The sequence below is a fragment of the Extibacter muris genome (assembly GCF_004345005.1).
In the GTDB taxonomy this organism is placed as follows: Bacteria; Bacillota; Clostridia; order Lachnospirales; family Lachnospiraceae; genus Extibacter; species Extibacter muris.
Genome location: NZ_SMMX01000010.1, coordinates 1 through 57,671 on the forward strand (window position 1 = coordinate 1; position 57,671 = coordinate 57,671).

Annotated in this window: 55 protein-coding genes, 1 other RNA gene, 6 pseudogenes and 1 riboswitch (1 of these 63 running past the window's edge); of the genes and pseudogenes, 7 read left to right on the forward strand and 55 right to left on the reverse strand. The window is 48.8% G+C overall.

Annotated elements, in window-relative coordinates:
- Positions 1-157: 157 nt before the first annotated feature.
- The gene (locus tag E1963_RS12385) at positions 158-574 is read right to left on the reverse strand and encodes a group II intron maturase-specific domain-containing protein (RefSeq protein WP_243117709.1); all 417 of its coding nucleotides are present in this window, start codon (positions 572-574) and stop codon (positions 158-160) included.
- A gap of 604 nt (positions 575-1,178) precedes the next feature.
- A pseudogene (locus tag E1963_RS12395) lies at positions 1,179-1,376 on the reverse strand (tyrosine-type recombinase/integrase); the annotation flags it as partial.
- On the opposite strand from E1963_RS12395, the gene E1963_RS19760 reads away from it, so the two are divergent.
- Positions 1,374-1,538, forward strand: a complete 165-nt coding sequence (locus E1963_RS19760) for a hypothetical protein (RefSeq protein WP_167482192.1) — start codon at positions 1,374-1,376, stop codon at positions 1,536-1,538. The pseudogene E1963_RS12395 and the gene E1963_RS19760 sit on opposite strands and share 3 nt — an antisense overlap.
- Before the next feature lie 176 nt (positions 1,539-1,714).
- Here E1963_RS19760 and E1963_RS23515 read toward each other — a convergent pair.
- The 46 genes and pseudogenes from E1963_RS23515 to E1963_RS12630 all read right to left on the reverse strand — a co-directional run.
- Positions 1,715-1,783: pseudogene (locus E1963_RS23515) on the reverse strand (helix-turn-helix domain-containing protein); the annotation flags it as partial.
- A 70-nt stretch (positions 1,784-1,853) separates the two neighbouring features.
- Positions 1,854-2,300 (reverse strand): RNA polymerase sigma factor, encoded by a 447-nt coding sequence (locus tag E1963_RS12405; RefSeq protein ID WP_132278410.1) that lies wholly within the window; start codon positions 2,298-2,300, stop codon positions 1,854-1,856.
- Positions 2,301-2,551: 251 nt separating this feature from the next.
- Positions 2,552-2,773, reverse strand: a complete 222-nt coding sequence (locus E1963_RS20160; protein WP_201272036.1) for a hypothetical protein — start codon at positions 2,771-2,773, stop codon at positions 2,552-2,554.
- Complete coding sequence (locus E1963_RS12420; RefSeq protein ID WP_132278412.1) at positions 2,761-3,858, reverse strand: uroporphyrinogen decarboxylase family protein; 1,098 nt, start codon at positions 3,856-3,858, stop codon at positions 2,761-2,763. The genes E1963_RS20160 and E1963_RS12420 overlap by 13 nt, the downstream gene beginning before the upstream one ends.
- Positions 3,859-4,020: 162 nt before the next feature.
- Positions 4,021-4,881, reverse strand: a complete 861-nt coding sequence (locus tag E1963_RS12425; protein ID WP_132278414.1) for a MetQ/NlpA family ABC transporter substrate-binding protein — start codon at positions 4,879-4,881, stop codon at positions 4,021-4,023.
- A 67-nt stretch (positions 4,882-4,948) separates the two neighbouring features.
- Entirely contained in the window at positions 4,949-5,617 is a 669-nt protein-coding gene (locus E1963_RS12430) for a methionine ABC transporter permease (RefSeq protein WP_132278416.1), read from the reverse strand.
- A complete protein-coding gene (locus tag E1963_RS12435; RefSeq protein WP_132278418.1) occupies positions 5,617-6,621 on the reverse strand; it encodes a methionine ABC transporter ATP-binding protein in 1,005 nt (334 codons plus the stop codon). Before E1963_RS12435 ends, E1963_RS12430 begins: the two co-directional genes overlap by 1 nt.
- Positions 6,622-6,843: 222 nt before the next feature.
- A pseudogene (locus tag E1963_RS23115) lies at positions 6,844-7,901 on the reverse strand (2-hydroxyacyl-CoA dehydratase).
- A gap of 315 nt (positions 7,902-8,216) precedes the next feature.
- On the reverse strand, positions 8,217-8,471 hold the full coding sequence (locus E1963_RS20685) for a helix-turn-helix domain-containing protein (RefSeq protein WP_243117710.1): 255 nt from the start codon (positions 8,469-8,471) through the stop codon (positions 8,217-8,219).
- A 27-nt stretch (positions 8,472-8,498) separates the two neighbouring features.
- Positions 8,499-8,666, reverse strand: coding sequence for a hypothetical protein (locus E1963_RS19765; protein WP_167482193.1), 168 nt, complete (start codon positions 8,664-8,666; stop codon positions 8,499-8,501).
- Positions 8,659-8,984 (reverse strand): annotated as a pseudogene (locus E1963_RS12455) (DUF6075 family protein); the annotation flags it as partial. The pseudogene E1963_RS12455 and the gene E1963_RS19765, both read right to left, overlap by 8 nt.
- A gap of 221 nt (positions 8,985-9,205) precedes the next feature.
- Positions 9,206-10,687: pseudogene (gene lysS / locus E1963_RS12460) on the reverse strand (lysine--tRNA ligase); the annotation flags it as partial.
- Positions 10,688-10,725: 38 nt separating this feature from the next.
- A complete protein-coding gene (gene greA / locus E1963_RS12465; protein ID WP_066580657.1) occupies positions 10,726-11,208 on the reverse strand; it encodes a transcription elongation factor GreA in 483 nt (160 codons plus the stop codon).
- Positions 11,209-11,438: 230 nt separating this feature from the next.
- Positions 11,439-12,401 carry a tRNA dihydrouridine synthase DusB gene (dusB, locus tag E1963_RS12470; RefSeq protein ID WP_132278426.1) on the reverse strand — a complete coding sequence of 321 codons (963 nt, stop codon included), beginning with the start codon at positions 12,399-12,401 and terminating at the stop codon, positions 11,439-11,441.
- Positions 12,379-13,152, reverse strand: a complete 774-nt coding sequence (locus E1963_RS12475; protein ID WP_132278428.1) for a type III pantothenate kinase — start codon at positions 13,150-13,152, stop codon at positions 12,379-12,381. The genes dusB and E1963_RS12475 overlap by 23 nt, the downstream gene beginning before the upstream one ends.
- Before the next feature lie 9 nt (positions 13,153-13,161).
- On the reverse strand, positions 13,162-13,491 hold the full coding sequence (locus tag E1963_RS12480) for a DUF6145 family protein (RefSeq protein WP_066581886.1): 330 nt from the start codon (positions 13,489-13,491) through the stop codon (positions 13,162-13,164).
- Positions 13,484-14,464 carry a biotin--[acetyl-CoA-carboxylase] ligase gene (locus tag E1963_RS12485; protein ID WP_132278430.1) on the reverse strand — a complete coding sequence of 327 codons (981 nt, stop codon included), beginning with the start codon at positions 14,462-14,464 and terminating at the stop codon, positions 13,484-13,486. The genes E1963_RS12480 and E1963_RS12485 overlap by 8 nt, the downstream gene beginning before the upstream one ends.
- 9 nt (positions 14,465-14,473) lie before the next feature.
- On the reverse strand, positions 14,474-16,519 hold the full coding sequence (argF, locus tag E1963_RS22745; RefSeq protein ID WP_132278432.1) for an ornithine carbamoyltransferase: 2,046 nt from the start codon (positions 16,517-16,519) through the stop codon (positions 14,474-14,476).
- Between the two features lie 14 nt (positions 16,520-16,533).
- The gene (locus E1963_RS12495) at positions 16,534-17,481 is read right to left on the reverse strand and encodes an SPFH domain-containing protein (RefSeq protein WP_330570817.1); all 948 of its coding nucleotides are present in this window, start codon (positions 17,479-17,481) and stop codon (positions 16,534-16,536) included.
- Complete coding sequence (locus tag E1963_RS12500) at positions 17,481-17,921, reverse strand: NfeD family protein (RefSeq protein ID WP_132278436.1); 441 nt, start codon at positions 17,919-17,921, stop codon at positions 17,481-17,483. Before E1963_RS12500 ends, E1963_RS12495 begins: the two co-directional genes overlap by 1 nt.
- 70 nt (positions 17,922-17,991) lie before the next feature.
- A complete protein-coding gene (locus E1963_RS12505; RefSeq protein WP_132278438.1) occupies positions 17,992-18,783 on the reverse strand; it encodes a TrmH family RNA methyltransferase in 792 nt (263 codons plus the stop codon).
- Positions 18,784-18,795: 12 nt separating this feature from the next.
- The gene (locus E1963_RS12510) at positions 18,796-19,446 is read right to left on the reverse strand and encodes a potassium channel family protein (RefSeq protein WP_132278440.1); all 651 of its coding nucleotides are present in this window, start codon (positions 19,444-19,446) and stop codon (positions 18,796-18,798) included.
- A 9-nt stretch (positions 19,447-19,455) separates the two neighbouring features.
- Complete coding sequence (locus E1963_RS12515; protein WP_132278442.1) at positions 19,456-20,835, reverse strand: TrkH family potassium uptake protein; 1,380 nt, start codon at positions 20,833-20,835, stop codon at positions 19,456-19,458.
- Between the two features lie 67 nt (positions 20,836-20,902).
- Positions 20,903-21,592, reverse strand: coding sequence for a response regulator transcription factor (locus E1963_RS12520; protein ID WP_066580675.1), 690 nt, complete (start codon positions 21,590-21,592; stop codon positions 20,903-20,905).
- Positions 21,585-23,081 carry a sensor histidine kinase gene (locus E1963_RS12525; protein WP_132278444.1) on the reverse strand — a complete coding sequence of 499 codons (1,497 nt, stop codon included), beginning with the start codon at positions 23,079-23,081 and terminating at the stop codon, positions 21,585-21,587. Before E1963_RS12525 ends, E1963_RS12520 begins: the two co-directional genes overlap by 8 nt.
- Before the next feature lie 78 nt (positions 23,082-23,159).
- Positions 23,160-24,347 (reverse strand): methionine adenosyltransferase, encoded by a 1,188-nt coding sequence (metK, locus tag E1963_RS12530; protein WP_132278446.1) that lies wholly within the window; start codon positions 24,345-24,347, stop codon positions 23,160-23,162.
- 138 nt (positions 24,348-24,485) lie between these two features.
- Positions 24,486-24,583, reverse strand: a riboswitch (SAM riboswitch).
- Positions 24,584-24,652: 69 nt separating this feature from the next.
- Positions 24,653-25,843 carry an MFS transporter gene (locus E1963_RS12535; protein WP_132278448.1) on the reverse strand — a complete coding sequence of 397 codons (1,191 nt, stop codon included), beginning with the start codon at positions 25,841-25,843 and terminating at the stop codon, positions 24,653-24,655.
- A gap of 79 nt (positions 25,844-25,922) precedes the next feature.
- A complete protein-coding gene (locus E1963_RS12540) occupies positions 25,923-27,215 on the reverse strand; it encodes a UDP-N-acetylglucosamine 1-carboxyvinyltransferase (RefSeq protein ID WP_066580684.1) in 1,293 nt (430 codons plus the stop codon).
- A 159-nt stretch (positions 27,216-27,374) separates the two neighbouring features.
- Entirely contained in the window at positions 27,375-27,875 is a 501-nt protein-coding gene (locus E1963_RS12545; protein WP_132278450.1) for a shikimate kinase, read from the reverse strand.
- 124 nt (positions 27,876-27,999) lie between these two features.
- Entirely contained in the window at positions 28,000-28,356 is a 357-nt protein-coding gene (locus E1963_RS12550; protein WP_132278452.1) for a hypothetical protein, read from the reverse strand.
- 405 nt (positions 28,357-28,761) lie between these two features.
- Positions 28,762-29,421, reverse strand: coding sequence for a V-type ATP synthase subunit D (locus E1963_RS12555; RefSeq protein WP_132278453.1), 660 nt, complete (start codon positions 29,419-29,421; stop codon positions 28,762-28,764).
- A gap of 44 nt (positions 29,422-29,465) precedes the next feature.
- Positions 29,466-29,792 carry a hypothetical protein gene (locus E1963_RS12560; protein ID WP_132278455.1) on the reverse strand — a complete coding sequence of 109 codons (327 nt, stop codon included), beginning with the start codon at positions 29,790-29,792 and terminating at the stop codon, positions 29,466-29,468.
- A 3-nt stretch (positions 29,793-29,795) separates the two neighbouring features.
- Positions 29,796-31,169, reverse strand: coding sequence for a V-type ATP synthase subunit B (locus tag E1963_RS12565; RefSeq protein WP_132278457.1), 1,374 nt, complete (start codon positions 31,167-31,169; stop codon positions 29,796-29,798).
- A gap of 3 nt (positions 31,170-31,172) precedes the next feature.
- Positions 31,173-32,939, reverse strand: a complete 1,767-nt coding sequence (locus E1963_RS12570) for a V-type ATP synthase subunit A (protein ID WP_132278459.1) — start codon at positions 32,937-32,939, stop codon at positions 31,173-31,175.
- Between the two features lie 27 nt (positions 32,940-32,966).
- Positions 32,967-33,287: a V-type ATP synthase subunit F gene (locus E1963_RS12575; RefSeq protein ID WP_132278461.1), complete on the reverse strand. Its 321-nt coding sequence runs from the start codon at positions 33,285-33,287 to the stop codon at positions 32,967-32,969.
- A complete protein-coding gene (locus tag E1963_RS12580) occupies positions 33,280-34,248 on the reverse strand; it encodes a V0D/AC39 family V-type ATPase subunit (RefSeq protein WP_132278463.1) in 969 nt (322 codons plus the stop codon). The genes E1963_RS12575 and E1963_RS12580 overlap by 8 nt, the downstream gene beginning before the upstream one ends.
- 33 nt (positions 34,249-34,281) lie before the next feature.
- Positions 34,282-34,875, reverse strand: coding sequence for a V-type ATP synthase subunit E (locus E1963_RS12585; RefSeq protein ID WP_132278465.1), 594 nt, complete (start codon positions 34,873-34,875; stop codon positions 34,282-34,284).
- Positions 34,876-34,916: 41 nt separating this feature from the next.
- Positions 34,917-35,402 carry a V-type ATP synthase subunit K gene (locus E1963_RS12590; RefSeq protein WP_132278467.1) on the reverse strand — a complete coding sequence of 162 codons (486 nt, stop codon included), beginning with the start codon at positions 35,400-35,402 and terminating at the stop codon, positions 34,917-34,919.
- Entirely contained in the window at positions 35,402-37,420 is a 2,019-nt protein-coding gene (locus E1963_RS12595; protein ID WP_132278469.1) for a V-type ATP synthase subunit I, read from the reverse strand. Before E1963_RS12595 ends, E1963_RS12590 begins: the two co-directional genes overlap by 1 nt.
- 38 nt (positions 37,421-37,458) lie before the next feature.
- The gene (locus E1963_RS12600; RefSeq protein WP_132278471.1) at positions 37,459-37,767 is read right to left on the reverse strand and encodes a hypothetical protein; all 309 of its coding nucleotides are present in this window, start codon (positions 37,765-37,767) and stop codon (positions 37,459-37,461) included.
- A 301-nt stretch (positions 37,768-38,068) separates the two neighbouring features.
- Positions 38,069-38,578, reverse strand: coding sequence for a tRNA (cytidine(34)-2'-O)-methyltransferase (locus E1963_RS12605; RefSeq protein WP_132278473.1), 510 nt, complete (start codon positions 38,576-38,578; stop codon positions 38,069-38,071).
- A gap of 246 nt (positions 38,579-38,824) precedes the next feature.
- Positions 38,825-39,739, reverse strand: coding sequence for an AIR synthase-related protein (locus E1963_RS12610; protein WP_132278475.1), 915 nt, complete (start codon positions 39,737-39,739; stop codon positions 38,825-38,827).
- A 15-nt stretch (positions 39,740-39,754) separates the two neighbouring features.
- Positions 39,755-41,245, reverse strand: a complete 1,491-nt coding sequence (locus E1963_RS12615; protein WP_243117711.1) for a VanW family protein — start codon at positions 41,243-41,245, stop codon at positions 39,755-39,757.
- A gap of 198 nt (positions 41,246-41,443) precedes the next feature.
- Positions 41,444-42,070, reverse strand: a complete 627-nt coding sequence (nth, locus tag E1963_RS12620) for an endonuclease III (RefSeq protein ID WP_132278479.1) — start codon at positions 42,068-42,070, stop codon at positions 41,444-41,446.
- A gap of 36 nt (positions 42,071-42,106) precedes the next feature.
- Positions 42,107-43,846, reverse strand: coding sequence for a B12-binding domain-containing radical SAM protein (locus E1963_RS12625; protein WP_132278481.1), 1,740 nt, complete (start codon positions 43,844-43,846; stop codon positions 42,107-42,109).
- Positions 43,821-44,831: an SGNH/GDSL hydrolase family protein gene (locus E1963_RS12630; RefSeq protein ID WP_132278483.1), complete on the reverse strand. Its 1,011-nt coding sequence runs from the start codon at positions 44,829-44,831 to the stop codon at positions 43,821-43,823. The genes E1963_RS12625 and E1963_RS12630 overlap by 26 nt, the downstream gene beginning before the upstream one ends.
- A 302-nt stretch (positions 44,832-45,133) precedes the next feature.
- Here E1963_RS12630 and E1963_RS12635 point away from each other — a divergent pair, with 302 nt between their 5' ends.
- The 3 genes and pseudogenes from E1963_RS12635 to E1963_RS20690 all read left to right on the forward strand — a co-directional run bounded on the left by E1963_RS12635 (position 45,134) and on the right by E1963_RS20690 (position 47,342).
- Positions 45,134-46,309, forward strand: a complete 1,176-nt coding sequence (locus E1963_RS12635) for an IS110 family RNA-guided transposase (RefSeq protein WP_132278485.1) — start codon at positions 45,134-45,136, stop codon at positions 46,307-46,309.
- Between the two features lie 254 nt (positions 46,310-46,563).
- Positions 46,564-46,825: signal recognition particle sRNA large type (gene ffs, locus E1963_RS12640), an RNA gene on the forward strand.
- Between the two features lie 198 nt (positions 46,826-47,023).
- Positions 47,024-47,342: pseudogene (locus E1963_RS20690) on the forward strand (class I SAM-dependent methyltransferase).
- Between the two features lie 309 nt (positions 47,343-47,651).
- Here E1963_RS20690 and tadA read toward each other — a convergent pair.
- From tadA to E1963_RS12680, 7 genes are all read right to left on the reverse strand, one after another.
- On the reverse strand, positions 47,652-48,128 hold the full coding sequence (gene tadA / locus E1963_RS12650) for a tRNA adenosine(34) deaminase TadA (protein ID WP_132278487.1): 477 nt from the start codon (positions 48,126-48,128) through the stop codon (positions 47,652-47,654).
- 91 nt (positions 48,129-48,219) lie between these two features.
- Positions 48,220-49,308 carry a DUF6128 domain-containing protein gene (locus E1963_RS12655; protein WP_132278489.1) on the reverse strand — a complete coding sequence of 363 codons (1,089 nt, stop codon included), beginning with the start codon at positions 49,306-49,308 and terminating at the stop codon, positions 48,220-48,222.
- Positions 49,309-49,368: 60 nt separating this feature from the next.
- On the reverse strand, positions 49,369-50,790 hold the full coding sequence (locus E1963_RS12660) for a deoxyguanosinetriphosphate triphosphohydrolase (protein ID WP_132278491.1): 1,422 nt from the start codon (positions 50,788-50,790) through the stop codon (positions 49,369-49,371).
- 34 nt (positions 50,791-50,824) lie between these two features.
- Positions 50,825-51,832, reverse strand: a complete 1,008-nt coding sequence (locus tag E1963_RS12665; protein ID WP_132278492.1) for a hypothetical protein — start codon at positions 51,830-51,832, stop codon at positions 50,825-50,827.
- Positions 51,833-51,988: 156 nt separating this feature from the next.
- Positions 51,989-53,737, reverse strand: coding sequence for a glycoside hydrolase family 2 protein (locus tag E1963_RS12670; RefSeq protein WP_132278494.1), 1,749 nt, complete (start codon positions 53,735-53,737; stop codon positions 51,989-51,991).
- Positions 53,706-54,386, reverse strand: a complete 681-nt coding sequence (locus E1963_RS12675; protein WP_132278496.1) for a 4'-phosphopantetheinyl transferase family protein — start codon at positions 54,384-54,386, stop codon at positions 53,706-53,708. The genes E1963_RS12670 and E1963_RS12675 overlap by 32 nt, the downstream gene beginning before the upstream one ends.
- Before the next feature lie 18 nt (positions 54,387-54,404).
- Positions 54,405-54,605 carry a hypothetical protein gene (locus E1963_RS12680; RefSeq protein ID WP_066580752.1) on the reverse strand — a complete coding sequence of 67 codons (201 nt, stop codon included), beginning with the start codon at positions 54,603-54,605 and terminating at the stop codon, positions 54,405-54,407.
- Between the two features lie 216 nt (positions 54,606-54,821).
- Here E1963_RS12680 and aroF point away from each other — a divergent pair, with 216 nt between their 5' ends.
- The 3 genes in view from aroF to E1963_RS12695 are tightly spaced (at most 31 nt apart) and all read left to right on the forward strand, a layout consistent with a single transcriptional unit that may run on beyond the window.
- Positions 54,822-55,835 (forward strand): 3-deoxy-7-phosphoheptulonate synthase, encoded by a 1,014-nt coding sequence (gene aroF, locus E1963_RS12685; protein WP_132278498.1) that lies wholly within the window; start codon positions 54,822-54,824, stop codon positions 55,833-55,835.
- Between the two features lie 31 nt (positions 55,836-55,866).
- Positions 55,867-56,928 (forward strand): 3-dehydroquinate synthase, encoded by a 1,062-nt coding sequence (aroB, locus tag E1963_RS12690; RefSeq protein ID WP_132278500.1) that lies wholly within the window; start codon positions 55,867-55,869, stop codon positions 56,926-56,928.
- A gap of 22 nt (positions 56,929-56,950) precedes the next feature.
- Positions 56,951-57,671 carry the 5' portion of an SDR family NAD(P)-dependent oxidoreductase gene (locus tag E1963_RS12695; protein ID WP_132278502.1) on the forward strand. 23 nt of this gene lie beyond the right edge of the window, so only the first 721 of its 744 coding nucleotides appear in the window; its start codon is at positions 56,951-56,953; the stop codon falls past the right edge of the window.

Below are 57,671 nucleotides of genomic sequence, written 5' to 3' on the forward strand. Positions count from 1 at the left end.
TAAAGATGTTGTAATCATTTTTGTTTGATTTCTATCCAAACCAACGATATATGCCATATACGAAGCACCTCCGATACCAAATATTGTATCATTATTATAACATATATCATAATCGTTAGACAGTCTGACGTACGGGTCTCGTATACGGCTCTACAATTTATATTCCAGCTTTTACCAAGTAACCGGATAAGGGATTGAGCAGACCAGCTCCATCTTTTATCCTATTTTCAAGTAGTTCTTTACTAATGATGAAATTCACTACGTTCATTCCACTTCTTCTGTACCAACCAAGCCTTGAATTTACGACCTTGAAAATCTCTTCATGGCCAATCCCGTTGCGATTCTTCCGATTTAGATAACACAGGTTTCTGTTGATGGTTTTCGGCTTTTTCCATTGTTTCATGACTATAACCCTTATTTTGTGTCTTAGCCATTGCCCAAACTCTTCCATAAACTGCTTCATCATTCCGATTCTAAAATAATTTATCCAAACTCTTACAATCTCATTTACTCGTTTGATTGTAACTGCCAGAGGCCTTGCTATTGCCTTTCCTCTTTTCAGATATTCACTCAACTTCTTTTTTTAACATACACACTTGAATGTCGCACAACGGCAGTATTCCAAACTTCCAGTGTGCAAACAAGTTTCTGTCACGATCCGCAACCTCTCCAAGCCAATGTTCTGCTTTTCTTCTTGCTCCACGTTTCTTGTACTTTCCGCGCACCCACTTTACCAGACACCCGTTGATTTACCTTAGCACATTATATATCTCTGATTTGTAAAAATGAGTGTAATAGTTAATCCATCCCTGTATCCAAACCTTTTTCGACCATACCATTACTGGTACCAACTTGTGGTTCACTACACTTGGCGGTAAATACCCGTGACTGGACTTTCACCAGTAAGATTAGCGCCATGCTCGGCACACATAAACAAAATAAAACAGGCTTACCGAACTACATCTAAGTAAGCCTGTTCTGTATATATGAATTATTTTGTATTAAATCAAACTATACTTTTTGACTATCTCTTTATAAGTTCTTATATGCCGGTATAGCCTGTATTTACAGGCTTTCCGGCATTTATCATATCGGAAGATGTTCTCAAATATTCTTATATCCCCTCATGTTTCTGCGTTCAAAGGTAGTAGAAAGAGTAGTAAAACCTCTATTTACTACTATGCAATCAGCCGTTCCATTTCCGCTAATGCACTGTCAGAAGTGGCATGAGCATAATAGTTCAACGTCATGTTGATGTTGGAATGCCCCATGATATACTGTAATGCTTTCGGGTTCATTCCGGCGTTTGCTAAATTGGTACAGAACGTATGACGTAAGGTGTGCGGCGTAGTCACGTTCGGTAATGCTTCCTCATGGCAAGTAACGAATATGGCATTCCAAAAGGCACTGTTTCTACCTGGATTAAGAATCTTGCACCTGTTGCAGTATCTGAGACAGAGACTATTTCATTAAAGGAATATAAGGCTCTTCAAAAAAAGATGAAAGAGCTTGAAATTGAAAATGAAATATTAAAGTGAGATTTTCCTGTAGCGGAGTGTACAATAGCTTCTCCATATGTAACCACTCCGGCTCCTCCCATTGCCTTTTCTTCCAGATAAGCAATCATCTCCGGGGTAAAATGACCATTCAAGTCAATCATACTCGGACTTGTTGGAGCACAGATAATTCTGTTTTTCATTATTGTAAGCGAAACCTTCCCGTTCCCGTCATACAGTTTTCTGACAGACAAAGCCGCTATGTAGCCTTCATAATGCTTTAGCACCGCGTTTATCGCTTAAATGTCACCTTCCGACGCCGCCCGGATTATCTGGAAGGACGGCAGATCAAACGCCTTATTCTTTTTGTTCCTGCTCATTTTGGTATTCCTCCATCATTCTTTTCATCAGCTCCAGCGAGCGTTTCCGATGCTCATAGACGGTACTTTTCACAAGTTTCATCGATCTGGCGATCTCTGTATCGCTCATATCCATGAAATAAGAAAGCAGCACTACCTCCCGCTTTTTTTCAGAAAGCGACTGTATCGCCTCCGCAAGCAGGGCGTCTTTCACTTCGATATCGTATCCAAGCGCCTGGAAACGCTTATTTTCTACTGCATACTCGTCTACAGTAAAAAGCCTGCCCTGCTCCTTCTGCGAAAGTTCCGACAATAACACTTCATGTTTCTGCAGATATGCCGTATGCCTGTAATAATCAACGGCTTCGCCTTTTAACGCCAGCCTGCATATCTGGTCAAACTGCTTTCTGATTGTCAGTTCAGCATTGGAAGAAGATTTCCTCATAAGAGTTTACCTCCTTCCCCCTTCCACCAGAACATGGATGAAGTTTCTATTTCCCTTTCATCCACTATCCCGAATGGGTGATGCCCAATGTTCGGTTCGGGAAGAAAATTTTTTAATAATTATTAAAATTTTTTTATATGTGTAAAATGCGCCCGGACGGGCCGCTGCATCCCCGTTCCGGCTGTCACAGTAACGCTCCGCAGGGATTTCCAGCTCCCGCGCTTTCTTTTGCTGGCATTCCTTATTTCCTATCAGAAACAGGTTCTCAATGCCATGCCGATGGTTCCCAGGCCGCATACCGCAGCCGTATCCTCCTGCATGACGGGGATCCTGCACATGGCGTGTAGCGCCGCCATGGTATCCCGGTGAAGATACGTATCCGGGAAGGTAGTAAGGCCAAGGCCTTTTGTCACCTCGCCGCTGATTCCGGCAGAATTGTCATAGGTACATTGAAAATCCTTCATCTCAGCCAATGTTCATTCCTCCTTCCTTTCGGCATACATCCTTTCCTTGCCCCTCTCCCGTAAATTGCGGCAGCATTCATAAACGCAATCATATTTTCTTTCGAGGTACCTACCGGGGTCGTACATCCTGGACACAGGTTATAACCGCAGGGATTATCCGCCGCCTGCTCAATGCAGGATCTGACATTTTCTGCAATCTCTTCTGCCGTTCCGTCCCGCAGCACCTCCACCGGCACTACGTTACCGCTGATTGCCACCCTGTCCCCATATGATTCCTTTAATTCCTTTAAGCTCTCACAATTATCCACCCAGAAACCGCTGACTCCGGCATTTACCACCTCTTCCCAGCGGTCTTTCGTATTCCCGCAGATATGGATAGACGTAGCGCCCTGGAATTCATTCAGTTTTTTTACCGTCTGCTTGAGATACGGAAGGAAGAATTCATTAAACTGCTTTTTGCTCAGAAGATTGCGTGCCGCCATCGGCTCTGATAACATAAACCCGATTCCCAGTTTGTGGTTTAAATCCTTACAGCACTTTACAATACAATCTGTACTATATTGCAGCAGACGATGTGCTCCTTCTTTATTTTTAACGGTGGCCTTAAGAAATCTCTCCGTCCCGATCAGGCTTGCCGCTGTTGTCAGCGGTCCCGCAAGCCCGCTTCCTAAGCCCCTCTCCTCGCCAAACCGCTGCTGCAGCCGTTCAAATGCCTCCGTAATGATTGGAAAACGTCCGTCTTTTTCCACATTCACCAGTTCCATATTCTCGACATCTTCAAACGATTTTAAGGCCGGTTCCAGGATATAAGATACATTCTTTCTTGGATACTCAAGCTTTGTGCCCAAGGCTTCTACCAGAGTCCTAAGCCCAAGCCCGATTCCCATGTTGTCTGCCTGGAAATCGTTCGCCAGCGCTGTCTCAACCTCTACCATCGCATCGGCTGAAAAATAATAATCCCGGATATCTATCCCATACAGAGGCGGCGCAGTCTCACTGACGCTTAGAGACGTCGGTATCCGGTCTACCTCTTCTCCTCTGGCATAGGCAAGCTTCCGCTCCTTCGGGGTCATTTCCAATCTGATCAATTCCATACTATCATTCCTTTCTCCGTCAACCTTCTGACCTTCACTTCATTTCCCACAGGAATCCGGTTTCCTTTTTACCTTCACAGACGGACATTCCCGCATATCCGCCTGTGAAGATACAAAGAATATAGAAAAGGGCAGGCAACAAGTGTCTGCCCTGCCTGTATTTTATTCCCAGCAAGGAATCTGTGTCCCGGCTTTTTCGGTCTTAAAATATTCTGCCAGTTCATCGCACTGTACAACTTCTGCAATCTCTTTTGCCCACTCTGCGTCTTTGTCTTCGCTTCTGACAGCAAATCCAACCGCATACACATCATTATCATCAGACTGGCACAGATATCCTTCTGCGGAAAGTCCGGCATTTACCATATGTCCGGCCGCAAGGCAGATCGCGTCCGCATCGCCTAATGACTGCGGGAGCACAGACATCTCAGCCTCTATAAATTCAAAGTTGTGAGGATTCTCTTTTACGTCATACATTGTCGGCACTTCTACAGAATCATCCAGCTTAATGAGCCCCTGCGACTGAAGCATATTCAGTCCGCGCGCCTGATTGGTCGCATCGTTGCAGAGTCCGATCGTCGCTCCGTCCGGAAGATCATCTATAGAATCCCATTTATCTGAATACATAGCGAACAACGGATAGAATGTCTTTGGCTCGATTATGACAAGATCCGTTCCATTCTCTGCATTGTAACTCTCCAGGTATGGCCCATGCTGATACCAGTTCATATCAAGGCTTCCTTCTGCAAGCGCAACATCAGGCTGTACACTGTCGTCGAATACACTCTCTTCAATCTTATATCCGAGTCCTTCCATCTTATCCCTGACAGACTCCAACTGGTTGACCATATCTGCACGGATCCCTATCTTGATCACGTCTTTTTTCTCTGCGGAATCTTTGCCTTCTTCCGTACCGCTCCCCGACTCGCTCTTTGTTTCGCTTCCTGATTCAGACTTTCCACATCCTGCCAGCATAACGCCTGCCATAGCTACGGCAAGAATTGTACATAAAAATTTTCTCTTCATAATTGCCTCCTGCTCTTAATGCATTTATCTAAAAACGGGCTTTTCACCCGCTTTTATCCTTTGATATTTATTTTAATTTCTTGTAAATCCAGTCTCCAAAATACTGAATAATAGCTACCAGGATGATCAATATCAGACAAATGGAGTACATGATCTCCTGATTAAAATTCTGATAGCCATATGTAAGGGCAACCGCACCAAGGCCTCCCGCACCGACTGCTCCTGCCATAGCCGTGGCTCCCAACAGATTGATGATCGCCAGACATAAACCAGAGATAATAGACGGGACGGATTCCTTTAACATTACCTTGAATACAATCTGCCATTTTGACGCCCCAAAGGACTGCGCAGCTTCAATAAGTGCCGGGTCAACCTCCTTAAAACTGTTCTGGAAGATACGCGCCATAAACGGAGTACATGCCACGGTAAGCGGCACAAGCGCCGCCGTATCTCCGATGGAACTTCCGACAATCAGCCTTGTAAACGGGATAATTGAAACCATCAAGATGATAAACGGGAATGACCGGATCGTATTTACGATAAAATCTAATATCCTGTTCAACACAATATTCTCATATAATCCGCCTTTTTCCGTCACGATCAAAACCACTCCAAAAACAAATCCAAATATCGTTGACAGAATCCCCGATATCAAAAGCATTTTCAATGTATTAAAAAATGCCGGAACAATGATCATCTGACAGATCTGTGCAAACGTAAAGTTCTTCAATGACATTATGCTTCTCCTCCCTTCTTCTCATCTGTAAGGTCAGTCATCTCCCGCCAGTTGAGCTCATGCTCATCCAGATACTGTGTAACCATCTCAAGATGCGCATCGTCTACATTGATCACAAAAATTCCCATACTGTCATTCTGGTATTCCTGTATCTTTCCGTCCAGGATTGGGAAGACATAATCTAACTCCTTGGACATCTTGCCGAACAGCTCTCCGTCGCGGATATCATTTACCATATGTGCAATCTGTATGTTATGCCCGCGCGGCGGAAGATGAATCTCTTCTTCTCCGAGAAGCCTCCGCAGAGACAATGGCTGCTTGATGAAGATATCCCTCACCGTTCCCTCATCCGCGATCCGTCCCTGTTCCAGGATGCAGGCCTTATTACAGGCTTTTCTCACCACTTCCATCTGATGCGTCACGATTACGATTGTGATACCGATTTTCTGATTGATCTCCAGCAAAAGCTCCAGGATCGAATTCGTCGTCTTCGGGTCTAACGCTGACGTCGCCTCGTCGCAGAGAAGGATCTTCGGATCCATGGTAAGCGCTCTTGCAATCGCCACTCTCTGCTTCTGTCCCCCGCTTAAGTTCTTTGGCTTGGCGTTCATCTTATCCGTCAAACCCACCAGCTCCAACAATTCCTTTACCTTCTTATCCGTCTCCTCTTTTGAATATTTCCAGCACTGCATGGGAAGTGCAATGTTCTGGCATACCGTCTCCCTCTCCAGAAGAGAAAAATGCTGGAATATCATGCCAACACGTCTGCGGAATTCCCTCAATTCCTTATCCTTTAGATCCTTGATCTCACATCCGTCCACGGTAAGGCTTCCGCCCTGATATGAAGTCAATCCATTGATACACCGAAGCAGTGTTGATTTGCCTGCCCCGCTGCGTCCTACCAACGCATAAATATCCCCGTCTTCAATCGTCAGATTGATATCTTCGAGAACACTGCTTTTGTCATCTTCCCATATTTTCTTCAGATTTTTTATCTCAATCAATTTTTCTCCTCCTCGTAAAATACGCTTTTCTTATTTAAATAAAAATTAATCATGATTTCATCATCTACAATTCCAATATTTTCTTTATACATTGTGCACTGCGCACAACATATTAGATGTAGTCTATAAATGTGCTTTATATATATGTGCTTTATATATATGTTTTTTCTATAAATATATCAGCAAGAAAATACCCTTCTTATGATGGGTAAATATTACAAACTAATGTGTTTCGAGCATTTCAATAAATGCAGACATCCTTGTATTCAATTGTCCGACATCTCCTTGGGAATAGTCAGTGACGACATCATTATATGGTATATGCTTCTCTTCATTCACAAAATTACTTACACTGATCGACTACATATGTACGGAATGGCATCCGGCCAGAATCATCTCCACAACACCGTCCACCTGGAACTAATCTATCATTCTCCCCAGAAGCTCAATCCGATTGTCGTTAGGAGTCATGATGGCACACCCAATGTAGAAGTATTTCCTCGCGATCGTCCCGTAGATATCCGGGTCATCTTCATCTACTAATTTATCGATCACATTCGCGCCGGTGCAATCCTCAAATGCCACAACCACACCGCCGTTATCTTCTATCGCCCTTACTATCTTCACAGAGTCCCCTCCGATGGGACATCCCGTAACCAGAATCCGCGGCCGCCTCTTCTGACCGGCATCCGGTTTGTATTCATCCAGAATCCGATCTGTCAACCGATTGATATCTTCTGCAGCCTGCTCCTTATCTAACCGATACTTACTTCCATACAGAACATTGAGCAGATCCATCCCATAATCGGAACCGGATCGAACTTCATGACCTCGTACAGCCTTTTTAATGCACTTCTCCGCCGATTCTCCACCCGAATAGCCCGCTTGACATCATCATCTGTTATCACGACCTGGAACTTCTCTTCCAGATAATCTTTCAGACGTATGATCTCCTCCCGCCAAAGCCTTAATCCTTTCTCAGATTGTATATTCGGAAGCTCCATAATACTGAAGCCTTCCGTATTTCCCTTGACCACAATCTCTTTAATGGCTTTCGATCCCTCTTCCTCTTCAATCAACACAGACGTTTCCAACACCTCTTCTTTCTGAGATTCTATATATCGCGCTATAAGCCTTAGAAGCATCTCGCTTCGCATATCCCAGTAATCATCTGAGGCAGAAAGTATCTTTTCCCCGATATCTACAGCCACGATCCTGGTATCGGTACATGCTGCTATATCACATATCATCTTCTCAATCGTGCCTTCGTTCCACAACATCTCGGATACTTTTATTATATTCAGAAAAAAATCCCTGTCCAATCGTTAATGCCGATAATCGTATTCAACTTATAGTTGTTATCAATCCCAGTGCATCATTGCCGGATACAATATTCCTCTATTATACATTCGTGAATCTTTTCCTTTTTCTTATAATTAATCCCCACCAATAATATATTCCCCGTATACCCCTGAATCCATGAAGTATATTCTTGACTTTTAATCTGGTCAATGGCACCTCTGACCGATTTGTCCCATTTCAACTCCACCACTCTCATTATTGTAAAATGGGTGTAGTTATATCCAGTTCAGGAGTTACGAGTTCAGAAATTGCAGCAGCATCTCCAGCTTCAGCCTTGCGATCCGGTCATCCAGCGACACATCCAGAAGCTCCTTCACTTTGTCGATCCTTTTACGGATCGTATTGATATGGACGTACATCTTCTCTGCCGTAATGCTGAAATTCATGTTATTCTCCAGATACACTTTCAATGTTTTCAAAGGCTCCCTGTTCCTCTCATCCTGCAAAAGCAACCGCCTTTCTGGTTTGCCACTGCGATCACTCTGCACATATTACTATCCTCCTGATTCTCTGAGTTATTTTTCTGTTCTTTCCACTTCCGCATATACACGGAAATATTTGTTTGTTCCTTTGTTTGCAAACGGTTCCGATACATCCTTTACATCCACGCCTTCATGACGCTCCAAAAGCCGCCAGAACCAGTGACGCTCTTTCTTTGTCCCCTGCATCCTGATTTTAAGCATATAAATCCTCCATATCCATGTAAAAACAGTATTCCGGATAACGGATTTTCACAGCCTCCCCAAAATGTCTGGCATAGCCGCAGCAGAATAAATCTTCCACCGTATAGAAACGGAACTCCTTCAGTTGTTCCTCCACATCCTCCGTATCAAAGACACTTGGCGTTCCATTACAATAGAGGTTAAACGCCATCCGTACAATTTTTGCACTGCCGCTGGTCTGCCAGCCTTCCCGCAGGCACATCCTGATTTAAAATCATAAATCCTGTCCACATTTACCCTTGTATCCCGGTCAATCCCCAGGCAGTACACCAACGTTTGCTTTTCCTCCAATCTTCATTTTGCTTTGACCAAAACAAAAAAGGACACTTCCCTAAAATTTCTTTTAGAAAAATGTCCTTAAAATGCTTACCGTATTAAGTTGGCTCATGTCCTAATCAACACATTATCAGGCATTATCCCGCATTATGCGCTGCAATTTTGTTGCAAAATCTGAACTGAAGTACCGCAAACCCGCATAAAATGGGCATTTATTTGTCCAAAGTTTTCATCGTGGGGAACAGCAGCACATCCCGGATTGCAGCCGCGTCGGTCAACAGCATGCACATCCGGTCAATTCCAAATCCGATGCCTCCGGTAGGCGGCATGCCGATCTCCAGCGCATTGAGGAAGTCCTCATCTGTGGTGTTGGCTTCTTCATCGCCCTGCGCCAGCAGCTCTTCCTGTGCCTTAAAGCGCTCTCTCTGGTCGAGCGGGTCGTTGAGCTCGGAATAGGCATTCGCCATCTCCCATCCGTTCATGAAGAATTCAAATCGTTCTACGTATTCCGGATTCTCCGGCTTCTTCTTCGTGAGTGGTGATATCTCAATCGGATGGTCCATAACGAATGTCGGCCGGATGAGATGCTCTTCTGCAAATTCCTCGAAGAACAGGCTCAGGATATCTCCCTTCTTATGCCTGTCCTCATATTCCACATGATGCCTGTCAGCTAGTGCTCTGGCTTCCTCCAATGTCTGTACGTCGTTCCAGTCCACTCCGGCATACTTTTTCACTGCATCTGTCATCGTGATTCTCTCGAACGGCTTGCCGAGATCCATCTCTACACCATCGTACACGATTGTCGTGGTGCCAAGCACCTCCTGCGCCACATGGCGGTAAAGGTTCTCTGTAAGATCCATCATGCCGTTGTAATCGGTATATGCCTGATATAATTCCATGAGCGTAAACTCAGGATTGTGTCTCGTATCAAGCCCTTCGTTGCGGAATACACGTCCTATCTCATATACTTTCTCGAGCCCGCCCACGATAAGGCGCTTTAAGTAAAGTTCCAGGGAAATCCTCAGCTTGAAATCCTCGCCGAGCGCGTTAAAATGCGTCTCAAACGGTCTTGCCGCCGCCCCTCCGGCATTGCTTACGAGCATTGGCGTCTCAACTTCCAGAAATCCCTGTCCATCCAGGTATCTCCTGATAGCACTTATAATATGGGAACGCTTGATAAAAGTATCCCTTACTTCAGGATTCATGATCAGATCCACATATCTCTGACGGTAACGTATATCCGTATTCGTAAGCCCGTGGAACTTCTCAGGGAGAATCTGGAGGCTCTTGGAAAGAAGCTTTACTGCAGATGCATGTATGGATATCTCCCCGGTCTTTGTCTTAAACACTTCGCCTTCTACGCCAACGATGTCCCCGATGTCGAGCTTCTTGAATTCCCTGTACGCCTCTTCTCCCAGGCTGTCCCTTGCCACATATGACTGGATGCCGCCGCTCTGGTCGAGCACATTGCAGAAAGAAGCCTTGCCCATGACACGCTTCTGCATCACACGTCCTGCCACAGATACGTGCTTCCCTTCCATCTCATCATAGTGTTCCCTTATATCTGCGGCATGGGCAGTCGCCTCATAGCGCATTACCTGATAAGGATCCTTCCCATTATCTTGAAGCTCTTTTAATTTTTCCCGGCGGACCTTCCTTAACTGGTTGATATCCGGCTCCTGTACATTTCCCTGCTGTTTGGACACGTTACCCTCTCCTTTCGATTGAACAGGTCTCCTATGTTCTACATGGAACGGCTGATTTCAAGAATCTTATATGCCATCTCGCCTGCCTGCGTCTCTACCTTCACGGTCTCTCCTACCTTCTTACCCATCAGAGCCTGGCCTACCGGCGATTCATTGGATATCTTTCCTTCCAGGCTGTTAGCCTCCGTAGAACCTACTATTTTAAATTCCATCTCTTCATCAAAAGTCTTATCGAATACCTTCACAGCACAGCCGACATTAATCTTATCGAAATCCACTTCATCTTCTACTACGACTTCCGCATTCTTCAATATGCCTTCCAGCTCTTCGATACGGGCCTCGATATCGCGCTGCTCATCCTTGGCCGCATCGTACTCTGCATTCTCAGACAAATCGCCCTGCTCCCTTGCCTCTTTGATTTTGCCTGCTACTTCCTTCCGCTTTACAACCTTCAAATTCTCAAGTTCATCCTCCAGTGCCTTCAGGCCTGCATAAGTAAGTAATTTTTTCTTTGCTTCCATGTCTCTCTTCTCCTTAATATACACAGATTTCTGTCTCTATTCTTTCACAGGTCTTCCTACTCCGCTGTCTGTATCGAAAAGATACTTTCACAATTTCATTATTATACATAATCAGCCGCCTAATGTCAATCATTTTTCGATACGAGAATTTATCTTACGTTTTACAGAAAAGCCCCGCCTCACATATTGGTTAAGTATATGTAGGACAAGGCTCTTTTATTATCTCAATTTTATCCAGCAATCCGGTCTGCAAGCAGATGTTCCAGCTCTTCATATGACTCTACGCTGTTAATCTGTGCCCTCAGTTTTGATGATCCCTTCATCCCCTTCGTATACCATGCCACATGCTTTCTCATCTCCCGGATTCCGAGATAATCTCCCTTATATTCCATCTGCATACGGGCATGCGCAAGCATTGTCTGCCTTACTTCTTCTGCGGTAGGGCGCGGCGGATATCCACCATGTATGGCATGCTCTCTTAATTCCCTGAAAATCCACGGGTTTCCCTGCGCCGCCCTGCCTATCATCACCATGTCGCATCCGGTCTGTTCCTGCATGGCTGCCGCCGACTCGGCCGATACCACGTCACCGTTCCCGATGACAGGGATGGAGACAGCTTCCTTTACCCTCCGGATAATATCCCAGTCTGCCTTGCCGGAATAGTATTGTTCTCTCGTCCTGCCGTGTACGGCCACCGCTGCGGCGCCTGCCTCTTCAATGACCTTTGCAATCTCTACTGCATTGGCATGCTCCTCGTCAAACCCTTTCCTGATTTTCACCGTAACCGGTTTACTTATGGCTTTTACCGTCTTATTCACGATGTCATACACAAGGTCCGGCTCTTTCATCAGTGCAGAGCCTTCTCCGTTCTTGACCACTTTCGGTACCGGACATCCCATGTTGATATCCAGTATCTGAAACGGAAGCTCTTCGACCTGCTTCGCAATCTCACTCATGATGTAAGGGTCGGAGCCAAACAGCTGCAGCGACACCGGATATTCTTCCGGGTGGATGGCAAGCAGCAGCTTTGTATTTTTATTCTTGTACTGCAGCGCTTTGGCACTGACCATCTCCATGCAGAGCAGCCCTGCCCCCTGCTCCTTGCACAGCAGACGAAATGGCAGGTCGGTAACCCCTGCCATAGGCGCCAGAATGTATGGATTTTCAAGCTCAACGTTTCCTATTTTTTTCATATATAATCCTCAGTCCTTTTAGCGTCAGCTGTGAATCATAGATATCAATCACGTCCGTCTCCGCCGCTATCAGCTTCCCAAGGCCTCCTGTTGCCACGACCTTGGCATCTGCGTAGCCGGATTCTTCCTTGATCTTATTGACGATATACTCCGTCTGCCCGATCTGTCCATATACGAGCCCGGCCTGCATGCTGGTAATGGTCTCTTTTGCCATGATGGAGTCCGGTTTTTTTATCTCAATTGCCGGAAGCATCGCAGCCTCACCCCAGAGCGCCTGCGCCGACGTACGGATGCCGGGGGCTGTGATGCCGGCCTCGAATGTCCCGTCCACTCCCACTACGTCATATGTAGTGGCCGTCCCGAAGTCAAGGACGATAACCGGGCCGCCGTGCAGCGTATAAGCCGCCACCGCGTCTACGATTCTGTCGGGGCCTACCTGTCTCGGATTCTCGGTCACGATCCGTATCCCTGTCTTGATCCCCGCCGATACTACGACAGGTTTTATGCCAAAGTATTTGATAATAGAACTTCCAAGCGAATGCATAATGTCAGGCACGACAGAAGCGATGATGACCGCACTGATATCTGCGCTTAAAATCCCCTGGCGTTCTACCAGCTCTTTCAGCGTGATTCCATACTCATCTGAGGTGCGCGGCAGTTTGGTAGTCATGCGGAACGTTCCAAGCAGCTCATCCTCCTTAAATACTCCAAGCGTTATATTCGTGTTTCCTACATCTATAACAAGTAACATATCAGCCTCCTATACTTCTTCTCCAAGGAAAAATACACGGTAGTAGAGCTGCAGGGCAGCGAGCAGTTCCTGTTTTTCCTTCTGAAGCTCCTTGATCTTCAGCTGGCTTCCTATCTCATCAAACATAGGGTCGCCTTCTTCGCTCGTCACTTCAAAGCAGAGTCCGCCGTCCTCTTCATAGACAAGTGTAAGAATCCCGCCCACATCATTTACATACAGCACGCACATGATCTTCAGCTCGTCCTTTATGGAACCTGGCAGCTGTTCAAAATCAGGGTTCAGATAATATTTTTCCTCGTAAGAATTGGCTCCGCAGAGCACCACTTTATTCTCATACATATCCATATACTCCTCTTACAGATACTTCACCGGCATATATCGCCTTCTCCTTGCCGTCTGCCGTCATGACGACCAGCTCTCCTGTATCGTTGATTCCGGACGCCACCGCCTCATATTCATTGCCCGGCTCGAGGATCCGCACCTCTTTACGGCAGTTGACAAGCAGCCGGTTATAGGGATCCTTCAGCCTAGACAGGTCTTCCGTCTCCATAAACATCTCATAGTTCTTCTCATACCGTTCCACGATGCTGGCAGCCAGCTGCGCGCGGCGCAGCTTAACTCCACCTTCTATATATAGAGAGGTAGCCGTTCTGGCAATGTCCTCCGGAAAGCTGTCTGCATTCACATTGACTCCGGCGCCGGTCACCACATAGTTGATATAATCGATCTCCGCACTCATCTCCGTCAGGATGCCGCACACCTTCTTCCCGTTTACCACGATATCGTTCGGCCATTTTATCTGAGCAGGAAGCCCTGTCTCGCCCATAATCCCCTCCGCAACGCTCAGCGCCATGACGAGCGTCAGCATGGGAGCTTTCGATGGCAGGAATTGCGGCTTAAGCAGTATAGTCATATAGATGCTTGTGCCCGGCGGTGACGTCCATCTTCTTCCCCGCCTGCCTTTTCCTGCCGTCTGACGGTCTGCGACGACGAGCGTACCATGAACGGCACCCTTTTCCCCGAGTGCCTTGGCCTGTATGTTCGTGGAATCGGTCTCCTTGGCATATACGACCGTCTTTCCTGCCCATCGTGTATCAATCAGGCTCTCCAGCTCCGCCTGTCCCATCACGTCTGGACTTTCTATGAGGCGGTACCCTTTGTTGCGCACCGCCTCTATCTCATAGCCTTCTTTCTTCAGTTGGTCTATCACTTTCCAGACGGCTGTCCGTGACACGCCAAAGCTGTCACAGAGCTGCTGCCCGGACACATACCCTCCGCTTTCACGGAGCACTTTCAGAATCTCTGTCTTCATTCCTGTCTCCTAGATGTTCCCAAGCGTAGCCACCATGACCGCTTTGATCGTATGCAGACGGTTCTCTGCCTCGTCAAATACGACAGATGCCTCGTCTTCAAAGACGTCTTCCGTCACTTCCTTGCCTTTGACTGCAGGCAGGCAGTGCATGAATATCGTACTGTCCTTCTTCGTCCTCGCCATCATCTCTTTGTTGATCTGATATGGGCGGAGCATCTCGATCCTCTCGGCAGCCTTGTCCTCCTCGCCCATAGATGCCCATACATCTGTATATAAGACATCGGCGCCTTCCACGTCATCCAAGTCATCAGTAATCGTGATGGAGGCTCCCGACTCATCGGCATACTTCCTGCACAGGTCTGTCAGCTCATCTGTCGGCCATAAGGCTTTCGGCGCCACATTGATAAAGTCCACGCCTACTTTGGCACATCCTATCATAAGGCTGTTAGCCATATTATTGCGGCCGTCTCCAAGGTAGGCAAACTTAAGCCCCTTCAGATATCCGAAATGTTCTCTCATCGTAAGAAGGTCAGCCAGAATCTGCGTCGGATGATAGTCATCCGTCAGCCCGTTCCAGACCGGTACGCCGCTGTACTTTGCAAGCGCCTCCACATGGTCCTGCCTGAAGCCGCGGAATTCAATTCCGTCAAACATGCGCCCGAGCACACGTGCCGTATCTTCGATGCTCTCCTTATGTCCAAGCTGGATTTCATTACCGGAAAGATACGTCGGATTGCCGCCTTCATCTGCCGCCCCTACCGTGAATGCACAGCGTGTCCTCGTAGACGGCTTCTCGAATATAAGCGCTATGTTCTTGCCCTTAAGGCTGTTTCCCGTGATTCCTTCCTTCTTCTTTTCCTTCAGGTCCGCTGCCAGATCAAGCAGGTACATGATTTCTTCCGGCGTAAAATCCTTCAGTGTCAAAAAACTTCTTCCTTTTAAATTCATCTTACGTTCCTCTCTTAATCCTGTTAGTATATGAACAAAACGTGGCAGATGGAGCTTGTCACTTAAGATTTCATATTTACTATATACAATATCATATAATTGGTCCACTGTGTATATCTGATATTTCGGAACATGCAGCAATTTTGCCGCCGCCTCCAGCATACCCATGAACAGCTCTTTGTCAGAGTGTCCTAGGGATATCTTAAGTGCAAATGCGATCTCTGCCTTTTCGATCTCCTTTATCCCACTCATCAGCTCTTCATAATACAGGCCGTCGTGCGTCTGTTCCACATAATAGATGAACCCTTCCAGACCGTACAGCATCCGTTTCGCATCATAGTATCCGATCATCATATTCTGACGGCTTCTCTTTCCGGAAAATTCTATAATGCTGCCTAGCTTGACACGGGGGCCTATCTCATACTTTACACCTGTGTCCGGCATCTTTACCCTGGGTTCCCTTCCCGGTCCGTAGATACGTACTTCTATAATGTTTTCATATCCCCTTTTGACAAGAGAGCTTAGCGGGACATTATTGATCACGCCTCCGTCGATATACTTCTTGCCGTGCAGGCGCTCATTTTTGAAGCCTATCAGATAGGCGCTGGCAAGCAGAAATTCCTCCAGCATCCCCTCCGGGATATCTTCCACGCTCAGGTCCAGCTCCTTGAAATCGGACACTGAAAATGTCAGCAGGCAGAATTCAATGCTGCTCTTCCTTATCTTCTTCTCATCTATGCTCTCATGGATCAGCTTTTTCAGCGGCGTGATATCAATACCGCCGTCTTTCAGGCGGCTCCATCCCTCATTCAGAAATTCCCGTATCGTCGTTTCTTTCCGGAAGAGACGTTCCATCCATTCGTCATCCACAGCCATCACATTAGAGAAGGTCATCTTGCTCCATATATTTTCGGCCTTTTCCACATTACCCATGCAAACGAGGGCGCCATTTAATGCGCCCACGGATGTTCCTGCCACTGCATTCAGCTTCACGCCGGCTTCCCTGAGAGCCTTCCAGGCACCTATCTGGTACGCACCCCTTGCGCCGCCTCCGTCAAATACAAGGCCATATTCTACTGTTAAATCAATGATGGGTTTCAACTCCATCACGCCCTTTCATACTACGCCTCTGTCCCGTCTTTCTGTCCAACCTCTGCCAGCGACTTTACAAGCCCTGCGATGCTCTGTATCTCTGAAGGTATGATAATCTTTGTCGCCTTGCCGTCTGCGGCCCTTTCAAAAGCCTCGAGGCTCTTGAGTGTCAGCACTGCTTCATCGGCGCCGGCCTCCTTCAGGAATTCAATACCATTCGCATTCGCCTGCTGTACTTTCAAGATGGCTTCCGCTTCACCTTCCGCCTCGCGGATCATCGCCTCTTTCTTCGCCTCCGCACGCAGGATTGCCGCCTGCTTCTCCGCCTCTGCATCCAGGATCGCAGACTCCTTATGGCCCTCTGCCACAAGAATGGTAGACTTCTTCTCACCTTCCGCACGCAGGATTGCCTCACGTCGTTCACGCTCTGCCTTCATCTGCTTCTCCATTGCATCCTGGATCGCGGACGGCGGAATGATATTCTTAAGTTCCACACGGTTGACTTTGATACCCCATGGGTCTGTCGCCACATCGAGAGAAGAACGCATCTTCGTGTTGATCGTCTCTCTTGATGTAAGTGTCTGGTCCAGCTCCAGATCGCCGATGATATTTCTCAGCGTGGTGGCCGTCAGATTCTCGATCGCCATAATCGGATTCGCCACTCCGTAGCAGAAGAGCTTCGGGTCTGTAATCTGATAGAACACGACCGTATCGATCCTCATCGTGACATTATCCTTTGTAATAACCGGCTGCGGCGCAAAGTCCACCACCTGTTCTTTCATGTCTACTTTTCTTGCCACCCGGTCTACGATCGGCAGCTTCACATGGAGTCCGGTCCCCCATGTCGCCTGATATGCGCCAAGTCTCTCGATGACAAGCGCCTGCGCCTGCCTTACGATCCTGATACAGGATATCAGAACCAGGACGACAACGACTATTACTATGATACCTATGATTTTACCAACTAACGCTCCCACTATGCCTTCTCCTCTCTTGCTCTTACTATGAGCTTCACTCCTTGTATTCCATCAATCACAACTACTGTATTCTTTTCAATGCGGCCGTCAGGCTCATCTGTCTTAGCCGACCACTCCTGTCCGTTTATCTCGACTCTTCCCTTAGACTGGAGTGTATCGATATCCTCCAGAACCAGTGCCTGCTGCCCGATCAGGCTCTCCGCATTGGTCTTCTGACGCTCCTTGTTAAAATATTTGACCGCGATGGGTCTCGTAACAATCAGAAGAATCACGGACACTACCACAAATACGATCATCTGCACTATCGTGCCAAATCCCAGCACACCGGCCACAAATGCTATGAGCGCGCCGCCTGCGAACCATATGGTCGTCAGACCCATGGTAAGGATCTCTATAATCAACAGAATTACAAATAATACCAACCAATACATCGTCTGCATATGCTGTCCTCTCTTTTCTTGTAATAGTATTCCTCAAGTCTATCTTACTATACTTCTGTCTATAAAGCAATTACTGTTGCCGTCTCTGCCTCGCCGCCTCAAACATGAGCACCGCGGAAGCTATGGCCGCATTCAGCGATTCCACCTGACCTTCCATAGGAATGCGGATATAAGAATCCGCCATCGCGGCAATCTCCTCTCTGAGCCCATTGCCTTCATTTCCGATAAAAAATGCACACGGATTCGTATAATCGGGTTCATCATAAGAAAGCATCCCGTCAAGATGCGCCGCATATGTATGGATACCTCTTTCCTTCATCCACCGCACGGCCCCGGCAATATCCTCTGTCCGGTATAACGGCATCCGATAGACAGACCCCATCGTAGACCGGATCGTCTTTGGATGATGCACGTCTACGCAATCGCTGCTCATGATGATTCCTGTCACCCCGGCACCTTCCGCCGTCCGGATGACGGTTCCCATGTTGCCGGGATCCTGCAGATTGTCAAGGACAAGAACATGCGCCCGCTCTCCGCCTGCCACCTGTGCAAGCGTATACATCTTCTGCCGTACGACGCAGAGGACGCCCTGGGGCGTCTTCGTGTCAGAAACATAGGCATAGACCTGATCAGACAATATCTCCGTCCGGATACGGCTCCCTCCCAGCACACGGCCGACTGTACTGCCTTCCTTATTGTAGAAGGAATCCGACACATATACTTCGGCAAGCCGGCCGGCCGGAACTTCCCGGAACATCCGGATCCCTTCCACAAGGAAGACGCCTTCTTCATCTCTGGCCTTCCTCTTTTTTTTAAGATTAACAAGCCGTTTTACCTTCTGGTTTCCTGTACTTGTAATCATCGCATCCCGCCCTTATCCTTTCCGAAAGTTCTCCAGTGCCTCGTTGGCGCCGACCAGAATCAATACCATGTCCTGGCCAAGCGGCCTGTTCGGGTCCGGATTCACCTCTACCTTATCACCTGTCACTACGCCTACTACGCTCACATCATGGGAGCGTCTCACATCCAGCTCCTGCAGGCTCTTTCCGCTCCAGCTATCTGGTACGGCCACCTCGGTGATACTGTACTCCGGAGACAGCGCGATCCAGTCTGCAAAATTCGTGGATACAAGATTTTTCGCAATCCGCTCTCCCGTCTCACGTTCCGGGAATACGACCGCGTCAGCTCCGAGCTTCCGCAGTATCTTCGCGTGCATTTCATTTCTTGCCTTGGCAAGCACATATGGCACGCCGAGCTCCTTGGATATGATGGTAGCCATTACGCTGGCCTCCATGTCTTCCGAGACTGCTATGATAACCCCGTCCAGATTCCGCGCCCCAAGGGAACGTATGACCTCCTGGTCCTGCATATCCGCCTGTATCGCATAAGACACGTCGTCTGCAATCTCCTGGATACGCTCCATCCTGTTATCTACCACGACGACCTCGCAGCCAAGGTTCTGCAGCGTGACCGCCACGCTGGAACCGAAGCTTCCTAGTCCAAATACTGCATATTGTTTCTTCATCTCTACCTCCTAACCTACCATGATCCGCCGCTCTGGCAGCCTGCGTATCTTATCTCTCGGATGCACCTTTCCGCCGAACAGGAGTGCCAGCGTAATCGGCCCGAGCCGTCCAAGATACATCATCGCCATGATGACCGCCTGGCTCGCCCTGCTCAGATGTGGCGTCAGATCTGCAGTCAGCCCTACCGTTCCGATTGCGGAGGACGCCTCGTACAAGATCCCGATGAACGGGACATCTTCCGGTTCTATCACCGTGATTGCGGTCACGCCGGCCAGGAACGCCGCGAACGCCACCAGCACGACGAAAAAGCCGGTGCGTATATTCGCGTTGTCAATTCTCCGGCCGAAGCATTCCGTATCCCGTCCACCCCTTACAAAGGTGATGCAGGCTATCACGAGCATCGCCACTGTCGTCGTCTTCACGCCTCCCGCCGTACCGCCCGGAGACCCTCCGATAAACATAAGGATGCAGCAGATCAGCTTGGACTCCGTATAGAGCCCTCCCTGTGATATCGTGGCAAACCCGGCTGTCCTCGTAGTGACCGACTGGAACATGGAGGCCATGACCTTCTCTCCTATGCTCATGTTTCCAATCGTGTCCGGGTTATTATATTCCATGCCCAGTACCGCGACGGTACCTGACACGAGCAGGACAGCCGTCGTAACTATTGCTATCTTGGAATGAAGCGCCAGGCGGGTAAACCACCATTTCCGCGGCACTTCATTTTTAAAAATCTTTTTGCTGTTGGTGATGACATCCGTCCATACCGTGAATCCGATACCGCTCAATATGATAAGCAGCATGGTCGTTATGTTGATGACTGGATTCGTCACATATTCCATCAGGCTGCTGTCGCCGAGTATATCTATACCTGCATTGCAGAACGCAGACACGGCATGGAAGACAGAATACCAGATCCCTTTTGCTACTCCAAACTCTGGGATGAACTGTACCGCATACAGCACCGCCCCTGCGGCTTCTACGATGAGCGTTCCGATGATGGCCCGCCTGACCATCCCTACCATCCCGCCGAGCCGGTCCATATTGTAAGATTCCTGGATTACGACCCGTTCCCGCACGGTAATCTTCTTTTTTAAAATCAGGAAAAAAGCCGTGGCACAGGCAATGACACCCAGCCCTCCAATCTGGATCAGAAGCAGCAGTATCACCTTCCCAAGCAGCGTAAACTGTACCGCAGGGGTTATCGTCACGAGGCCGGTAACGCAGACTGCGGTCGTGGACGTAAACAAAGCATCCATAAATGCAATGGGTTTTTCGTTGCATATAGGTAGCCACAGAAGTATCCCTCCAAGCAGAATCACTCCGAGAAAACCGAGCGTCAGCAGCTGCATCGTGTTCCACCTGATATTCTTCTTGTGCTCGCTCATGGACCTTCCCTCTCTTCGCTGTCAGATAATACCATTCATATACTACAATGGCCCTAAATATGTCCTGTTATACTTTGAAGCGGTAGCCCACGCCCCAGATCGTCTCGATATACTGCGGGTTAGAGGTGTCCATCTCCACTTTTTCACGGATCTTCTTGATATGCACGGTGACGGTCGCGATATCACCTATGGACTCCATATCCCATATCTCCCGGAAAAGCTCCTCTTTCGTATATACGTGGTTCGGATGGCTTGCCAGAAAAGTAAGCAGGTCGAATTCTTTCGTCGTGAATGTCCTCTCTTCACCGTTCACCCATACACGCCTTGCCGTCGTGTCTATCTTGAGCCCCCGAATCTCGATGATGTTGTTCACCTCAGCCGCACTTCCCGTCAGACGGTCATACCGTGCCAGATGTGCCTTCACCCTTGCCACAAGCTCGCTTGGGCTGAATGGTTTGGTCATATAGTCGTCGGCCCCGAGTCCAAGCCCTCTGATCTTATCAATGTCGTCCTTCTTGGCGGATACCATGATAATCGGAGTATTCTTGACATTCCTCACCTGACGGCATATATCGAACCCGTCTATGCCCGGAAGCATCAGATCCAGGATAAACAGATCATAGTCCTCTTCCAGCGCCTTCTTAAGGCCAAGTTCACCGTCATTGGCTACCTGCACATGGAATCCGCTCAGCTCCAGATAATCTTTTTCCAGATCCGCAATTGTCTCTTCATCTTCCACTATCAATATTTTATTCATGAATCGGTACCTCCTGATATTTTCTGAGCACGAAGTACATGGTCGTTCCGGTGTCCTCCCGGCTTGTGGCCCATATCTTCCCCCCATGCTCCTCTATGATTTTCTTGACGATCGACAGCCCTATGCCGCTCCCCCCCTTCGAGGAATTCCTCGAAGCATCGGTCCGGTAGAACCGGTCAAATATATTCGGCAGGTCCTTGGCCGCGATTCCCTTTCCATTGTCCTCGATTTCCGCCTGTATAAAGTCGCCTACATCCTTGACCCTGAGATTGATCTTTCCCTTTGATTTGTCCATATACTTCAGGGAATTGTTGACAATGTTGTGTATCACCCGCTTGATCTGCTCTGCGTCCGCGATGACCTGTACGCCTGGCGACACATAGTTGAAGTATCCAAATTCCACATTTTTAGACTCCATCTCAAGCGACAGGTCCTCCGCGCAGTCGTTGAAATATTCGTTCACGGACAATGTGTTGAAATTGTACGGGATCCTGTTCGTGTCTATCTTGGAGTACAGCGTCAGCTCGTTGATGAGCAGATCCATCTCATTGGCTTTATTATATATCGTCCTGATATATTTATCCATCTTCTCAGGCGTGTCCGCCACCCCGTCCATGATTCCTTCCGCATATCCTTTGATTGCCGTCACGGGCGTCTTCAGGTCGTGGGAAATGTTGCTGATAAGCTCCTTGCTTTCTTTATCGGATTCTACCTTCTCCTCCGCATTGTCTTTCAGACGCCTTCTCATCTCTTCCAGATCCCGGCACAGCCGTCCAAGCTCATCGTCAGACTCCGGCCTCAGTTCAAAGTCCAGGTTGCCCTCCTTGATGTTCTGGGCCGCATTCTGCATCTTGCCAAGAGGCTGCATCACCGCGCGGTATATCCAGAATATAAGAAGCAGCGCTGTCAGCACGAGCACGATTAGTATGCCCATCCCCAGGTCTACGATAAACTCCTGCACTTCCGGTATCATATTGCTGACATCCGTTATAATAAAGGCACTCCCCTGTTCGCCGTCCTCATATAAGTAATCCACCTGTTTGACAAGCGCCTGTGCCTCGCCGCCCAGATACACCCCGTTCTCAGATGTGTTGCCTGATTCCCCGTACTGCGGCAGCTGAGGAATCACATGGTTCACATTGTCGATGTCTGTGCCCATATATATGATCGTGGTGCCCTTGCGCACAAGCAGGTATGCCTTTTTCTTCTCCAGCTTTTTATTAAACTTCTCCAGACATGTGGCATCCTCGAGCTGCTCCGGGTCTTCCTGCACCATCTCCTCCAGCTCATGGTAAGGCTTTTCTGTCAGGCGTGACAGTACCTGCATGGAATTGGCAAAGCTTTTCACTGTAGTTCCGGTTATTTCATAAGTCTTTTCTATAGAATTAATCTGATACCGGCTCAACCCGCAGACCATAAGAAACGTAAGCAGGACCGGAATCAGTATCACTGTCAAAAATGCTATTATAAGCCTCGTTTTTAGCTTCATAGTCATATCCTCCGTGCTTAAGTATAGCATGAAAAAGGGTGCTTCACACGAAAGCACCCATAAACTTTTATAAAATTTTTATAAATATGAGGACAATATCTCTGTTTTGTCAGTCTTTTCCCACGGCAGATCGATATCGGTCCTGCCAAAATGTCCGTAAGCCGCTGTCTGCTTATAAATCGGGCGTCTGAGGTCCAGCATCCTGATGATGCCCGCCGGACGGAGGTCAAAATTCTCACGGACAATCTCCACAAGCCTGTCGTCTGACAGCCTGCCTGTGCCAAATGTCTCAACCCTGACAGACGTCGGATGGGCCACGCCGATTGCGTAAGACAGCTGTATCTCGCATCTGCGGGCGAGTCCCGCAGCCACGATATTCTTAGCCGCATAGCGTGCCGCATAGGCCGCTGAACGGTCCACCTTCGTACAGTCTTTGCCTGAAAATGCCCCGCCACCGTGGCGTGCCATGCCGCCGTATGTGTCCACGATGATCTTCCTTCCCGTAAGGCCGCTGTCCCCGTGAGGGCCGCCGATTACGAATCTTCCGGTCGGATTGATGAAGAACTTTGTATCTTCATCTGTCATTTCTGCCGGTATCACCTCGTCGAACACATATTTCTTAATATCTTCATGTATCTGCTCCTGCGTCACATCCGGGTCATGCTGCGTAGACAGAACGACCGCCTCCAGCCTGACCGGAGCCCCTTTTTCATCGTACTCTACCGTCACCTGCGTCTTGCCGTCAGGTCTCAGATAGGAAAGCGTCCCGTCCTTCCTTACTTCTGTGAGCTTCTTGGACAGCTTGTGTGCAAGTGCTATCGGGTAAGGCATCAGCTCCGGCGTCTCATCCGTCGCGTACCCGAACATCATGCCCTGGTCTCCCGCCCCTATCGCCTCCAGTTCGGCATCTGACATCTTGTTTTCTTTCGCCTCCAGCGCCTTGTCTACCCCGAGTGCGATATCCGGCGACTGCTCATCAATGGCGGTGATCACGCCGCACGTCTCGCAGTCGAACCCATATTTCCCCCTTGTGTACCCGACTTCCCTGACCGTATCCCTCACGATCTTCTGGATGTCTACATATGCATTGGTCGTTATCTCTCCCATTACGAGTACAAGCCCTGTCGTCGTACTCGTCTCGCAGGCGACACGGCTCATCGGGTCTTGTTCCATAAGTGCATCCAGAATCGCATCGGATATCTGGTCGCACATCTTGTCCGGGTGCCCTTCTGTCACTGATTCTGATGTAAATAATCTCTTTTCCATATGTTCTCCTTTCTTAACTGCCGTTTCCGGCACTGTAAAACTTTCTCCCGATGGTCTCTGGCAATATGGAAACACGTTTCCTATTGTACAAAAAAACAATCCGCCATAAGCGGACTGTTTTATATTCATAAACCAATCCTCTTATTGTTCGAAAGACTCGCTCAGGTTGGCACCTTCCTTTACGGGGTTGCCGCAGCTTCACAGATCCTTTGTATCTCCACTGCTCTGAATAAGAGAAAGTTTTATTATTAACTTGTTGTTCAATAAGACTTTACAGCCTTTCACGCAAAATGTCAATACGCAATTCATTCCTGGCGGACCTGTATACGGTCCGTCGCGGCCATACCGATTACGCATATGCCGCCTGCGATGATAAAAGAAAGGCTGGTTCCAAGCCGCGTATCCTGGACTGCCGCCAGCAGATAAGGGCAGAGGATGGATACGACTCCGTATCCGAGCATGACCGCTCCGAAGTTCATCCCCTGGTACTTCATGCCAAAGCAGTCTGAAGTCAGTACGGGAAATACGCTGACAAACCCTCCATATGTAAGCGACACGAGTGATATGAGCAGTATGAACAGGCCGCCCCTTGCCACCGTGAGGCCGATGACTGATATCATGGCGGTTGCATACAATACCTGTATCACCGCCTTCCTTCCACAGAAGTCCGACATCCATGGCGCTGCAAAACGCCCTGCGATGTTAGCGGCTGAAGCGGCTACGACGCCTATCAGGGCTGCGCCATCCGTCAGTCCCCGCTCCATCCCGAGCGATTTCATCAGCGGATTGACGAGCACATACGCCGGTACTGCAAGGGCCATGGATATGCTCAAGAGATAGTAGGTCTTCGTCCGGAACAGTTCCTTTGTGGTATACTGCTTCCTCTGCACGATTTCCACCGCGCCGCCTTCCCCATGTCCGGCCGGCCTGGCATCCGGCTCTGAGATAAATATGCCGCCCAGGCTTAATACGGCATAGATTCCCGTCACGGCCAGCATTGCATACCTGTAGCCGTGGTTCGCAGGCAGCCAGTCACAGAAAGGGTTCATGACTACGCCGGAGATGCCGACGATTCCTACCGTTATCCCCGTCACCAGCCCCCTCTTGTCCGGAAACCACTGCTGCGGCACGGCTACGAGCATGCTGAACGCGCAGCCGGAACCGAGCCCCCCGAGCAGCCCATATCCGGCTGATATCACCCACGGCATTCCAACCGGCGCGACTGCCGCCAGAAAGAATCCGGTACACATCACGAAGCTTCCGCTAAGAATCGTCGCCCTGGCTCCGATCTTGTGCTGAAGGTATCCGCCTATCATATTGCCAACGGCAAAAATCCCTATGATTATCGTAAAAGGCTGGCTGGATGCCGCCAGGCTGAGATGGTACTCAGATCTGACATGGGGCTGGAACACCGTCCATATGTACGGGTTTCCATGTACAAAATTAACGATGGCTGCAATGAGCAGAACCATATAACGGTTCTTTATCTTCTTCATCTTTTTCCCCGCTTACCAAAATCAGCCCGCAACATGCGGACTGATTCAAATGTCTGTTTTATATGATTCATCTTTTCTTCTAGCTTACCTTCAGCGTGAACTTCTGGATTTCCTTCTCCGTAGAGACCTGTTCCATAAGTGCGCCTATGCCGCGGAGCTTTTCATCAAATCTTTCGTATCCCCTGAGTATATAGATGATATCATCTACAATCGTTATTCCATCCGTGGCAAGTCCTGCGATGCAGAGCGCCGCGCCTGCACGAAGGTCCGGTGCGCTCACCCTGGCCCCGGAGAACTTATCTACCCCTTCGATGGTAGCAGAATTGCCTTCTACTTTTATATTGGCCCCCATTCTGGCCAGTTCATCCAGATATTTGAATCTGTTCTCAAATATGCTCTCTGTTATGGTACTTGTCCCCTTGCATAAAGCCAGCGTCACTCCTATCTGGGGCTGCATATCCGTCGGAAAGCCAGGATATGGAAGCGTCTTTACGTGGGTGCTTGTCAGGTCTCCTTTGGAAACGACACGCACCGCGTCGTCAAATTCCTCTACTTCACAACCGATCTCTGTCAGCTTTGCAATCGTAGCTTCCAGATGCTTCGGAATGACATTCAGCACCGTTACGTCTCCTTTTGTGGCTGCCGCGGCAAACATAAACGTACCCGCCTCGATCTGGTCCGGTATGACAGAGTATTCCGTCCCGTGCAGCCTGTGGACGCCACGGATCTTAATCACATCGGTTCCCGCGCCTCTGATGTTGGCTCCCATGCTGTTCAGGAAATTGGCAACGTCTACTACGTGCGGTTCTTTTGCCACGTTCTCCATGATAGTGATGCCTTCTGCCATCGTTGCCGCCATCATTACATTGATCGTCGCCCCTACTGTCACGACGTCGAAATAAACATGCCGCCCTTCCAGATTCTCTGCTTCGGCAACTACTTTGCCGTGCTCGATATCCACGTCGGCTCCGAGTGCGCGGAACCCCTTCAGGTGCTGGTCTATCGGCCTGCTCCCGATATTGCATCCTCCCGGAAGTGCCACTTCCGCTCTCTTGTACTTGCCAAGCAGCGCGCCGAGCAGATAGTAAGACGCGCGGATCTTCTTGATATAGTCATACTCCACATCAAAATTCCTGATACCGCTTCCGTTGATCTTGACCGTGTGTCGGTCTACGCGGTGCACCTTTGCACCGATTCCGGTAATTGCATCCAATAATACATTGACATCATTGACGTCCGGTATATTGTCGATAAGAACTGTGTCATCTGTCATGATTGCCGCTGCGAGAATCGCCAGAGCCGCATTCTTCGCTCCGCCTATCTCTACTTCTCCAACAAGCGGATGGCCGCCTTTTATAATATACTGTTCCATACTGCACCTCAATATCAATTTATATTCACTCTCAAAACTTTGATAACTATTTGTCTTTATTCACATTCTTTGCTATTATACCATAGAATCGAAAATTGTAAAATATTTTTTACAATTATGTAACTTATATTACATTTTTCTTAATGCAACCGTAACTTTTTATGCACTTTGTAACGCCTCGATCACCTTGTCTATCGTGTCTTCCAGCTTGAGCCCGTCCTCGCACACGGTCAGATCCGCATAACGCTCGAACAAGGGGACTCTCTCATCATACAGATCCTTGAGCGTCTGTCCGTCCCGAAGCACGACGCCTCTGTTTTTCGCACTTTTCAGCCTCTTGTTTATTGTCTCATAAGATGCCATCAAATATACGACCGTACCGATTTCTTTATAATGTTTCATGGCATTTTCGCAGTATACTACGCTGCCGCCCGGTGATATGACCGTATTGTGCACCTCTACTCTCGCATTCACACGGTCTTCTATTTCCAAAAATCCAACAATTCCCTTTTCTTCTATAATTTCCCTGAGGAGGTTCCCTTCCTCTTCCTGTATCAAAAGGTCCGTATCCATAAACTGATAGCCAAGCCGCTTTGCAACGACAACTCCGACCGTACTCTTTCCTACCGCAGGCATACCGATAAATATTATATTCTCCATGTCTGTCGTACCTTCCTCTATATGTTTAATGATTATTTTAACATATACAGGCTCATCCGTCCACCCTCACGAAACTGAGGAAGGAGTCAGGCCTTTCTTCTCAAGGTCTGGCTCCTTTCTTTCATTAGTAGTATTTCCGTCTCATGTTCCTGTGCTCACTGCGTCTGCGGCATAGTTCCTGATAGGCCATGACCTGAATCAAGTCATTCAGCCAGCTGCCCGGATCCTCTTCATCTTCCTCGGCCCTGTCGAATATCCGCCGGCACATCAGCCGCAGCTGCAGCTGATCCGGATATTCGTCATACATCATGCTTCCTTCATATTCCAGCCTGTCACATTCATCTTCAATATAAGGAATCAGCCGTTTGGCTGTGGCAGGATACAGGCTCTTCATATAATCCAGGTCCCTTCTGGCAACCTTGTCGTCATCATAGAGTAAAGGCATCGGATAGGCCATGTAGTAAGGCAGTCGATTGTCCATGTACACACACTCCTAAGCTAAGTATCTATCTTATCATATGCGCCGTTTTCCCCGATGTTCCACAATCCGGCAGACGGATCTTGCCTTATCCTGTCTCGTGCCGGCCATGGAGTGCATTTTCAATAACCGGAACTGTAAAGCTTCGTATAGGATTCATTCCTTACCGCCGCAGCGGGATTCCCCGGAGAGATTTCAGGGTACAGGAACAAAGTTTCCTATACCCTGAACAAAGAGTCCGCTTGCGGACTCTCCGCGCCGAGCGCATCCGACCTTTGGGAGGATTTCCTCCGCGAAAGCGAGTGCGCATCCCCCGGAGGTTTTTTATATCATAGGGAACGAAGTTTCCTATGTTATAAAAAACAGGCAGCGGATACCTTGCGGGATACGCTGCCTGCGACTGCCATATCAGGCTCTTTCACTGTAATGATGCGCTTCTTCAAGCATCATATCTTTTACTTTCATCAGACGAATCTGGGAGCTTCTTTCGTTCTCATCCAGCTTCATCGTAATATACTTGATATTTTTCTGTGCTTCCGGAATTATGACATGTTCCAGCGCATTGACGCGGCGTCTCGTCTTCTCGATTTCCACCGCCATGAGCTGGCATGCTTTTTCCGTCTCCGCAAGTTTCAGCATATCCGGCAGGATATCTGCCAGAGATTTTACGGCACCGTCCAGGTCGCTGGAAGTAAAGGCAAAGCCGTAAGAATATATATCATTCGCGTCCGCAGTCCTGGTCTTCGTCTCAAAGACCGGGATGTTGACGCTCATGACGTTCTTCTTGTCAACTTCCAGGTTCACTTCCTGCTTTGGTGCCATCAGCGCTGTATTCAGCGTAGCTTCGTCCATTCCGGCCTTGGCTATGACAAAATTCTTATTTGCAGAGCGGATTCCGGCCTCTACTTTCAGACGCAGTTCCATATTCTCACGGACAAGGTCCAGGAACTGGCGCATCAGCTCGTCACGTTTGTCTTTCAGGAGCTTATGCCCCTTGGCAGCTGTGACTAATTTTCTCTTTGTCTTGGTCAACTCCATACGGGTAGGAGTCACCTGCGTAGATGCCATCTATCCATCCACCTCCCTTTTCTGTTAATACATGCCGGCGAGATTCACTTTACACGGCCGGCTGGCTCGTTTACGCCGTGCCAGCTCGATTCCGCTTCGCTTCTTCTCGCTGCGGGCTGGCGCCCTATGCAGCTTGCAGGAGCCATATCGACTGGCTCGTTCACGCCGTGCCAGCTCGATTCCGCTTCGCTTCTTCTCGCTGCGGGCTGGCGCCCTATGCAGCTTGCAGGAGCCATATCGACTGGCTCGTTTACGCCGTGCCATCTCGATTCCGCTTCGCTTCTTCTCGCTGCGGGCTGGCGCCCTATGCAGCTTGCAGGAGCCAGCCATACGCAAGCAAGCTTGCATGGCTGATCCTTCAATCTGCGCACGGCTTACTGCTTTCCATAGTATAAATCTAAGAATTTGTCGTCGATACGTTTTAGTTCGGCCCTTGGCAGCATGGACAGGAGTTTCCAGCCGATTTCGAGGGTCTCCTCGATGGAGCGGTCTGTGTTGTATCCCTGTGATACGTATTCCTTCTCGAATGCATCGGCAAATTTAGCGTAGAGGAGGTCGATTTCGGTGAGGGCCGCCTCTCCGAGGATCGTCATGAGCTCTTTCGCGTCTTTACCACGTGCATATGCCGCAAACAGCTGGTTCAGTGTATTGGAATGGTCGGCTCTTGTCTTTCCGTCACCGATACCTTTATCTTTCAGACGTGACAGTGACGGCAGCACGTCGATCGGCGGCTGAACCCCTTTTCTGTATAAGTCACGGCTCAGGATAATCTGGCCTTCTGTAATATATCCCGTCAGGTCAGGAATCGGATGTGTCTTATCATCTTCCGGCATCGTCAGGATAGGAATCATCGTTATACTTCCCTTTTTGCCGTTCTGTCGTCCGGCTCTCTCGTAGAGGGATGCAAGGTCGGTATACATGTAGCCGGGGTAGCCGCGGCGTCCGGGCACTTCCTTACGGGCCGCGGATACTTCACGGAGCGCATCCGCATAGTTTGTGATGTCTGTCAGGATGACAAGTACATGCATATCCTTCTCAAATGCCAGATATTCTGCTGCGGTCAGCGCCATACGAGGTGTGGAGATACGCTCGATAGCCGGGTCATTTGCAAGGTTGACGAACAGTACCGTCCTGTCGATAGCGCCGGTCTCTTTAAATGATTCAACAAAGAAGTTGGACTCCTCGAATGTTATACCCATAGCGGCAAATACAACAGCGAAATTCTCATCTGTACCGCGCACCTTCGCCTGTCTCGCAATCTGTGCCGCCAGATTGGCATGTGGCAGACCTGACGCAGAGAAGATAGGCAGCTTCTGTCCTCGAACAAGCGTATTCAGGCCGTCTATGGCTGAAACACCTGTCTGTATGAACTCCTCAGGGTAGCTTCTGGCTGCCGGATTCATAGGCAGGCCGTTAATATCCCTCCGTTCTTCCGGAAGAATCTCAGGGCCGCCGTCAATCGGGCGTCCCAGACCGTCAAATACACGTCCAAGCATGTCCCCGGACACTCCAAGCTCCATGCTCCGTCCGAGGAAACGTACTTTACTGTTGCTTAAGTTGATACCTGTCGCACTCTCAAAGAGCTGTACGAGCGCATCACTTCCGTTGATTTCCAGCACCTTGCAGCGGCGTCTCTCACCACTTGCAAGTTCAATCTCGCCCAGTTCGTCATAGGCTACGTTTTCGACACCGCGCACCAGCATTAGAGGGCCGGCAACTTCCTGTATGGTTCTGTATTCTTTTGGCATAATTTAGAAGTCCTCCTTCCCAAACGCACCTGCGATTTCGGTGTGCAGTTCATTTAATATCTTCTCATACTCTGTCTCGATGTCTGCATCCAGAGTATATTTATAACGTCCGATTCTCTCTCTTACTTCCATGTTGATCAGAATCTGCATAGATGCGCCCTGGCCCAGTGCCTCAGATGCTTCTTCATAGAATGCGAGAACGAGCTTCATCATCAGGTACTGCTTTCTGAGAGATGTATACGTATCAATCTCATGGAAAGAGTTCTGGTGCAGGAAGTCCTCACGAATAGACCTTGCGGCCTCCATCTTGAGACGGTCCGTCGGTGACAGCGCGTCCATACCTACCATTTTTACGATTTCATCAAGTTCTGCCTCTTCCTGCAGAAGGCTCATCATCTTCTGACGCCCTTCCATCCAGTCGGATGCCACTTCATTGTTAAACCAGTCAGCCATGTTGTCAACGTACAGCGAATAACTGGTCAGCCAGTTGATTGCAGGGAAATGACGCTTGTAGGCCAATGCAGAATCCAGCCCCCAGAACACCTTGACGATACGCAGCGTCGCCTGGGATACCGGCTCAGAGATATCTCCGCCCGGAGGGGATACGGCTCCGATTACGGAGAGTGCCCCTTCCCTTTCGTCCTGTCCAAGGGAGATTACATGTCCTGCTCTTTCATAGAACTGTGCCAGACGGCTTCCGAGGTAAGCAGGATAGCCTTCTTCGCCAGGCATCTCCTCCAGACGTCCTGACATCTCACGGAGGGCCTCTGCCCAGCGGGATGTGGAGTCTGCCATCAACGCTACGGAATATCCCATATCGCGGAAGTATTCTGCTATCGTGATACCGGTGTAGATAGATGCCTCACGGGCAGCAACCGGCATGTCTGACGTATTGGCGATGAGGACGGTCCTCTGCATCAATGACTGTCCCGTCTTAGGATCTTTCAGCTCAGGAAATTCGTTCAGAACGTCTGTCATCTCGTTTCCACGCTCGCCGCATCCGATATATACCACGATGTCGGCCTCCGCCCATTTCGCCAGCTGATGCTGGATAACTGTCTTGCCGCTTCCGAAAGGTCCCGGAACCGCGGCAACACCGCCTTTTGCAATCGGGAAGAACGTGTCTACGACACGCTGTCCTGTTACGAGCGGCTTCTCCGGCGGAAGCTTCTTTACATACGGACGGCCCTTACGTACCGGCCATCTCTGCAGCATTGTAAGCTCTTTATCGCCGTCTTCCGTGGAAATGACTGCCACGGTCTCTTCCACTGTAAATTCACCTGATTTGATCTCTTTTATCGTACCCTTGATTCCGTAAGGTACCATAATCTTTTGCTGTACGACGATAGTCTCCTGCACGGTGCCGAGCACATCACCTGCTATCACTTCGTCCCCGGCTTTAGCAAGGGGAACAAATTCCCATTTTTTATCTCTTTTCAGGGAAGCAACCTCGACACCTCTCTGCAGGCTGTTTCCAGACACCTTCATAATATCGTCAAGCGGACGCTGGATACCATCGTAAATGCTTGCGATAAGGCCAGGTCCGAGTTCAACGGACATAGGCACTTCCATAGATTCTACCGGTTCCCCCGGCCCCAAGCCCGATGTCTCCTCATATACCTGAATTGATGCCTCGTCCCCGTGCATCTCGATAATCTCTCCAATGAGCCGCTGATTGCTAACACGTACAACGTCGAACATGTTAGCGTCCCGCATCCCTTCTGCGATAACCAGCGGTCCTGCTACTTTTTTAATCGTACCTGTACTCATTTGGACGAATCACCCACCTTTCCTTCTTTATTCGTTCCCAAAGATAATATCAGAGCCTACCGCCTGCTCCACAGACTTCTTGACGCCTTCCACCCCTGCTCCGGTATTGCCGGATATGCCGGGGATCTGGATAATGGCCGGTACGACCTGCTCCTGATATTTCTCTATTTCATGTTTTAATTCTGCCGCCATCGCCTCGGTGACATAGATGATGCCATAATCCCCAAGGGTCAGCTGATGCAGCTTTTCTCCGGCTTCCTCGCGGGTACTTACTGGAAACGTATCAAGACCCAATGTAGCGAAACCGTAGATACTGTCATAATCGCCCAATACCGCAATCTTATACATACATCTCCCTTACCCTTTCTCGGATTGAATCATCCGGTAAGTCATTGAGTTTGCCGGAAAGAATGATTCGTACCGTCTTTATTTCATTCTGTCTCGCAATTACGTAGGCGATTACAGGCCCTATTGTAAATGCATTATATTTCTGCGGACTTATCGTCTGAATGATCCGGTTATCACACCAGCGCTCAAATGCCGACGGAGAATCCGCCAGCGCTTCTGCACCTTCCGCATATGCGGTACCGGACAGATATTCCCGGATAGCATCCATGCCGCTGAGTGCAGCCTTTGCAAGCTGGTCTACATTGATACTCTCACATTCAGCCATCGCCCGTTTCATAAATTCCAAAGACTTCGCGGTTTTCTGTGAACGGACAGCAATCTTGATATCTGCAACTCCTACCGTAGATTCGGCATAGTCCCGGATAATATCGTCTTCCGCCTGCTGCCCCGCCTCATAGACTGCCTCAAGTGCTGCCCTGTCTATGATCACGTCACAGAGCTGACCATCCCTCGTGTGAAGAAGGGTCTCATATGCCTCCTCCGCCGCTGCCTGCATGTTGTGCGGAAGCTTTCCAAAGTCCTTTTCACGGACAATCTCCAGCATCACCTTCCCTGGGATGGATACATCCTCATAGAATATGTGCCTGTTCTCTTCCTCCGTACACACCTCTTTAATTGCAGCTTTCAGGTTGTGGAAAAGTTTTGGATAGGAAAGCACGTCAAATTTATCCATATCCACGGATAATTCCCTGACCACTTCCCATATCTTCTCCTCTTCCCGGGTCAGTATAGCTTCTGCATCCGCCGGGGTATCGCTGTCTCCCCATCCCCTCTCCTGAAGGAACTGAATGCACTGGCCATAATCCGCACAGGCAATCAGCTGGTCAACAGCGGAATTGGAGAATAGAGAAACTTCCAGAGCACGTATGCGCGCAACCGCGTAGGTATATTGTTCACTCATGTTACTCCTCCTTGTCGCTTATGGTTACGCTTTTTATAAAAATAACAGCTTATGGACCTTGTCTGACAGTTCATCTCTTTTGGCGTCAAACATAGCTTTTATCGTGCAGTTCTCTTCGATACCACCATACGCAAGAATAAATCCGTTTTCGATTTTCCTGCCCGTCTTTGATAACGTCAGACTGCCTCCCTTTTCAGCGGCGATGCCGCTGATCTTCGCCTCATATCCGTCAGGAAGACGTTCAAGGTCTGCGGATGAAAAATATATCTCCCCCTCCTGCGGCAGTGCATATCTGCCGAGCAGTTTCAGCAGCATGTCGAAGTACGCACTGCTTTCCATTGTCTTCAAAATTCCGTAGGCCTTATCCAGTACTTCTGCAATGATCTCCTGCTTTGCAGCAAGAATTTTCGTCCTTCTCTGCAAATCGATGGAAGAGACGATTCTCTCTTTATAATTTGCAATTTCCGCCTCGGATTTTTGGGAGATGCTGCTGGTTGTCTTGGCCGCCTCTGCTTTTGCCTTATCCAGAATCTCTTCTGCCTGGCTCTTCGCATTGGACAGCTTGCTGTCAGCTGCTGCTTTCGCTTCATCCAGAATCTGACTTTTCATTTTATCTAATCCAGTCATCTCGCACGCTCTCCTTTTCTTAATCTTTGTTTCATGCCTACTTATATACTGATTGCAGTAACAGATAAGATAGAGATCAAAAGTGCAAGAATTGCATATGTCTCAACCATTGCAGGGAAAAGCATAGCTTTACCGAACTGGTCCGGTTTCTTAGCGATGATGCCGATAGCGGCCGCAGACGTCTTGCCCTGGTATTTGCCGGAAACAAGACCGACGATGCCAACCGGCAGACAAGCTGCAAGAATAAGAAGACCGGTCGTTACTGATATGTCTGCAGCGCCACCGCCGAGCAGACCAATCTTTGACAGCGTGATAAAACCAACGAGCAGACCGTAGATTCCCTGTGTGCCGGGAAGCAGCTGCATGATAAGAACTTTTGCAAATTTGCTTGGATCCTCTGTAACAACCCCTGAGGCTGCCTGTCCGGCGATACCGACACCGATTGCCGATCCTGCACCTGCAAGTAATACAGCCACTGCTGCACCAAGTAACGCGTAAACAATACCAAAATCACTCCAAATACTCATTATAAAGTTTCCTCCTTAATATCTACATATTTTGTATCTGAATGGAATGGCTCGAAAGGCTTTCCGCCACCCTCATAAAATTTGCTGAAAAATTCAACAAACTGTAAACGGTTTGTATGGACATATGCACCCAGAAGGTTGATGGCCATATTAAGTGTGTGACCGACAATAAATACGATGACAAATGCGATGGCTCCTATCACTCCGCTCCCTATCATGGATGCCATCTGGTTTACTACAGAAGCGATAACTCCTGTCGCAAGTCCAAGGGCCAGAAGACGAGAATAGGACAGCACGTCGCTCAGCCAGCCTGTGATATTGTACAGGTCGTATGCTCCCAGTGCAATTCTAAGTGCCGGGTTCTTGCTGGAACGTCCCGACATCAGCAGAAGTCCGACTGCGCCGATTATGGCGAGCGCTTTGGCCAGCGTATTGACGGCCGGCGGGAAATTGATTTCTGCCTGTGCTATGGACGCGAATATTTCGCTTGGAAGCAGCATCAGGATCAGCCCTATCAAAAATACATACCAGAGTACCACGTCGCAGAAGAAATCCAGTACTTTGCCATCTTTGAGGCACATATAGCCTTTGATGCCAAGTCCCATGAACAGATGGATCACGCCGAACAGCATAGAATAAATCAGCAGCCTCATCGGGTCGTTCAGTGGAACAAACCAGAGTTCCTTTATATTTACCGCTGCTCCGAAGAACTTCTCAGAAAATACCGGTATCACGTCTCCAAAATATCCTCCGAAGAGAACACCCCAGAATAACGTGGATATGCCACAGAACATGAACATTTTTATTGACTTGTACATTCCCCCGCTCATACGCGGGTATTTCCTGAGCAGCACGAAACATACAATCGCCATGATGGCTCCGTATGCGGCGTCCGAAAGCATCAGCCCGAAGAAGAACACATAGAAAAATGACATGATCGTGGTCGGGTCGAATTCACCTTTGTGGGGAAGTCCGTAAGATGCCACGATTCCTTCCATGCTGGATGAAAAACTGTTGTTCTTAAGAACGGTTGGAGCCTCTTCATCTTCCTTCAAATCTTCTACGTCAATCACGCAGTCATACTTTTCGCCGACCGTTTTGAGCACTGCCGGTACCGCTTCCGCTGTCGTGTAACCGCTCATGACGAATGTCCTCTGAGACTGTGGAAGCGTGCCAAGCACTTCGTACTTCTCTGAGCGGATCCGGAAGTAGTCCGAGATTAGCTTCAGCTCTTCCCTGCGGTCCGTGCAGCCTGCAATCTCTGCTTCCTTTTCCTCAATCTTTTTATTCAGTTTTGCTATCTCTGCCTCAAGTTCCGCTTTTAGCTGTGCCGGCACTTTGTCCGTCACCTGTGACGGTCTGGCAAATCCGGCCGACCTGAGAGCTTCTTCTGCCGCGGCTTCGTCTGCCTTCAGGCAGAATACGGTCAGATAGACGGCATCTCTGTCGCTGGCGATAATATGCACATCTATAGCATCCAGTTCCGGATTCTGTTCTGCAATCGCTGCATATATGCCGTCCAAGGTGAGTCCTCCCGGCATCATCCCGACAAGCATGGCAACGTTGTCCGTACCCGGATGGTCCATCGGTACATCCAGCGCAAGCCATGGGGTCAAAGACTCGATCTGGTTTTCCAGCTTCAGGATATTTGCCTTGCTCTCTGCAATTTCTTTATTACAGCCTACCAGCCTGTTCGCTGTCGCTATAATCTTTTCCTTGTCGGCTGCTGCTTTGCTGAACTTTTCCTGTTCTACAAGCTTCTTACCTTCAAGGCTGGAAAGCATCGAGCTCTTTTCCGGAGCATAGGTTCCGAGTACAGCGAGCGCCTGATCGGCGAGCTGGGCTTTCTTGTCAAAGCTTTGTCTGGCATTCATGGTATCCATTCTGCCAAAAGCCTCGTCCTCTTCCACTACATGGTTGATTTCTATGACTCCCATGGACTGGACCTTCTCCAGGATGGCTTTACGGTCCTTCTTAAGCGCGCAGATACTTATCCTTTGCATCTGCAATACTGCCATAGCCGCATCCCTCCTTTACTCTTGATTTTCATAATGCTTTAAACGAGTTCTGCTATAACAGCAGATATCGCATCTCCTTCCTTCTGCTTTGCAGCTTCTTTCAAGGATACAATTTCCGTCTCTACGTCTGCCAGAGCCTTCTCTACATTTTTTTCTCCAGCTTCTTTTGCAGCCTGAAGTGACGCTTTTGCCTTTGCTCTTGCTTCTGCTTCTGCCTCTTCTATTATCCTCCCGGCATCCGCAGAGGCCCTTTCAAGGATTGAAGTACATTCTGTATCAGCATTCTTAACAATCTCTTCTGCCTCTTTCTCCGTCTCCTTGATGGCCTTAATGGTTTCTTCTACCATCGGTTCACCACCTCTCTTAGTTGAAACTCCCTGTAGTTAAAATTATAATATAATTCCTTAGAAAAGTCCACAAGTATATTGTCTTCTAAGGCTCTTCCACGTCTTTCATCTACACAATTCAACAAATATTCTATCAATTTCACCTACCGTTTATAGGCTTGATGCCCTCTGGGGTAAACTGAAAAATATGTGCCATATCCCCTTCCCTGCTTCAGTACACTGTATAAAAAGAAAGGTATTATTATGTAATATCGACAAGTTTACATAATAATTTATACAAAGCCGCCAATGTTCATAAGTTTTACAGGCTCCCACCCTGCTGCCATGCAAGACGATGGAGACGTCCTTCCAGATTCATACCCGAAAAACCGTTTTGGCGCAGCGCTTCATATAAAATGACTGCCACGGAATTGCCCAGATTCAACGACCGGATGTCGCCTACCATAGGAATGCGTATACTGTCTTCTTTATGTTTTACCAATATCTCCTCCGGTATTCCTGCACTTTCCTTTCCGAACATAATATAACAGTCCGGTTCATAATGGACATCCGTGTATACGTTCGGCGCTTTCGTCGTCGCCATATATATCTTAGCCCCCTTATTCTTGTCCAGAAATTCATCGAAGTCGATATATGTGGTCACGTCCAGAGCGTCCCAGTAATCCATGCCGGCACGCTTCAGATTCTTTTCATTCAGCCTGAAGCCAAGCGGCTCAATCAGATGAAGCCGCGTGTTCGTAGCCACGCACGTCCTGCCGATATTACCCGTATTGGCCGGAATCTCTGGCTCATGCAACACAATATTCAGCATTTCCTTTCCTCCTCGTAATCCATTTTTTAACTACTTCCTTCTATTTTAGTGAAAAACCCCCGGCCAGTCAACATACACTTTTGTTACTTTTGTATTACAATTTTACCAAAAGATTGGGATTTTTTAACATTTTAGATATATCAAAATTGTGAACAGTGTGAACAGGGACGTAGGTAAATTGAAAATGGTTACGTCCCAAATTAAACTTTGACCTGTACCCAAATGAAAAAAAAGAGGGGTCATTTTTCAATAACCGCTCTTAGTATGTCCTATTATTTTGTTTATTTCATCTGGTGCAGGCCTGTCAATGTACCTGATTTCTTCTCCGTTGCGTATGACTTTGTCATTGTTGTCCGTCATGCGGCCGATAACTGCTGCTTCTATTCCATTGCGCCGGAGTTCGCCGGCCAGCCTTCCGCCGTCGGCGGCAAGCATGAGAAAGCTTCCGGTGGAAGTCAGCTGGTATGGATTCAGCCGGTAATTTTCACATACTTCTATCGTCTCCTGGCGGACTGATATCTTCTTCATGTCAATATCTATGCCTGTCCCTGCCTCTTTCGCTAGATGCCACAGCGCCGCAAATATACCGCCCTCCGTAATCTGTCGCAGGATGCGTATGTCCGCCTCTCTGGCAATCCGGATTGCTTTTCCGGCGAATATGCTGCCATTAAAGGCTTCTATCTGCTTTATGAATGCGGGGGCGAACCTCTCCTTCAGTTCAGCTTCCCGCTCTTCTGCAATCCTCAGCATGCCCGCAAGCCCGGTCCATCCCGCAAGCACGATTTCCCTTCCCTGGCCTGCGGCGTCCTCCGGCTGCGCCGTACACTCCGTGATGCCGGTACATGTAACGGCCACAAGCGGCAGCGAAGCCACAGGCGTTTTATATTGAAGTAGGGAAAGTAGCGGCACGCCCTGCTCCCTGCAGGCTTTTTCAATCTGCTTTTGTACGGCAGGAAGCCGGGAGCTGCCATGGGATTCGGGTATCAGGATACGCACCTGCGCGTTAAGGCTGCCGGCCCCTTCAGCCACCAGTTCATTCAATGCTTCCGCCAGCGCATATGCCCCGGTCTCTTTCGACCATCCGCATATGCAGGATGTGGCGCTGACCGCGCGCACCGTCTGTATATCTGTACTCATCGTCTTCTGTCCACTCTCTTCCACTGTTACTGTCCCGCCCTATTCGCCGTTGCTCTCGCCGGCGCTCAAGCCTTTTGCTTCCGCTATGGCGGCATCAATCGCCGCTTTGTCCTGCGAACTGATAGCTTTGCGGACGAGCTCTGCCGCCTCTGCATTATCTGTCAAAGTTCCGACCTCGATAATCTGGTCCGACTTTTCATATGTACTGTTATTGATGATATCGCGGCTTACCTCGGCTCCGTCCTGGTACACTACTTTCCAGAGCCTGGCCGTCTTGCCGGTATGAGGGCTGCCCGAATATTGGACACTGCCCAGTTCCGCCTCTTTGTTTTCCTTGTAAGTGACACCGTAATCTTCTGTTGTGAGCGTCTCGCTTTCATACTCCACAGTCCTTCCTTCCGCCCTGGTGTCCTTTCCATAGATCGTAAACCGCATCTGATTGGCACTGTCGATTTCCGCAGCGATATAGACGGGCGTCTCATAGCTGTTTTTGAACTTAAGGTCGAGATAATCCCCTGCAATTGCAGCATCTCTCGACGGATCCACATAAGCTACCAGCATGGAGTGCGGATAACGCTCCAGCACCTCCAGTTCCGAATACAGCACTGCATTATAAAGCGTCGTCGACACCTGGCAGATACCGCCGCCAAAGGAATCCACCACCTGCCCGTTCTCATAGGAGCCTGCCTCCACATACCCATGCTCGGCATCGTAAGGGGCGGTCGTATCATGGACGGACAGTTCATCGCCGGGCATAAGGATGGTTCCATTGATTTTATCCACACCTGTCTTCAGATTCTTCCAGCGCTCTCCGCCTCCGGCATCTGTGGAAAATGATCCAAGTTCATCCTTTATGCTTTCAAGGTCTTTCGCCTTGATGGACGGTTCCTCTGTCTTGACGGCCATCTTGACCTTGAATCCTTTATGATCCCATCTGTCATTCAGATAGTCGACGATCATTTCTTCGGATGCTTTTTCATCTACGGTCTTGCCTTTCTTTTCTTTTATTATCTCAAAGCCATCCCCGCTCTTTGCTATGCTGGCATCTACCGCATGGTCCGCCAGGCCTTCCACCCTCTCGTCAATGACTGCTTTTGTCTTCTCTGCATCCAGGACAAACCCTTCACCAAGGACAAGCTTCTCTTTTTTCAGGCCTTTTATCTGACGGTACCGGGTGAAGAGGCGCCCCTTCTTCCCGTAGCCGGCTGCCTTATCCACAACTTTCCCGATATCTTTATACGAAAGCCCCAGTTCCTCAAGCGTCGCCTCTGCGGATCTGTCGCCCACCTTCATCGTAATCTTCAACGCCATATCTTCCTGAAGATGTTCCTTCATCAGCTCTCTGGCCTCTTTTTTAGTCAGACCCGAGACATTAACATTACCTATATAGATATTGTCACATATCTTATGTTCCGGCACCTTTGAAACATACCTGTACAGCACCAGATAGGATGCGCCGGTCAGGACGATAGCGCACAAGACGGCAAGGCCAAAAAGAATCCTCATCCTTCTCCGCCTTTTCTGTGTCATCCTCCTGCTTATTTTTTTACGCCGATTCTGAGCCATAAGCCTCCCCCTGACTTTTCCCCTGTTACGCCACCAGATACGGAATCGTCATTGTTGCAATCATCGCAATGACAATCACCATAATCATGATGGCTATGATTCGTTTTACCCTTTTGTCGTTAAAATTCATTTCTTCCTACCTTCTTTGCTTCCGTTGATTTGTTATATTTTATACTCTTTACAGTATTTTTGCAAGAAACAGTCCTGGCATTTCGGGCTTCTCGCAGTACAAATCGTCCTGCCGAACGTGATGATCTGAATATTGTAGAGTATCCAATGATTCTGAGGCAGCTCCTTCATAAGGTCCTGCTCAATCTTTTCCGGATCCTTGTTCTTCGTCAGCCCAAGCCTGTTCGATATCCGTTTTACATGCGTATCCACGACCACGCTCGGCTCGTGGTATATATTACCCCGGATGACATTAGCCGTCTTTCTGCCAACCCCAGCGAGAGAGACAAGATCTTCTATATCTCGCGGCACTTCTCCACCGAACTTATCCCGGATATCCTTCATACATGCAATAATATTCTTAGCCTTGTTATGGTAGAACCCTGTCGGCTTTATATCCTGCTCCAGCTCTTTCAAATCCGCATCTGCAAACGCATCGACGGAAGTATACTTTTTGAACAGCCCTTCTGTCACGATATTGACGCGGGCATCCGTACACTGCGCACTCAGCATCGTAGCGATAAGCAGCTGCCATGGAGCGTCATGATTGAGATAGCATACGAATTCTGTCCCGTACTGTTCATCCAGTCTCTCCAATATCTCCTTTGTTCTTTTCTTCATCTGTCCTTCCTCGTATCTTCTGCATCAGTCTTTCTATTACATGTCTATCATACATGTTCTTGCCTCGCCGTTCAATGGATTTCTTTGCATATAGTCGAACAATACCGTCTTTTTGAGGCATGTAAATCTTTCCAGATGTGTCATCTTACGCATCTGGTTTCTGTCAAATGTCTCATATCCTTTTAGAAAATGCCTCTGTTCTGCCTCTGTTTCATAGAATTGCCTTGCCTGTTCTTTCGTAAGCACATAGCGGCCGGCAAATTCCGGCCTCGTCTTGGCATTTTCCCTCAGATAATAGTCAAAGGTCAGCAGGTCGCGATAGTATTCTGCCTTCTCTCCACACCATCCGATGATAAAATCTAATAAAATCCCATAGCGGGCACTACGCTTGTGCTGTACGTCCATATGGTTATGTTCCACGTAATATCCCCTTATCCTGTCATACATCTCGAACGGCGAATAGAACTCTTCTTCCAGGCTTCCAATCGTCCTCGTGAACTGGCCGCTGTTATAATATACCTCTACCATCTCTTCGATGCCCTTAAGGCGCAGGATATCATCATATGATATCCAGTCCGTATACAGCACTTCATAACAGGGCTTACTTTTATGCACAAGTCCGTAAGCCTCCTTCTGCCGTTCCATCCAGGAACCTTTCAGAACTTTAAGGAACCCCAGCTGGAGCTGTTCCGGATGAAGGGTGTATACATCGTCAAATGACCTCACGAAGCTGTCCATATCCTCATACGGCAGTCCGGCAATCAGGTCCAGATGCTGATGGATATTGCCGTAACCCTGGATTCTGCGGACGATATGCTTTACTCGTTCAAAATCCATCGTCCGCCTGATTTCCTCAATCGTACGGAGATTCGTAGACTGGATTCCTATCTCCAGCTGGATAAGTCCGGGCCGCATCTTCTCAAACAGCTTCAATTCTTCTTCTGTCAGCAAGTCGGCGGCCACCTCAAAATGAAAGTTCGTGATTCCATTGTCATGCTCCGTAATATACGTCCATATATCCATCGCATGCTTGTGGTTGCAGTTGAACGTCCTGTCTACAAATTTCACCTGGGGTACGCCGGCATCCATTAAAAACTGCAGCTCCTGCTTCACTAGGGCTGTATCCCGAAATCGCAGCTTCTTGTCTACAGAAGAGAGGCAGTAGCTGCATGAAAAAGGACACCCTCTGCTGGATTCATAATATACGATCTTATTCCGAAAGCCTTCCATGTCCCGGTATACGAATGGCACGCTGCTAAGGTCCAGCACTTCCCGACACGGATTTTCGCTGATACCGCCATCAAGCCCTCTGTACGTAATCCCATTTACCGGGCCAAATTCATCTGCTGCACCGGAAAGACCCTTTGTGCAGTAAATGCTGCACAGCTTCGTGAACGTCTCTTCACCTTCGCCCCGCATGACCCCGCTGACTTCCGGAAGGCGTCGGAGCACATCCGGCGCGTCATAAGACACTTCCGGCCCCCCGAGCCATATATGTGTGTCGGGGCATATTTTCTTCAGCTCTCTGGCCATATCCTCCACGTATGCTATATTCCAGATATAGCAGGAAAAGCAGATGACATCCGGTTTCCTTCTATAGATGTCCATAAGTATCTGATCCGGCTGCTGGTTGACGGTATATTCCGCAATGTCTGTCACAAGCACGGTGCTGCCCTCCTGCGGCATGTAATAAGACTGTGCATACGCCTCCAGGCTATGCACAGCCAGATTGGAATGTATATATTTTGCATTAATTGCAACCAGTAGTATCTTCATCTTCTTTCTCCCGTTTCTTTCCTCTTAAGACGCCCAATATAATAAGGATGATTCCCGTAACGCCGATGCCGGCCACAGCCATAAAATTCCACAGGAGGCCGCTTTGGTCCCGGCTTTCACGCGCGGTACCTGATTCTGGCGCCTCTTCTTGTTCCATGACGGTAAGCTCCTGAAGCACGACGTCGGCGATAATCTGCTGCCCTTCCTGCGTCGGGTGCAGTCCGTCCTGCTGCACATGGCCGCTGATTCCCGCCTCGTTCAAGTCCACGGTATGATAGCCATATTCATCCGCATGGGCCGCAATGATGCTGTTCATCTTGCCTATAATACTGTCCACCACCATGCCAAGTGTCCCGGGCATCCCAAGGCCGGTAGTCGGATTATAGATATCGGTGACGACAATCATCGCAGATTCCTTTGCCTCCCCGGTAATCCCGTCCATCATCGTGCAATAGCTCTCTTCAAATGCATCATAATCCCACCCCGCTATCGCCCTGACAGCCTTCAGCACTGTAGTGGGATGGGCTTTCATTTCTGCGTTCAGCATTTCCATTGCTTCGCTGATATTCCAGAACCTTTCTTCCCTTCCAAGCACATCCTGGCATGCTATTTTGAATGCGTCAATGAGGTCGTTCGCCCCAATCGTAACTGTGATGACATCTACTTTACGGATATGCTCCAGAACCTCTTCTTCCCCAAGCTTTGAAGCGTTGAACCGTACCGTGCTTATACCATTTTGGGCAATATTGGCCAGTTCTACGGGCATTCCTTTATCCCGGGCGTATTGGCGGCGTACGAGCTCGGGGTACGGAGAGATCTCTGTGTCGTCACATGAATATCCATTCGGGATGCTGTCACCGACAGCCAGATAGTGGATTTCCTGTGGCTGCTCCGCGCGCACCTGTGCCGCACAGCAGGCCGCTATAGATACAGATATCATAACAGAAGCAGTAATTTTAGTAAATGCAGCTTTTATCCGTGACATACTTCTCACCTCACTCGTATTATATAGTAGTAGTGTTTATAGACCCTCTCCAAGGTCTTGATACTATATTTTCATAACCATTCTTTACCTTTTCTATAGGTACGGTTATGATATATAAGATGCTGTGGACTGGTGTCACCTCGCTACCACCTGATGGTTTCAGAAAGTGTCCAGCCACAGTCTCTTTGTTTGATTGTTAATCAGTTAGATACCGCATGACGGTTTATTTAGAACGAGTTCACAACTGCGAAGAGCACCTGTGGTTCTAAAACAGCATTCATTTATTGCAAAGGAGATTTTTTATGATTTACGTCGGTATTGATATTGCCAAAGACAAGCACGATTGCTTTATTACTAATTCGGATGGAGAGGCACTTTTTAATGTCTTTACCATTCCTAACAGCCGGGAGGGCTATAATGACCTGTATCAAAAGATTTCTTCCCTGACCTCAGATTTTTCTGTAATAAAAGTAGGACTGGAAGCCACCGGACACTACAATTACAATCTTCTGGGATTCCTTATTGATAAAGGTTTGCCGACCTACGTTATCAATCCGCTTCATACCAATCTGTACAGAAAAAGTCTAAGCCTTAGACAGACCAAAACGGATAAGGTTGATGCCCGCACCATTGCATTTATGCTGATGTCTGGAGTAAACTTACAGTCCTACTCAGACACATCATACCATAATGAAGAGCTAAAGTCATTAACCCGTTACCGTTTTGACAAGGTAAAGGAACGTGCAAAATTAAAAACTTCTGTTTCTCGCCTCGTCAACATTCTCTTCCCTGAATTAGAAAAGCTGGTTCCGTCAATTCACATGGCTTCTGTATATGCCATGCTCTCCGAGTTTCCATGTGCGTCTAAAATTGCCGCTGCACACCTCACAAGGCTGGCGAACCTATTAGAAACCTCCTCCAGAGGTCACTATGGCAAGGAAACAGCCATAACATTTCGCAATGCTGCAAGAGCCTCTGTCGGTTCAAATATGCCCGCAAAATCGCTTGAATTAAAACATACCATCAAACTTATTCAGGAACTGGATGCAGAGATTGAAGAAATAGAAAATGAAATCAAAACCATCATGGACGAAATCAATTCTCCAATCCTTTCCATTCCCGGAATAAACTATCGCATGGGTGCTATGATAATAGCTGAAATAGGTGATTTTAGCCGTTTTGATTCCCCTGACAAGATACTTGCCTATGCAGGAATGTCGCCCTCTACTTATCAATCAGGACAGCTTGACAGCAGTTATTCCCACATGGAAAAGCGAGGCTCCCGTTATCTCCGTTATGCTTTGTTCAATGCCACAAAGTTTGTGTGCCATTGGGATTCAACCTTTGCAGCCTATCTTGCAAAAAAACGTGCAGAGGGAAAGCATTACAATGTCGCCATTTCGCATGCTGCAAAGAAACTGGTGCGAGTTATCTATCAGTTGGAAAAATCCGGGCAGGAATATATCACAGCTACATAAGCCTTTCTAACCCATATCTCCTTTTTTTGAGCATCTTTAAAGATGCTCTGTTTGTCATGCAGTTTTCAAGGTACTGATTTATCTGAAATGCATTTCTACAATTCATTCAAAAAATTTCATTTTAGGTCTTGACTTTTAATAGTTAGACTTTAATTATAACATATTTGCATTATGGAAACTGATAATTTCACATATACGGGAAGATTCTTTCGTTCCTGATTGACATTTCCTACAAAACACGGTATAATATAAACTCGTGCAGCCGGGGTGTTAGCGGTACCTTGTACCTGCAATCCGCTATAGCAGGGGTGATGTTACGCAGAGGGCAAAGATTTGTAAAGCTGCCCTTGACAAGTGGCGTTGAGGCTTGGGTCTTACGCGACGGAAATCTGTGAATCGTGTCAGGTCGGGAACGAAGCAGCACTAAGCAGAACCTTCCGGGTGCCGTAAGGGTGCCTGGGCTGAGTTAACTGTCAAGGTAACGTTTATGGATTTCGCTCGAAGCGTAACGCACGAAAAAAATATCTCAATGTATTGTCTTCTTATACATTTTTCCCATTAAATCAGCATTTTTAACAATATCAGCACATTTCCATGCTATACTGTATTTTAATTGCAATAAGCCGGCAGGAGGTATCTATATGGGAACATTTGAATTCAACGGAGAGAAGTACAGGCAGACATCAAGGCATCAAAAGAATGGGGCGCAGGCTCATGGCAGGACTGGAGCTTAATGGTGATGAAGCGGTCCTTGATTTTGGCTGCGGGGACGGCGTCCTGACGGAGCAGCTGGCCATGCTCGTTCCGGACGGCCGCGTTGTCGGGCTGGACACTTCCGAAGGTATGATTCAGACTGCTATGCAGTATAAGAAGGACAATTTAGATTTTATACACATGGACAACAATGATTTGGATTATACAAATGAATTTGACGTCATATTTTCTAATGCTGCACTGGGTGAAAGACCACGTTCGGCTTGTCCGTAACGTCTACAAAGCCTTAAAACCAGGTGGAATCATACAGTGGAACTGAGGCTTTTCCAGCGTATATGTAGAATACGAAAATGCCGACAGATATTTCTCCGATACAGATGAATTGGCCAGATGGATAGATCAGCCCTGCATCGTTCCTTTTCTTCAGTGCATACCCGCTGAAAAGAAAGACCGGTTCAGGCATGATGTAATACAGGCAATGGTCCGTAAGACAAAACAGCCCGATGGTACTTGCTTCGAGACCTTTCGGAGGCTAAAAGTACATGCGGTAAAATAACAATCTCAAGGAGGACCGGAAGGGTGATATGCCCTTCCGGTCCTCTGTGCGCTGCCATGTCAGCTTACGTAATCAATTACCCTTTTTCTTCTTCGCCTGTCTGAGTTCTTTAAAAAACGACTTCATCATGCCGCTGCATTCCTCCTGGCACACGCCGGTCGTAAGCTCTGTCTGATGGTTGAAGCCTTCTGTCTGCAATACATTCAGTACAGACCCCGCACATCCTGCCTTCGGATTCATACAGCCGACTACGACCCTGTCCATCCTGGACTGGACGATCGCTCCGGCACACATGGGGCATGGCTCCAGCGTCACATACAGCGTACATCCCTCCAGCCGCCAGTCGCCTATCTTCCTGCTTGCCTTGCGGATCGCCGTAATCTCTGCATGGGCCAGCGTATTCTTATCTGTATTCCTCCGGTTGTAGCCACGTCCGATAATCTTGCCTTCATATACGATTACACAGCCGATAGGCGTCTCGTTCAGAGCATACGCCTTCCTTGCCTGCCTGATAGCCTCCTTCATAAACTTTTCATCCATGCTGTCCATTTGGGTACACCCCTTTCCTCATTTAGGTACAGGCCATATGTCAATTGGGGACGTAACCCTTTTGAAGTTTACTACGTCCCCAACTTAACTTTTATCTTCTTATATGACGGCACCAATAGCCAAATTCTTCTCCGTCATTTCTTTCATCTTTATTTAGGTCGACATTCAGCTTTTCAGCTTTTATGAACTGCGGAAAACCGAAAGCTTCGGCGGCTTTCGCCTCTTTCGGATGGTAGATGCCCGGCACCCCGAGCCATATGTTCCCGTCTTCTTCTATGATGACGAGGTGATGATAATTGTAGTATCCGTGGAGCAGGAAGCTGTTATTCGACAGTCTCCATTCGCAGCGTGGCAGATTCACGATATCCTGCCGCAGTATCTTTGTACATTTTTTGCTCTGCTTCTGACAATCCGGTTCCGGCCTGACAGGTTCCGCTTCCCTGCACGGGCTGCACGCCGTACGGGTCCTGCATTCTGTCTCGGTCACTTCCGTTTCTTCCAGTGCCTCCACCTGCACGAATCTTGTGGATTCTGCCACGGATTCTGATTCTTCAATGCTGCCGGATTCTGCAGCCTCCTCTTCTTCAGCGGCCTCCATCTCTGAGACACCTGCCTCTTCTCCGGGAAAGTTACGGGCGGCTCCCCCGCGTTCCGGCTCCGCAGACATCCCGCCGGACGGCCCTTCTTCCTCCTGCACCGGATCCGGCATATCGTAATCCATATCCATGTTCGGTACTTCCGGCTCCTCCGGTACTTCCGGCATCTCTTCCGGTTCCGTCCCCTGCGACAGATCTGCAGGTGTCCACAGGCGCATCTCGTTCACATTCACAGGCATGTCATCCCACACCGCGGCATATTTCCGGTGCGAGCTGTTCTCCATGATGATCCCCTCTATCAGGTCATAATTACATGGTTCACCGACATCTTCCTTCGTATACCGCAGCTGATAGTTCACCGCAGGATTTACATTCTCCACTGTCCCCTGCGGCAGTCCGATACATTCTTTCTCTTTCTCGTAGAAGAGATATATGGTCAGCTCTTTTTCTCCTTCAAGCCGAAGACCTTTTCCGTGTATATGTACGATGCATTCGTCGTCGCTTTGGTCCACTTTCACGAAACCAACGTTCCGCATTCTTCTTCCACTCTCGTATTCATACAGATAGCGTATAAAACGTTTCAACATTTCACTCCCATTCGTAGTCCATTTATCACAATCTATTCCGAATGGAAGTAAAAAATGTTAAATAATCGCTTTCAGTTCCTGATAAAGTCTCTTGGCATAGCTGTCCGTCATGCCGCAGATATAGTCTGTCACGAGCAGAAGTCGCAGATACAGCCTCTCGGCATCAGACTTTCCCTGCGCATGATAATGGTACGCATTCTTATAATTGCTGGATATAAACGATACCATACGCATATCAATGGAATTCAGTTTGTGCCCGGGAACGTCATAATGTATCACGGCCGTCACGAACTTATCCATCAGATAGTCGATCATAGCGGCTTCCGCCACTTCCATCCTGTAGATGACCTCTGAAGTAAACACCTTTCTGTATGCCATATCGCCGAGCAGGTCCATCAGCTTTTCTGCAAAAGTATCGTGGAACAGGTCATGCTTATAGCTGCCCTCCATGATCGCATCATAGTTAGAAGTGAACCCGCACGTTGCACAGCTGATGAGAACTCCCTGCACACGTACGATCCAGTTCTTGATCGCGTATTCTTCCGGATCCTTCACATGCCTTTCCTTCCCTCTGCGGTATAATCCTTCCAGCTTGCCTGCCGGTTGGAATGCGGACTGCGACGCATCCGGGTATCGCTCCTGCAGCTCCTTAAGTTCCTCAAGCAGCTCGTGGTAGGAGATGAACCCCTTGATGAACGCATCCTCAATATCCGCGGTCTTGTATGCGATATCATCCGCCGCCTCGAGGATAAATGTCAGCGGATGTCTCAGTCCGTTGGTACCGGTCTGGGCCGCAATCTCTTCAAACATGTCCTCGTCCGCAAAATAGTACCCCATCTTCTTGTCCTTGATATTGCCCGATTTTTTATTGATGCCGACAGAAGAGACCGGATATTTCACAATCGTGTTAAGCAGCGCATATGTCAGGTTCATTCCCTGCTCATCCACGAGAAAATGTAGTTTTGTCACAAGGCGGAGCGCCTGCGCATTGCCCTCGAAATTATAAAAATCCTGCCGCATCTGCGGAGTCAGCACCTCTTCAATCGGCCCGCCGTCGTACGCAAGCACAGGAAGCCTGCGCTCAAACCATTCCCGTATCGCAGTCTCGCCAAAGTGTCCGAACGGCGGGTTGCCTATATCATGGATAAGCCCTGCGCACTGGAGGATATTGCATATATCTTCCTTCATGCCGGGCGTGAAGCCGGAATCCTTCTGATGCACAAGTATATTTTCTCCGATATTCTGTCCGAGCGACTTTGCAAGCGACGACACCTCGAGAGAATGCGTGAGACGCGTACGGATAAAATCACTCTTATCCAGCGGAAATACCTGCGTCTTGTCCTGCAGCCTGCGAAAGGACGCACTGCCGATAATCCGGTGATAGTCCTTTTCAAATTCGCTCCTTAAATCTGTAGACTTCGTATATTTATTTGAAGCTCCACGGCTTCTTTTCGTTGATAGCAGCTGTTCCCAGTTCACTGTCTTTTACACTTCCCTTTCCGATTGCCTCACGTCAGTCCAGATAGATCGGTGGTTCATAGTCCTTGCCAAGCAGCGCCTTCTTACGCTCCTGATAGCCAAGGAATGCCCATTCCGTCATATCCGTCCACGCGTGGTCTTCCCGATCATACACCTGCACATAGCCAATCCTGTTCGGGTGCATCCGCACGCTGTTCGTCTCATACTCCCGCCCCGTGTACGGGTTCACGTCCCCATTTACCCGGTCTTCGTCGTCATATTCCACCTCGGGCTCCACATACATCTCATCCATGGCTTCCTCGCCATCGTAGTCGACGTACGATGCATCCGCTTCTTCCATCTCTTCCCCAGGCACGGCATCCATATACGTTTCCTCCTGCCCTGCATATGGTTCTCCTACGCTGTGGGCGTCCTCGTCCTCTCCCGTTTCCGGATCCCCCGCGGCAAACTGTTCCGGCTTCTTCCGCCGCCTCTGCAGATATGATATCCAGCCGTGGGATTTCTTAACCTCCTGCTCCTGTGACCTGTCGTGCTTATCCTCTACAGTTCTTTCGTTCTCTTCCGCCTCCAGGGCCGCCACCTCTTCCAGCAGCTCCTCCACAGGCGTATCCAGTGGCGGAAGCTCTCCCGTCTCTTCTTCAATCAAGGCATCCAGCTCCTCATGTATCTCTACGAGTTCCCCGATCGTAATATCACGCTCCGGTACCACCGGCTTGTCTGGCTTTTCTTCTTCCTTTTCTATTTCCCTCCTGGATTCCGGCTTCCGTTGAGAGGTCGTTTTCTTTTCTTCTTTATAGTTAGAGGTCTTATCCGCACTGTCTTTATCTTCAAGGATGCTGAGCGTAAACGGGCATTCTAATATATCCGCTATCATACGCATGTCCTGTTCCTGAAAATTATCTCGCCCCAGCCTCTGAGTCAGGTTCTGGCGTGACATCTTCTTGCCCGTGCGTTCCTCTATAGTTTCTGCGAGTTCCTTGATAGTCATTCCCTTGCGGCTTAAGATTATTTTGACTTGCTCCCCGAATGTTAGATTCAGCATGACTTGTCCTCCTTATTTATTTTGTAAAAATATACTCACCCGATAGGTCTTATCGTTTGCATGTAAACTCATATGTTTCTTCATAAACCTATGCTTTTCCCTTTTTCATTCTAACAAATTGGCGAAAACACGTCAACTGTATGATGTCCCCTTTTCTCATTCGTTGATGACGAGCCTGTCATTACATTTTCTCACAATATCCTCATCTATCTTCAGCACTTCCCTGTCATACGTATAGATTCCATTCACTTCTTCCTCTACATCCGACAGCTGTGTATATATCACCGCTGACAGCCCCTTGCCGACAAGGGGCTCCACTCCCCGCTTCATAAGCGCGGCATATCCTTTCCCCAGCTCTTCCTTGCTGCCGTAGATCCGATACCCGTACAGGCCCGGATACATGCTGTGTCCCGCCACCTTCCAGCAGTAACCTCCAAATTCAGTAAGCGCATACACCCTTTTCCCGGGCCGGATGCGCAACGGAAAGAAGTAATTGTGAACGCTCCTGAAGTCTCCGCCGCCCTGGTCAAACCATCCGCTCGCCTGATCCAGTAGCCGTGTCGTATCTTCCCTGCGGGCGATCTCTGTCACCGCATTGGCGTCGAACTGCCCCCATCCTTCATTAAAGATGACCCAGACGACTATGGAAGGGTGGTTGTACAGCGTGCGGACCGTATCCTTCATCTCCTGTATGAACCTGGATCTGCTCTTTTCATCCCGTCTTCCAAGCAGACGGTAATACCGGTCTTTTGGCCTTATATGGAACAGCTCCATGGCTGTGGCCGCATAGGTGACATACGAGTGCCGGTACGGCTCTCCTCCGCACACCATATCCTGCCACACGAGCATTCCGAGCCTGTCGCAGTGGTAATACCACCTTTCCGGTTCTATCTTGACATGCTTTCTCAGCATGTTGAATCCAAGGCGCTTCATCTCCTTGATATCAAATATCATGGCCTCATCCGTCGGCGCCGTATACAGTCCGTCCGGCCAGTAGCCCTGGTCCAGCACCCCTTTCTGGAAATAAGGACGGTTGTTTAAAAACAGGCGCATAATGCCATTCTTGTCCTTTTCAGCCGATTTCTTACGCATGGCAAAGTAGCTGTCTGCCTCATCCTCACCCATGCGTATATGTATCCGGTACAGATACGGGTCCTCCGGGCTCCAGCTATGTACATCCCTGATTGGTATGCGGATGGGCCGGTTCGTCCATCCTTCTACCGTAATGTCCTGCCCCTCATCAGAACTGACAGTGACAGACACTCCGCTCTCCCGGCGGGTCCTGACCAGCACCTCTGCTTCCGCTTTATCATACCAGGGCGTAATCTTCAGCCTGCGTATGTAATGGTCGGGCACCTGCTCCATCCAGACGGTCTGCCAGATGCCGCTCTGTGCCGTATAAAACATGCCGCCCCGGTCCAGCTTCTGTTTCCCCCTCGCCAGATAAGCACGGTCGCTGTAATCCTGTATACGCACGGTCAGCTCATTATCCGTGTCACGGAGCATATCTGTCACATCCGCCGAGAACGGCAGATATCCGCCCACATTCCTGGCCACTGGCCGGCCGTTCACAGAGACTGCCGCACACTGGTCTGCCGCCCCGATATGCAGTATCCATCTCTTGCCTTTTTCCCTCTTAACCCCGACAGGCAGCTGCCTGCTATACCACAGATATTCTCCCGGCTTCAGCCGCCGCCCGACACCGGACAGCGCAGATTCCGGAGAAAAAGGCACAAGTATCTGTCCCTGGAATGCCTCGGGCTTTTTTCTGTCATCGGTAAATGCATAATTCCACACTCCGTTCAGGTTCACATAACTCTTTCTTCTAAGCGACGGTCTTGGGTACTCTGTAAGCACGCCGTCTCTGCCAACCTTATCCGTCCACCTCGTCTTCAGCTGTTTCATCTACATTCCCCCTTTCCGGCAGCATACGCGTCAAATCGACGATCTCCACCGCGTCTGCGATTTCTTCCCCTGTGGTACAAACCGCAATCTTTGCGCCAATTCCTTCTATATTATACTCCCTATACCGGAACTTCTCCTGAAATGCATCCGGCTGGCTTAGAAGTACCGGCCTGTCATCTTTATCGAAACCAATCTCAAACTGGTCCATGCCGAGCTTCATTCCGAGCCTCGTCGCTTTCATGAAGCTCTCTTTAAGCACCCAGAAACGATAGAACAGCTCCGCCCTGTCTTCCGATTCCAGAAGTTTTTCATATTCACTTTTTAAGAAAAACCGGTGTGCTACGCCCATTTTTGCCTCTCTCACCATCTCTATGTCGCATCCGGCCCGGACAGCACCGGCCGTATCGCTGAGTACGCATAATACGTAGCATCCGGAATGGGACAGGTTGTAGACATGTGACGCGTCAACCCCAGTCTCCCTTCTGGCTGCTTCAAGCAGGAGCCATGCGCCGATGCTCTGCGCCTTATTCTTCTTATGCTTTATCTGTTCTGCTTTGTTCCTCCGCCATTCAGGCACAAGTCCGCAGCAATGTCCATACGCGTCCGGTTCCAGCAGCGGCGTGATATCCGCAAGATATGTCCTGATCATCTGTCATACAGCCTCTTTCTATAAGTCATATATTTTGTACAAGTCAAGTATCCGCCCATACGTCATCTTCCTGCCGAGCAGTTCCTTATACTCTGCCGATTTGTTTCTTCCGTCTCCTTTGAGTATCTCCATCCTCTTTAGAATCCTGTCATATTCTGCCCTCACCGCCTCGTACATCGTTTCAAACGCTTCCAGCCTTCTCTCCTTTTCCCTGTCCATATTATCCCTCCCGTCTCCTTTATTTAAGCCAATTGTATCACACTTCACAGGCTAATTTTAAAATATTTGAAAAAGATATTGACATCTTTATACGAATGCGATAGTATTAATCATGATTTCACACTTTAAACAACTAAAATTTTACAGTGCGAATATGCCGCAGTATAAAGGCATGCTGATTCAGACGCATTATTTATAGAAACCGGAGGAAATATTATGATTATCGTATTAAAGCCAAACACAAGACAAGAAGATGTATCACGCGTGGAGCACCTTGTAAAACGCCGAGGACTTGATACCCATATCGTAGTCGGGCAGGAAATGACCATCATCGGCTGTATCGGCGACACGACGAAGATAGATGCCAAGTTATTTGAAGTAGATTCTTCTGTCGATAAAGTAATGCACGTCCAGGAACCGTATAAGCTGGCCAACCGGGCCTTCCACCCCGAGGACTCCGTCGTGGACGTATCGGGCGTGAAAGTCGGCCGGGGGCACCTCGCCCTGATTGCAGGCCCTTGTTCCGTAGAGTCCGAAGAACAGGTTCTGGAAATCGCCTCAAAGGCGAAGGAGTCCGGTGCGAACCTCTTAAGAGGCGGCGCGTTCAAACCGAGAACGAGCCCTTACTCCTTCCAGGGCATGGGACTTGACGGGCTCCGGATTCTGTGCGAGGCAAAGGAGACCACGGGGCTTCCGATCGTCACCGAGCTCATGTCCCCGGACCATCTTGATTGCTTTAACGAAAAAGTAGACTTGATTCAGATCGGCGCCCGTAATATGCAGAACTTCGACCTTCTCAAGCAGCTCGGTCAGCTCGACCGCCCGATTCTATTGAAGCGGGGGCTGAATGCGACCTATGAGGAATGGATCATGTCCGCAGAGTATATCATGGCATCCGGCAATGAAAATGTCATCCTGTGCGAGCGGGGCATCCGGACTTTCGAGACGTATACACGTAACACGCTTGATCTGCAGAGCATCCCGGTGCTACGCAAGCTCACCCATCTTCCCGTAGTCGTAGACCCAAGCCATGCGGGTGGAAAATGGTGGCTTGTGGAGCCGATGGCCAAGGCAGCTATCGCAGCCGGAGCAGACGGGCTGATGGTGGAAGTGCACAATGACCCCGAATCTGCACTCTGTGACGGTGCCCAGTCGCTGAAACCTCAGAAGTATGATGAGCTTCTCAGAGAAGTGACCCAGATTGCCAAAGTTATCGGAAAGAACATATAAACAGAAACGGATAAGATTACGGAGTTATAATATGAAGTTAAATGTAGATCTTGGTGATAAAAGCTATCCTATATATATAGAAAATAATATACTGGACAGAGCTTCCGACTATATTGCGAAAGTATTCTCGGGCAGAAGGGTTATGATCATCTCAGACGATAATGTATATCCCCTCTTTGGAGAGCGTTTAAAGAGGTCCTTATCCGGCAGCTTTGACTGTCACGAGCTGGTGCTGCCTCACGGCGAATCTACCAAAGCGTTCAAGACACTTCCGGTTGTCTATTTGGCCCTGCTGAATGCCAGACTTACGCGCAGCGACCTGATTATCGCCCTTGGAGGCGGAGTTATCGGCGACCTTGCGGGGTTCGCCGCCGCTACATACTTAAGAGGCGTGAACCTCGTACAGATTCCCACCTCTCTGCTTGCACAGGTAGACTCATCTGTGGGCGGCAAAGTGGCTGTGGATCTGCCTCAGGGCAAGAATCTTGCAGGTGCTTTTTACCAGCCTGCCCTCGTGCTGATAGATCCTCTTGTGCTCGATACCCTGGATGAACGATTTATCAACGATGGCATGGGAGAGGTTATCAAATACGGCTGCATCCGGGATGCAGGCCTGTTTCATACCTTGGAGACACACAGCTCTTTTGCAGATCTGAAAGAAGAGCTGCCTGCCATCATCAGCAGCTGTGTAGATATCAAACGGAACGTCGTGGAACATGATCAGTTTGATACCGGTGAACGTATGCTCTTGAACTTCGGCCATACGCTGGCACATACGATTGAGCAATACCACAATTATCGACGTGAAAGCCATGGGGAGGCAGTCGCCATAGGCATGTACCAGATTACGAAGCTATCGGAAGAGCAGTGCCTGACCGCTCCCGGCAATGCCGGAAGGATCCTTGAGCTTCTGAAGCAGTACCGTCTTCCTTACGAGTGCGGCATACCCCTGAGGGAACTCACGGAGGTAATCGAGCTGGACAAGAAGAACCTGAACGGCCGCCTGAACATTGTCCTTCTCCGGGAAATCGGCAACAGTTATGTTCATCCGACGACCATCGATTTTTTCAAACGTAACTTGCGGACCATATAAACCATATCTGGAGGTAGATATCATGAGATTAGAAGGAAAGATTGCAATTGTAACAGGAGCCGGAAAAGGAATCGGCAGAGACGCGGCACTTGCCATAGCAGCAGAAGGCGCAACCGTTGCCGCTGTAGCAAGAACACAGTCCGATCTGGATGAGACGGTACGGATGATAGAAGAAAAAGGCGGGAAGGCCATCGCGCTCTCCAGGGACCTCACGGTCGGAGAGCAGGTACAGTCTATGGTCGACACTGTCGTAGACCAGTTCGGCGCAATAGATATCCTGGTCAACAATGCAGGCGGATACCCTAAGGAAATATACAATAATATTGAACATCAGGCAATCAAAATATGGGAATGGTCGGAAGAGCAGTGGGACCAGATTATAAAGACGAACCTGCGCATTCCATTCCTCTGTATCAATAAAGTCGTTCCCGTCATGATAAAGCAGCGCAGTGGAGATATCGTAAGCGTATCTTCCCGCATGGGGCGTATCGCTTCTCAGATGGGAGCATATGCCGTCGCCAAAGGCGGAATCATCACCATGACTAAGACGACCGCAATCCAGACACAGGAATACGGCATAAGAGCCAACGCCGTATCACCAGGAATCGTAGACACGCCGGGACAAAGGGTCTACAATCACTCCGTCGGCCAGGATGACGCTAAGATGGGGCGTTCCGAAGATGTGGCAAAGGCTATCGTATACCTGCTCTGTGATGCTCCTGCAGTCATGACAGGCCAGTCCA

What these genes read in the sequence shown, in the direction of transcription:
- E1963_RS19760 (WP_167482192.1), top strand. Translation starts at nt 1,374, where the DNA reads ATGGCAAGTAACGAATATGGCATTCCAAAAGGCACTGTTTCTACCTGG.
- E1963_RS12405 (WP_132278410.1), bottom strand. Translation starts at nt 2,300, where the DNA reads ATGAGGAAATCTTCTTCCAATGCTGAACTGACAATCAGAAAGCAGTTT.
- E1963_RS12420 (WP_132278412.1), bottom strand. Translation starts at nt 3,858, where the DNA reads ATGGAATTGATCAGATTGGAAATGACCCCGAAGGAGCGGAAGCTTGCC.
- E1963_RS12425 (WP_132278414.1), bottom strand. Translation starts at nt 4,881, where the DNA reads ATGAAGAGAAAATTTTTATGTACAATTCTTGCCGTAGCTATGGCAGGC.
- E1963_RS12430 (WP_132278416.1), bottom strand. Translation starts at nt 5,617, where the DNA reads ATGTCATTGAAGAACTTTACGTTTGCACAGATCTGTCAGATGATCATT.
- E1963_RS19765 (WP_167482193.1), bottom strand. Translation starts at nt 8,666, where the DNA reads ATGCTTAAAATCAGGATGCAGGGGACAAAGAAAGAGCGTCACTGGTTC.
- greA (WP_066580657.1), bottom strand. Translation starts at nt 11,208, where the DNA reads ATGGAAGCAAAGAAAAAATTACTTACTTATGCAGGCCTGAAGGCACTG.
- dusB (WP_132278426.1), bottom strand. Translation starts at nt 12,401, where the DNA reads ATGAAAAAAATAGGAAACGTTGAGCTTGAAAATCCATACATTCTGGCG.
- E1963_RS12475 (WP_132278428.1), bottom strand. Translation starts at nt 13,152, where the DNA reads ATGTTACTTGTTATAGATGTAGGAAACACGAATATAACGCTTGGAGTA.
- E1963_RS12480 (WP_066581886.1), bottom strand. Translation starts at nt 13,491, where the DNA reads ATGTATGAGAATAAAGTGGTGCTCTGCGGAGCCAATTCTTACGAGGAA.
- E1963_RS12485 (WP_132278430.1), bottom strand. Translation starts at nt 14,464, where the DNA reads ATGAAGACAGAGATTCTGAAAGTGCTCCGTGAAAGCGGAGGGTATGTG.
- argF (WP_132278432.1), bottom strand. Translation starts at nt 16,519, where the DNA reads ATGGAGTTGAAACCCATCATTGATTTAACAGTAGAATATGGCCTTGTA.
- E1963_RS12500 (WP_132278436.1), bottom strand. Translation starts at nt 17,921, where the DNA reads ATGCAGACGATGTATTGGTTGGTATTATTTGTAATTCTGTTGATTATA.
- E1963_RS12505 (WP_132278438.1), bottom strand. Translation starts at nt 18,783, where the DNA reads ATGATTACAAGTACAGGAAACCAGAAGGTAAAACGGCTTGTTAATCTT.
- E1963_RS12510 (WP_132278440.1), bottom strand. Translation starts at nt 19,446, where the DNA reads ATGAAGAAACAATATGCAGTATTTGGACTAGGAAGCTTCGGTTCCAGC.
- E1963_RS12515 (WP_132278442.1), bottom strand. Translation starts at nt 20,835, where the DNA reads ATGAGCGAGCACAAGAAGAATATCAGGTGGAACACGATGCAGCTGCTG.
- E1963_RS12520 (WP_066580675.1), bottom strand. Translation starts at nt 21,592, where the DNA reads ATGAATAAAATATTGATAGTGGAAGATGAAGAGACAATTGCGGATCTG.
- E1963_RS12525 (WP_132278444.1), bottom strand. Translation starts at nt 23,081, where the DNA reads ATGAAGCTAAAAACGAGGCTTATAATAGCATTTTTGACAGTGATACTG.
- metK (WP_132278446.1), bottom strand. Translation starts at nt 24,347, where the DNA reads ATGGAAAAGAGATTATTTACATCAGAATCAGTGACAGAAGGGCACCCG.
- E1963_RS12535 (WP_132278448.1), bottom strand. Translation starts at nt 25,843, where the DNA reads ATGAAGAAGATAAAGAACCGTTATATGGTTCTGCTCATTGCAGCCATC.
- E1963_RS12540 (WP_066580684.1), bottom strand. Translation starts at nt 27,215, where the DNA reads ATGGAACAGTATATTATAAAAGGCGGCCATCCGCTTGTTGGAGAAGTA.
- E1963_RS12545 (WP_132278450.1), bottom strand. Translation starts at nt 27,875, where the DNA reads ATGGAGAATATAATATTTATCGGTATGCCTGCGGTAGGAAAGAGTACG.
- E1963_RS12550 (WP_132278452.1), bottom strand. Translation starts at nt 28,356, where the DNA reads ATGGACAATCGACTGCCTTACTACATGGCCTATCCGATGCCTTTACTC.
- E1963_RS12555 (WP_132278453.1), bottom strand. Translation starts at nt 29,421, where the DNA reads ATGGCATCTACGCAGGTGACTCCTACCCGTATGGAGTTGACCAAGACA.
- E1963_RS12565 (WP_132278457.1), bottom strand. Translation starts at nt 31,169, where the DNA reads ATGCCAAAAGAATACAGAACCATACAGGAAGTTGCCGGCCCTCTAATG.
- E1963_RS12570 (WP_132278459.1), bottom strand. Translation starts at nt 32,939, where the DNA reads ATGAGTACAGGTACGATTAAAAAAGTAGCAGGACCGCTGGTTATCGCA.
- E1963_RS12575 (WP_132278461.1), bottom strand. Translation starts at nt 33,287, where the DNA reads ATGTATAAGATTGCGGTATTGGGCGATTATGACAGTATCTACGGTTTC.
- E1963_RS12580 (WP_132278463.1), bottom strand. Translation starts at nt 34,248, where the DNA reads ATGAGTGAACAATATACCTACGCGGTTGCGCGCATACGTGCTCTGGAA.
- E1963_RS12585 (WP_132278465.1), bottom strand. Translation starts at nt 34,875, where the DNA reads ATGACTGGATTAGATAAAATGAAAAGTCAGATTCTGGATGAAGCGAAA.
- E1963_RS12590 (WP_132278467.1), bottom strand. Translation starts at nt 35,402, where the DNA reads ATGAGTATTTGGAGTGATTTTGGTATTGTTTACGCGTTACTTGGTGCA.
- E1963_RS12595 (WP_132278469.1), bottom strand. Translation starts at nt 37,420, where the DNA reads ATGGCAGTATTGCAGATGCAAAGGATAAGTATCTGCGCGCTTAAGAAG.
- E1963_RS12600 (WP_132278471.1), bottom strand. Translation starts at nt 37,767, where the DNA reads ATGGTAGAAGAAACCATTAAGGCCATCAAGGAGACGGAGAAAGAGGCA.
- E1963_RS12605 (WP_132278473.1), bottom strand. Translation starts at nt 38,578, where the DNA reads ATGCTGAATATTGTGTTGCATGAGCCAGAGATTCCGGCCAATACGGGT.
- E1963_RS12615 (WP_243117711.1), bottom strand. Translation starts at nt 41,245, where the DNA reads ATGACACAGAAAAGGCGGAGAAGGATGAGGATTCTTTTTGGCCTTGCC.
- nth (WP_132278479.1), bottom strand. Translation starts at nt 42,070, where the DNA reads ATGAAGAAAAGAACAAAGGAGATATTGGAGAGACTGGATGAACAGTAC.
- E1963_RS12625 (WP_132278481.1), bottom strand. Translation starts at nt 43,846, where the DNA reads ATGAAGATACTACTGGTTGCAATTAATGCAAAATATATACATTCCAAT.
- E1963_RS12630 (WP_132278483.1), bottom strand. Translation starts at nt 44,831, where the DNA reads ATGTCACGGATAAAAGCTGCATTTACTAAAATTACTGCTTCTGTTATG.
- E1963_RS12635 (WP_132278485.1), top strand. Translation starts at nt 45,134, where the DNA reads ATGATTTACGTCGGTATTGATATTGCCAAAGACAAGCACGATTGCTTT.
- tadA (WP_132278487.1), bottom strand. Translation starts at nt 48,128, where the DNA reads ATGGACAGCATGGATGAAAAGTTTATGAAGGAGGCTATCAGGCAGGCA.
- E1963_RS12665 (WP_132278492.1), bottom strand. Translation starts at nt 51,832, where the DNA reads ATGCTGAATCTAACATTCGGGGAGCAAGTCAAAATAATCTTAAGCCGC.
- E1963_RS12670 (WP_132278494.1), bottom strand. Translation starts at nt 53,737, where the DNA reads ATGAAACAGCTGAAGACGAGGTGGACGGATAAGGTTGGCAGAGACGGC.
- E1963_RS12675 (WP_132278496.1), bottom strand. Translation starts at nt 54,386, where the DNA reads ATGATCAGGACATATCTTGCGGATATCACGCCGCTGCTGGAACCGGAC.
- E1963_RS12680 (WP_066580752.1), bottom strand. Translation starts at nt 54,605, where the DNA reads ATGGACAGGGAAAAGGAGAGAAGGCTGGAAGCGTTTGAAACGATGTAC.
- aroF (WP_132278498.1), top strand. Translation starts at nt 54,822, where the DNA reads ATGATTATCGTATTAAAGCCAAACACAAGACAAGAAGATGTATCACGC.
- aroB (WP_132278500.1), top strand. Translation starts at nt 55,867, where the DNA reads ATGAAGTTAAATGTAGATCTTGGTGATAAAAGCTATCCTATATATATA.